General features: G+C 43.8%; 36 protein-coding genes and 3 pseudogenes. 36 read left to right on the top strand and 3 right to left on the bottom strand.

What is annotated here, in order from left to right; all coding sequences use genetic code 11:
* The 7 genes and pseudogenes from PN447_RS17735 to PN447_RS17705 form a co-directional block, all read left to right on the top strand.
* A pseudogene (locus PN447_RS17735) lies at positions 1-169 on the top strand (photosystem II D2 protein (photosystem q(a) protein)); the annotation flags it as partial.
* Positions 170-760: 591 nt separating this feature from the next.
* Complete coding sequence (locus PN447_RS17730; RefSeq protein WP_271764331.1) at positions 761-1,042, top strand: 4a-hydroxytetrahydrobiopterin dehydratase; 282 nt, start codon at positions 761-763, stop codon at positions 1,040-1,042.
* Between the two features lie 359 nt (positions 1,043-1,401).
* Positions 1,402-3,174, top strand: a complete 1,773-nt coding sequence (locus PN447_RS17725; protein ID WP_271764330.1) for an iron uptake porin — start codon at positions 1,402-1,404, stop codon at positions 3,172-3,174.
* 181 nt (positions 3,175-3,355) lie between these two features.
* Complete coding sequence (locus PN447_RS17720; RefSeq protein ID WP_271764329.1) at positions 3,356-3,793, top strand: RrF2 family transcriptional regulator; 438 nt, start codon at positions 3,356-3,358, stop codon at positions 3,791-3,793.
* 38 nt (positions 3,794-3,831) lie between these two features.
* Positions 3,832-4,794 (top strand): cysteine synthase A, encoded by a 963-nt coding sequence (cysK, locus tag PN447_RS17715; RefSeq protein WP_271764328.1) that lies wholly within the window; start codon positions 3,832-3,834, stop codon positions 4,792-4,794.
* 16 nt (positions 4,795-4,810) lie between these two features.
* Positions 4,811-5,503 (top strand): J domain-containing protein, encoded by a 693-nt coding sequence (locus tag PN447_RS17710; protein WP_271764327.1) that lies wholly within the window; start codon positions 4,811-4,813, stop codon positions 5,501-5,503.
* 276 nt (positions 5,504-5,779) lie between these two features.
* Positions 5,780-5,929, top strand: coding sequence for a DUF2997 domain-containing protein (locus tag PN447_RS17705; RefSeq protein ID WP_271764326.1), 150 nt, complete (start codon positions 5,780-5,782; stop codon positions 5,927-5,929).
* 20 nt (positions 5,930-5,949) lie between these two features.
* On the opposite strand, the pseudogene PN447_RS17700 reads toward PN447_RS17705, so the two are convergent.
* Positions 5,950-6,057: pseudogene (locus PN447_RS17700) on the bottom strand (IS5/IS1182 family transposase); the annotation flags it as partial.
* A gap of 428 nt (positions 6,058-6,485) precedes the next feature.
* Here PN447_RS17700 and PN447_RS17695 point away from each other — a divergent pair.
* Positions 6,486-8,042 (top strand): radical SAM protein, encoded by a 1,557-nt coding sequence (locus PN447_RS17695; RefSeq protein ID WP_271764325.1) that lies wholly within the window; start codon positions 6,486-6,488, stop codon positions 8,040-8,042.
* A 76-nt stretch (positions 8,043-8,118) separates the two neighbouring features.
* Positions 8,119-8,283: pseudogene (locus PN447_RS17690) on the top strand (transposase); the annotation flags it as partial.
* 133 nt (positions 8,284-8,416) lie between these two features.
* On the opposite strand, the gene PN447_RS17685 reads toward PN447_RS17690, so the two are convergent.
* Positions 8,417-9,397: a ribonuclease Z gene (locus tag PN447_RS17685; RefSeq protein WP_271764324.1), complete on the bottom strand. Its 981-nt coding sequence runs from the start codon at positions 9,395-9,397 to the stop codon at positions 8,417-8,419.
* Here PN447_RS17685 and PN447_RS17680 point away from each other — a divergent pair.
* The 10 genes from PN447_RS17680 to phnE all read left to right on the top strand — a co-directional run bounded on the left by PN447_RS17680 (position 9,333) and on the right by phnE (position 28,983).
* On the top strand, positions 9,333-9,551 hold the full coding sequence (locus PN447_RS17680; RefSeq protein ID WP_271764334.1) for a hypothetical protein: 219 nt from the start codon (positions 9,333-9,335) through the stop codon (positions 9,549-9,551). The genes PN447_RS17685 and PN447_RS17680 overlap by 65 nt on opposite strands.
* A 202-nt stretch (positions 9,552-9,753) precedes the next feature.
* On the top strand, positions 9,754-10,905 hold the full coding sequence (locus tag PN447_RS17675) for a carboxylate-amine ligase (RefSeq protein ID WP_271764322.1): 1,152 nt from the start codon (positions 9,754-9,756) through the stop codon (positions 10,903-10,905).
* Positions 10,906-11,006: 101 nt separating this feature from the next.
* Positions 11,007-12,032 carry an agmatinase family protein gene (locus PN447_RS17670; protein ID WP_271764321.1) on the top strand — a complete coding sequence of 342 codons (1,026 nt, stop codon included), beginning with the start codon at positions 11,007-11,009 and terminating at the stop codon, positions 12,030-12,032.
* A gap of 402 nt (positions 12,033-12,434) precedes the next feature.
* Positions 12,435-19,067 carry a choice-of-anchor I domain-containing protein gene (locus tag PN447_RS17660; RefSeq protein ID WP_271764319.1) on the top strand — a complete coding sequence of 2,211 codons (6,633 nt, stop codon included), beginning with the start codon at positions 12,435-12,437 and terminating at the stop codon, positions 19,065-19,067.
* Positions 19,068-19,153: 86 nt separating this feature from the next.
* Positions 19,154-21,673, top strand: a complete 2,520-nt coding sequence (locus PN447_RS17655) for a metallophosphoesterase (RefSeq protein ID WP_271764318.1) — start codon at positions 19,154-19,156, stop codon at positions 21,671-21,673.
* A 204-nt stretch (positions 21,674-21,877) separates the two neighbouring features.
* Positions 21,878-24,316 carry a calcium-binding protein gene (locus PN447_RS17650; protein ID WP_271764317.1) on the top strand — a complete coding sequence of 813 codons (2,439 nt, stop codon included), beginning with the start codon at positions 21,878-21,880 and terminating at the stop codon, positions 24,314-24,316.
* Between the two features lie 801 nt (positions 24,317-25,117).
* A complete protein-coding gene (phnC, locus tag PN447_RS17645) occupies positions 25,118-25,915 on the top strand; it encodes a phosphonate ABC transporter ATP-binding protein (protein ID WP_271764333.1) in 798 nt (265 codons plus the stop codon).
* 52 nt (positions 25,916-25,967) lie between these two features.
* On the top strand, positions 25,968-26,975 hold the full coding sequence (phnD, locus tag PN447_RS17640; protein ID WP_271764316.1) for a phosphonate ABC transporter substrate-binding protein: 1,008 nt from the start codon (positions 25,968-25,970) through the stop codon (positions 26,973-26,975).
* A 150-nt stretch (positions 26,976-27,125) separates the two neighbouring features.
* Positions 27,126-28,127 carry a phosphonate ABC transporter substrate-binding protein gene (gene phnD / locus PN447_RS17635; protein ID WP_271764315.1) on the top strand — a complete coding sequence of 334 codons (1,002 nt, stop codon included), beginning with the start codon at positions 27,126-27,128 and terminating at the stop codon, positions 28,125-28,127.
* A gap of 34 nt (positions 28,128-28,161) precedes the next feature.
* Positions 28,162-28,983 carry a phosphonate ABC transporter, permease protein PhnE gene (gene phnE / locus PN447_RS17630; protein WP_271764314.1) on the top strand — a complete coding sequence of 274 codons (822 nt, stop codon included), beginning with the start codon at positions 28,162-28,164 and terminating at the stop codon, positions 28,981-28,983.
* Here phnE and phnF read toward each other — a convergent pair.
* Complete coding sequence (gene phnF / locus PN447_RS17625; protein WP_271764313.1) at positions 28,980-29,708, bottom strand: phosphonate metabolism transcriptional regulator PhnF; 729 nt, start codon at positions 29,706-29,708, stop codon at positions 28,980-28,982. The two genes, phnE and phnF, sit on opposite strands and share 4 nt — an antisense overlap.
* Before the next feature lie 111 nt (positions 29,709-29,819).
* On the opposite strand from phnF, the gene phnH reads away from it, so the two are divergent.
* The 17 genes from phnH to PN447_RS17540 all read left to right on the top strand — a co-directional run bounded on the left by phnH (position 29,820) and on the right by PN447_RS17540 (position 43,105).
* Positions 29,820-30,464 carry a phosphonate C-P lyase system protein PhnH gene (phnH, locus tag PN447_RS17620; protein ID WP_271764312.1) on the top strand — a complete coding sequence of 215 codons (645 nt, stop codon included), beginning with the start codon at positions 29,820-29,822 and terminating at the stop codon, positions 30,462-30,464.
* Positions 30,461-30,925 carry a GNAT family N-acetyltransferase gene (locus PN447_RS17615; RefSeq protein WP_271764311.1) on the top strand — a complete coding sequence of 155 codons (465 nt, stop codon included), beginning with the start codon at positions 30,461-30,463 and terminating at the stop codon, positions 30,923-30,925. The genes phnH and PN447_RS17615 overlap by 4 nt, the downstream gene beginning before the upstream one ends.
* A 13-nt stretch (positions 30,926-30,938) precedes the next feature.
* Complete coding sequence (locus PN447_RS17610) at positions 30,939-32,102, top strand: alpha-D-ribose 1-methylphosphonate 5-triphosphate diphosphatase (RefSeq protein WP_271764310.1); 1,164 nt, start codon at positions 30,939-30,941, stop codon at positions 32,100-32,102.
* A gap of 2 nt (positions 32,103-32,104) precedes the next feature.
* Positions 32,105-32,644 (top strand): phosphonate degradation HD-domain oxygenase, encoded by a 540-nt coding sequence (locus tag PN447_RS17605; protein WP_271764309.1) that lies wholly within the window; start codon positions 32,105-32,107, stop codon positions 32,642-32,644.
* On the top strand, positions 32,632-33,105 hold the full coding sequence (gene phnG, locus PN447_RS17600; protein ID WP_271764308.1) for a phosphonate C-P lyase system protein PhnG: 474 nt from the start codon (positions 32,632-32,634) through the stop codon (positions 33,103-33,105). Before PN447_RS17605 ends, phnG begins: the two co-directional genes overlap by 13 nt.
* A gap of 53 nt (positions 33,106-33,158) precedes the next feature.
* Positions 33,159-34,265 (top strand): carbon-phosphorus lyase complex subunit PhnI, encoded by a 1,107-nt coding sequence (locus PN447_RS17595; protein ID WP_271764307.1) that lies wholly within the window; start codon positions 33,159-33,161, stop codon positions 34,263-34,265.
* 11 nt (positions 34,266-34,276) lie between these two features.
* Complete coding sequence (locus PN447_RS17590) at positions 34,277-34,687, top strand: fosfomycin resistance glutathione transferase (protein WP_271764332.1); 411 nt, start codon at positions 34,277-34,279, stop codon at positions 34,685-34,687.
* Positions 34,688-34,724: 37 nt separating this feature from the next.
* Positions 34,725-35,585, top strand: a complete 861-nt coding sequence (locus PN447_RS17585) for an alpha-D-ribose 1-methylphosphonate 5-phosphate C-P-lyase PhnJ (RefSeq protein WP_271764305.1) — start codon at positions 34,725-34,727, stop codon at positions 35,583-35,585.
* On the top strand, positions 35,582-36,355 hold the full coding sequence (gene phnK, locus PN447_RS17580; RefSeq protein ID WP_271764304.1) for a phosphonate C-P lyase system protein PhnK: 774 nt from the start codon (positions 35,582-35,584) through the stop codon (positions 36,353-36,355). The genes PN447_RS17585 and phnK overlap by 4 nt, the downstream gene beginning before the upstream one ends.
* 8 nt (positions 36,356-36,363) lie before the next feature.
* Positions 36,364-37,071 (top strand): phosphonate C-P lyase system protein PhnL, encoded by a 708-nt coding sequence (gene phnL / locus PN447_RS17575; RefSeq protein WP_271764303.1) that lies wholly within the window; start codon positions 36,364-36,366, stop codon positions 37,069-37,071.
* Positions 37,072-37,088: 17 nt separating this feature from the next.
* A complete protein-coding gene (gene phnM, locus PN447_RS17570; protein ID WP_271764302.1) occupies positions 37,089-38,225 on the top strand; it encodes a phosphonate metabolism protein PhnM in 1,137 nt (378 codons plus the stop codon).
* A 3-nt stretch (positions 38,226-38,228) separates the two neighbouring features.
* Positions 38,229-38,861, top strand: coding sequence for a hypothetical protein (locus PN447_RS17565; protein ID WP_271764301.1), 633 nt, complete (start codon positions 38,229-38,231; stop codon positions 38,859-38,861).
* Entirely contained in the window at positions 38,858-39,085 is a 228-nt protein-coding gene (locus PN447_RS17560) for a hypothetical protein (RefSeq protein ID WP_271764300.1), read from the top strand. Before PN447_RS17565 ends, PN447_RS17560 begins: the two co-directional genes overlap by 4 nt.
* 15 nt (positions 39,086-39,100) lie before the next feature.
* Complete coding sequence (locus tag PN447_RS17555; RefSeq protein ID WP_271733542.1) at positions 39,101-40,069, top strand: nucleoside recognition domain-containing protein; 969 nt, start codon at positions 39,101-39,103, stop codon at positions 40,067-40,069.
* Between the two features lie 530 nt (positions 40,070-40,599).
* Positions 40,600-42,378 carry a group II intron reverse transcriptase/maturase gene (gene ltrA / locus PN447_RS17550; protein WP_271764299.1) on the top strand — a complete coding sequence of 593 codons (1,779 nt, stop codon included), beginning with the start codon at positions 40,600-40,602 and terminating at the stop codon, positions 42,376-42,378.
* Between the two features lie 36 nt (positions 42,379-42,414).
* Positions 42,415-42,798 carry a spore maturation protein gene (locus PN447_RS17545; RefSeq protein WP_334311114.1) on the top strand — a complete coding sequence of 128 codons (384 nt, stop codon included), beginning with the start codon at positions 42,415-42,417 and terminating at the stop codon, positions 42,796-42,798.
* Between the two features lie 19 nt (positions 42,799-42,817).
* On the top strand, positions 42,818-43,105 hold the full coding sequence (locus tag PN447_RS17540) for a hypothetical protein (RefSeq protein ID WP_271764297.1): 288 nt from the start codon (positions 42,818-42,820) through the stop codon (positions 43,103-43,105).
* Positions 43,106-43,490 lie beyond the last annotated feature (385 nt).

Below are 43,490 nucleotides of genomic sequence, written 5' to 3'. Positions count from 1 at the left end.
CTTCGTTTCCCAAGAATTGCGGGCAGCAGAAGACCCAGAGTTTGAAACTTTCTATACCAAAAACATTTTGCTGAACGAGGGTATCCGCGCTTGGATGGCTCCTCAAGATCAGCCTCACAAACAATTTGTATTCCCTGAGGAAGTTCTACCTCGCGGTAACGCACTCTAAAATAAAAATCTCATTCTCGATTTTTCATTCAGCCTCCGCTTACAAGCGGGGGTATTTTTTTTTGGTCTAACTAAAATTCTGTGTTATATTAGGTGGAGGTTAACAACCCAGAGCCATATGCTCTGCCCTTTTGATACTAAGACCGCTTAGGCAACAAGGAGGTGATGCCCATGATAGAAAGTAGTATAACCATGGGTCATCAGGTTGCAGTTAGCCGGCTGTGCGCCGGGGCTGTTCTCTAAAAGTTAGCCTTAGTCACCTTGAGAGACTAAGTTAGCTCAAGTCACTAGGCTAAAGATCGGAGTTCCTTCCGGCAGTCTGGTTGCAACCTGAAGACCCACTAGACCGCTCTGATATTAGATCAACTGATCTAAATCAGAGCGGATAGTTTTTTATGGGTATTCTCAAATTTATCAATGGTTTTTGGCTCAATTGAATATAAAAATTACGTTACAGTTAGTTTGCACATTCATAGCAACTAAACCTGTTGATTATTCCTAGATAATTGTGTTTTAGGAATCAAAGGGTAAAGTATCAGCAAAAGATAATTTAGTGCAAGTTGTAGGCAAAATGTAAACAGGATTTGTTCATATGGCACAATTACTAACTGAGGTAGAAATTCAGTCACAGTCCAGCCGTTTGTCAGGTTGGACAGTTACAGGTTCTAAATTGCAGACTACCCGCAAATTTAAAGATTTTATTGCCGCGATGGAATTTGTAAATAAGCTGGTAGAACCTGCTGAATCTTCCGGACATCATCCAGACATAGGAATCTCCTATAACAAAGTTAATATCACCTTGACAACACATGATGCAGGTGGCTTGACACAAAAGGATTTTGATTTAGCTGAGGTAATTTCTCAAATCAGTTAAAAGTTTTTTGCTCACCAGCTGTAATTATAGGTAATATCAATAGTTGAGACTAGCGGGGAACATATAATTTCTCGGATCGTCTCATTTTTTTAGATATTGGTGAGAGTTCATTAGGCTATGGGCTAATATCTTCTCATATACTTCAGGTGCATTATAATGGCAGGCTATAGAGTTTTGTATTTGCCTTGGTTAATCACATTAATTTAAGATTAATTTAAGTTTTGGATTAATAGGTTATTAACTAGGTAAAAACTAAACTTTTGATAATAGCAACTGTATCTCATGAATACAAAAATTGTTTAATTCTTGAGATAAATGCAGCAAAAATTATCTATACAAGGTGTGAGTTAAAAGCTAAAATGTCTAATATGATATTGCGGAAGTCCCTGGTGGTTGGTCCGGCAGTTTTGGGCGCAAGTTTATTAGTTTCAGGAACAGGAATCGCAGCGCCAATTACCACGACTGAATTCTCCACAATCCCACAACCAGCGGCTAGTGAATTGTCTCCAATAGCTCAGGACAGTGATGTTATTAACCAAGTTAATGACAACAGCAACGAAGCTAGGGAAAATACAATTCGGCCTCAAGTAACATCGGTTTCCGATTTTCATGAAGTAAAAACGACAGATTGGGCATTTCAAGCGTTGCAGTCCTTAGTTGAGCGCTACGGTTGTATTACAGGTTACCCAGATGGGACTTATCGCGGTAACCGGGTTTTAACTCGTTACGAATTTGCGGCTGGTTTAAACGCCTGTTTGGATAGGGTTAACGAGTTGATCGCCACGGCCACCGTTGACATGGTGACCAGACAAGACTTAGCTGTCTTAGAGCGGTTACAAGAGGAATTTTCCGCCGAGTTGGCAACTCTACGCGGTCGTGTAGATTCCCTAGAATGGCGCACTACTGAGTTGGAAGCTAATCAGTTTTCCACTACTACCAAGCTAACTGGTGAAGCAATTTTTGCTGTTACCGATGCCTTTGGTGATCGAGTTGGCGATAATAACAACGGTGTTTTTCAAAACAGAGTCCGTTTAGGCTTACATAGCAGCTTCACTGGTCGGGATGTTTTGACTACCAGTTTAGTATCTGGTAATTCTAATAACTTCAACCTAGGTAACGATGGACAACTCCCAGCGGGTGCAGATGGTTTACCGGCCATCGCCAAAAGCGGTGAAGGTATGCAAACATTTAACATTGGTAATACCGGTGCTAACAATGTTGAGATAGATAGACTCACCTATCAAACTCCCCTCGGTCGCGGTCAAGTTTACCTTGCGGCTCATGGTGGTAAACATAGCCACTATGCACCTGTTAATAACCCTTACTTTGCTGATGGTACAGACGGGGGTAATGGTGCTTTAACTACTTTTGCTGCTCAAAGTCCTATTTATCGGATTGGTGGTGGTGCAGGTCTTGCTTATACCTTACCCCTTGGTGGAGGTGGCCCTAGCAATAGCTCAGTAACTGTAGGTTACTTGGGATCAGAACCTAATGATCCCAGTCTCGGTTCCGGTATATTCCAGGGTAACTATGGCGCTCTGGGACAGTTTAACATGAACCTTGGCGATCGCGTGGCACTAGCAGCTACCTATGTACGTGGGTATCACGGAACAGGTTCGGCTATCTTCGATAGTGGGTCTAATGCCAAACTTGATCCTTTTGGTGCGAGTCCTTCGCTTCGACCCATTGTTGGTACTACTATAGCAAATTATGGTGGTATTAACAACCAAACAGGCGATCGCAGCCCCTTTTCCACTCAGTCTTACGGTGCTTCCGCCGCCTTCCGACCCAGTGAAAAGTTATCCATCAGTGGTTTTGTCTCCTATACTGATGTCGAAGGCTCTGGTGATAACGACAACAGCGAAGTTTGGAGTTATGGAGCCGGGATAGCTTTACCTGACTTTGGAAGAAGAGGTAACGTTTTGGGGATCTTCGCCGGTGCTCAACCCTACGCATTTGATAGAGTGCAAGGCTTAGAGAAAATTCCATACCAAGTTGAGGGCTTCTACAAGCATCGCATTTCTGATCACATCTCAGTCACTCCCGGAGTGATTTGGATGACTAACTCTGGACAGAACGGTAACAACGAGGATGTATTTATCGGTACTGTCAGAACCACCTTCAATTTCTAGAACCTGGTAAATCTGCTCAAAATTTCCACCTTAATTAATTGCGCCCCGCCATCACCCGGGGCTTTTTGTTGTCCCTTAAATTAAAGAGCAAACCCCAGTGGAGAACCGGAGTATACTAGAAAAAGTTAAGAGTCATTACTCTATTTAACTTTTTCTTGACCCCTTACTCATATTACTGCTTGTGGAACTATCATGTAAATCTGAATACGCCATTCTCGCACTCATCGAGATGGCAACTCATTATCAAAGCGGTGAACCGATGCAAATTCGCCAAATCGCCGCCCAACAAAGCATCCCCGACCGCTATTTGGAGCAGTTACTGGCGACTTTGAGACGGGGGGGTATAGTCAAGAGTCAACGTGGTTCCAAAGGTGGCTATTTTCTGACGCGGGAACCTTGGAAAATTACAGTTTTCGATGTTTTACAATGTTTGGAAGGGTTAGATATACGGACTTGTGAAGAAGACAGCAATCCTAAAAGTATAGATACTGCTGTGATTAAAGACATCTGGCAGGAAGCTTGTCAAGCGGCAAACTTAGTCTTACAAAACTACACACTTCAGGATCTTTGTGAAAAAAGGGATTCCCGTCGGCAATTGGATATTATGTACTACATTTAGTTTTCACAGATAAATAAATAGGAAAATCAGCAATAATTATGAAAATAGCCCGCAACATTACAGAATTAGTTGGTCGCACACCCCTAGTACAGCTGAACCGTATCCCCCAAGCGGAGGGATGTGTCGCCCAAATATTGGTGAAACTCGAAAGTATGAACCCCTCATCCTCAGTCAAAGACCGCATTGGGGTGAGTATGATTAACGCCGCCGAAGCAGAAGGCTTGATTACTCCGGGAAAGACCTTATTGGTAGAACCCACATCAGGAAATACAGGTATTGCTCTAGCTATGGCCGCAGCAGCTAAGGGTTATCGGTTAATTTTAACTATGCCAGAAACCATGAGCGGAGAACGCCGGGCGATGTTGCGGGCTTATGGGGCAGAATTAGAACTAACACCGGGAATTGAGGGTATGAGTGGCGCAATTCGCCGCGCCCAGGAAATAGTTGATACTACCCCACATACTTATATGTTGCAGCAGTTCCGCAATCCCGCCAATGCCAAAATACATCGGGAAACTACAGCTGAGGAAATCTGGTCAGATACCGATGGGCAGGTAGATATGATTGTGGCTGGTGTGGGTACAGGTGGTACAATCACCGGTGTGGCGGAAATTCTGAAAGCCCGAAAACCCAGTTTTCAGGCCATCGCAGTGGAACCAACCAATAGCCCAGTATTATCAGGAGGAATACCAGGCCCCCATAAAATCCAAGGAATTGGCGCTGGGTTTGTCCCTCAAGTTCTGAAAGTACAACTGATTGACGAGGTAGTTACTGTTACTGATGACGATGCGATCGCCTATGGTCGGCGTTTAGCCAGAGAAGAAGGGCTACTGTCGGGTATATCTACCGGTGCAGCTTTATGTGCAGCCATTCGGGTAGCACAACGAAAAGAGAATCAAGGGCGCTTAATAGTTATGATTCAGCCTAGTTTTGGAGAAAGATATTTAAGTACACCTTTGTTCCAAGACTTGGAAGCTAAAGTAGCCACTAGCATCAGCTAAATGTTACATTAAATTTATGGTCGATTCTAAACAAGTTTCTAACCATTACGAAACTCTCAAAGTAAATGCCAATGCTACCCAAGCGGAGATTAAGCAATCTTATCGCCGCTTGGTGAAGTTGTTTCATCCGGACAGTAATCAGGAAACAGCAGATAAAGAGCAGATTATTCGCATCAATGCAGCCTATGAGGTCTTAAGAGACAGTCAAAATCGCCGTCAGTATGACCAAGAACTGCAAGACAATTCGGAAAAATTAAATGGTCAGTATCAACAACGCCCAGGTCAACAACGTTACCAAACCACTAGACCAACAGGACGAGATGCTGATGAACAGGTTGAGGAATGGCTACGCTTGGTTTATCAACCAGTCAATGAACTGCTTGATCGGATTCTCTATTCTCTAGAAGATCAAGTTGAGGAACTAGCAGCGGATCCTTTTGATGATCATTTATTAGAGGAATTTGCAGAATACTTAAACACCTGTCGAGAAGACCTGAAGCAAGCCCAAGTTATTTTTCGTTCCCTACCAAATCCCCCCAGTTTAGCTAAAACAGCAGCTTATTTATACCACAGTCTCAGTCAAGTAGGAGATGGCATAGAAGAGTTAGCCTATTTCCCCCTAAGCTACGATGAGCGTTATTTGCATACCGGACAAGAATTATTCCGTATAGCTGCTAGATTACACCAGGAGGTACAGCCCCAATGGTAAATCAACAGTTGTTGATTTTCCCTTACCCAACATTGCAGAAATAGATTATTTAATTCAACAGTTAGTCGTTCCCGAAAAACTCAAACTCACTGAACTAGCTAAAGAACAACTCATCAAATCCTGTCAGGGTCTAAGTCGCGCCCGCATTCGTCGGGTGTTAGCCGCAGCCTTAGCCGCCAAAGGGGAAGTTAATCAAACAGATGATGCTTGTCGTGCCCCCATCTTGCCCAATAATACCATGCCATAGGATAATATACATAAACAGGAACAATCATCATGGCAGAATATCAAAAGATTGAATATCACATTGGCAAAGATGGCAAAATTGTGGAAAGGGTTCTAAATGCCACGGGTGCTAGTTGCGTAGAGACAACCAAAGCTGTAGAAAATTCTTTGGGAAGTATAGAATCTCAGAGGATGTTTTAAAAGTCAGAGAAGGCTAAAAATTATGCCAGCCGTCGAATCATGATACGAATCATAGCAACATAGATGAATGTCTCGGAAGTTTGAGGTAATCGTTCACAATCCTTGCTTAAACGGCGACACCAATTAAGAGGATGTTTCAAAAGTCTGAGGCAGTAAAAATTATGCCAGTCTTTTGACCATAATGCGAATCACTGTAACAAACCGTTACACAAAGTGCTGTATAGAAGTTGAGATGCGCTTACCCTGGATAACCACGACAGTTTACTTTGCCTGGAAGAAGTAGTATCAGAACTCCATCAACAACTCAGAGAAATTAACCCAGACTTAGAATTTCAATTAGCTTCCTATGCTATTTCTCCCATCCCCGGAACACCCCAAGGAGAAAACATTCGTAAATCAGGAATACTAGAAAGCAAAGGATTAAAAACGATTAAAACTTGGATAGATGAGAAAGGATGGTTTGGATTGATTTTGTGTTAAGATTCCATAAATTGATTTTGTTGATTTTTGAGATCCAAAAATGCAATAAAAACATTAAGTATCAGCGGAGATAATTATGATCTCAACATCTCATAAAAGACCAACAATTGGATTAATTGAAGTTCCTGCCACTGGATTATACGATGCAGAAGGGAAAAATTGGACTTCGTTATACAGACACCGTTCCTTAATCAGTAAACAAGTTTTGATTCCTGACTTGCAAGCAGGAGGATTTGATGCCCAATTAGTCAACCTCAGAGATGATAATTATAGTCAAGACTTTGGTGAAGTGTTCTGGAAAGGAATGACTCTGCGGAAAACTTATGTTGGTGGCAAAATTTCTGCCCTTGATCCTGAAGCTTTTGATGCTTGGGGCGTGACGGTTAATTTCTCTCAAGATCGTCAAGTTACCTGTATGCTAATTGAACATCTGGCTAAGGGAAATCGCCCCATTGTGGTTGGTGGTTCAGATGCTTTAGCTGAACCCCATCACTACTTAAAGGCAGGTGCAACAGCAGTTGTACAAGATAAATCAGGGGCAGCAAATTGGGCGCTGTTTGATTATGTATTGGGAAAAACGCCACGAGAAGAACTATCAGGAGTGATTTTTGCTGACGGTAAACAATATCCCAGAAAAACTAAAGCCAAAAGTCCAGAGGAGTGGGCTTTACCTTCTGTGGAAGTAGCAAGGGAATGTTTAGGAACACTTCCCAATGTTCAAGGAAAAGTACCTGTGGGTTCACTGGTGGCGGATATTGGTTGCGATCGCACCTGCGATTTTTGCATGACTCCTACTTACGGTACAGGTTATCGCAGAATGTCGCCAGAAACAGCCATCAAGTGGTTGACTATCCAAAAAGAAGCCGGGGCGGTTGCGATCAATATCGGTTCTGATCAATTTCTCGCCCGTGGTCTGTTTCCTGAAGGACGACAAGAGATTATAGAAATTACTAATGGTGCGCGGGAGATAGGTGTATCTCTGATGTGGCCGAATGGTTTGGAACTGAGGAAAACAACTTTGGGAAGTGGGCGTAACTACGAAAGCACTGATCTTAGACCTGATGAAGAACTGATTCAAGCTTTGTTTGGTTGGGATGGAAAAGTTGGTTGTCCTTTGGCTTATATCCCCGCAGAACGTCCTGTTTTTGGACGGGAAGCCTACAAAAAGTTGCTACCCTGGCAAGAGCATTGTACATTGATGAAATCCGTAGTTAGCACTGGTGTACCTGTTGTTACCTATGGCATTATTATCGGTCTTCCTGATGATGACCATGATGACTTATTACGTCTTGAGGAAGCAATTACAGACTTGGTAGATGAACTGGTAAAAATTAACCCTCAAGTAGAATTTCAGACTTCCTGCTATAGCATTATTCCTTTACCCGGAACTCCCCAAGCCTTTAATTTACGCAAGGCGGGATTGTTACAGTTTGAAGATAGTTGTTTATGGGGAGTATGGACAACAACCTCTAATACTCATCACCTAACTTATGACCAGGTTTCCGACTGGCAAATTCGTTTATCTAATATTCGCAGATCGCCAGCTGAATTTACTAACTATAATGGGGAATATTCAGGAATGGTCAGTACAGCTTCCTCTAATGACTCAAAAATTGTCTTAGAGGGTATTTGAAAAGTCAGGTATGTTGTAAAAAAGCTCTCTGGGTATAAGCTGTGATATAGATAATAAACAGCACCCAGAGATCGACATGAGTAAAGCTTACCCCAGTAACCTGACCCTCACACAATATGAATTTCTTAGAGACTTGATTCCAGAAGGGAAACCGGATGGTCGTGAACGTGAAGTCGATATGTGGGAAGTCCTGAATGCAATTTTTTACATCCTGCTAGAAGGAATGAGATGGCGATCGCTAATTGTGTAATTCTGTGTTTGCCACTCGCAAATAATTTTCTCGCTCTAGCCTCGTCAAATTCATCACTTGAACTGAGCGCAGCCGAAGTTACAGCACTTTACGCCCAACATCCTTTAACCCCAACCTATCCCTATCAACTTTTAGACAGGCTTGAACTGATGAGCGTACCCGAAGTTTCAGCTTCCCTTCTTCTGGGCACATCGTAGGTCATGAAATCATAAGCCATATGTGTATTAGGAAAAATCGCCCTGGCTTCACTGAGTAAATCTTTTAATTCGATGCTGTTACCGGGAGCATATCGGGGACTGAAATGAGTCATAATTAGCCGATGCGCCCCACCCATCAAAGCTGTTTGCGCCGCCATGGTGCTGGTAGAATGCAATCGCTCAAAAGCTAAATTTGCATCTTGATGGGCAAAGGTAGCCTCATGAATCAACACATCTGCATCTTGTGCTAATTCTACCGCACCATCAGCATAAATTGTATCTGTACAATAAGCTATTTTTCGCCCGATTTCTGTAGGTCCACATAATTCCGTACCCTTAATTACTCTTCCGTCGCTGAGTGTCACCGTTTCACCCCGCTTGAGTTGACCGTAAACCGGACCTGGGGGAATTTGTAAGGCTTTGGCTTTGTCTATATCAAAGGTTCCCGGGCGGTCTTTTTCCGAAACCCGGTAACCAAATGCTGTAATGCGGTGATGTAAAGGGCTACATCTGACGGTAAAATCATTATCTTCATAAATAATTCCCGGACGCACAACATGAACCTTGACAGGATAGGAAAAATGTGTATGTGAGTACCGGGTAGCAGCTTGAATATATTCATTTAATCCCGGTGGTCCGTAGATATCAACTCGTTGTACATTCCCAGCTAACCCGCAACTAGCCAAAAGTCCCATTAAACCAAAAATGTGATCACCGTGCAGATGGGTGATAAAAATTCGGGATATTTGACTCATTTTCAAGTCACTCCGCAAAATTTGATGCTGAGTACCTTCGCCACAGTCGAACAGCCATAGTTCTGCCCTTTGAGGTAATCTTAGCGCTATGCTCGAAACATTGCGCGATCGCGTGGGTACACCAGAACTCGTCCCTAAAAATGTGATCTGCACAGCGTCTTTTCGCTTTCCTTTGACTAAATTGTTTACTCTCTATCTTGACACGGTTTTTGCGAAAAATACAAAAGCCTGTATTGCTGGTGTAACTCCCCCACGGGGAAAAACCAAGTTTTCCCAGCATTTTCACAGTCAGCAGCGATGGTTGTAGTATCATGAGAATCACCGGTTACACCCATTCCCAGACCAGAATAACTAGCTCAACTAGATAATATTCAACAACCACTAATTACTCACCCGCTGGCTCAACTTTGTGATTTTTATCCGCTTTAAAGTAGAAGTCCAGAAGATGAAATTTACATTAAGCTGGTAAGTTGACTTCTCCCAACCTGTACTAGCGAGAAAGACAGAGCATGACAGGCATAATAGAATTTAAAAGTTCTTCTGAATTCTCTCTCGGTATGGAAATTGAGTTACAATTACTCAATCCCTATACCCTGCAATTAGTAGATGGGATTTTACCTTTGTTGGCACACATCCCAAAAAATTCTTGCATCCAGCCAGAGTTTCAGCAAGCCTCCGTTGAAATTAGTTCCAGAGTGTGCCACAATATCCACGAGTTAGAAACTGATATTTTAGCTATTCTTTCTCACCTTAAGCTGCAATGCCAGAATCTGGGTATGAATATCTGTGCATCTGGTACTCATCCATTTTGCGATCGCTTTACCAATGTTACACCCAGTCCCAGGTATCTCGCCCAAAAAGCCGCATCGGGCTATCTCGCAGATATGATGATGACCTTTGCTCTGCAAGTTCATGTGGGAATGCCATGTGGTGATACAACTGTAGATATCATGGGTAAGCTCCAACCTTATCTCCCCATTTTACTGGCCTTGTCTGCTAGTTCACCTTTTTGGTGGGGTCGTGATACTGGCTTTGCTTCTTATCGTCACCGCTTCCTATCATCATCGCGCACCTATGGCACTCCTGGGTTGTTTCCCACCTGGAAAGATTTTTGTCAGTTCTTTATTAGCTCCCAAAAAGCCGGAATGTTTCAAATTATCCGGGACATTCACTGGGATTTACGACCTCAGCCAGACTTGGGAACCTTAGAAATCAGAGTCATGGATGCTCAACCAACAGTAAAAGAGTCCATCATCCTAGCGGCCTTTATCCATTCGCTCATATTATACCTCTACCACTACCCCCAAGGCAAACACAGAGGATTTTTGTTATCCCCCCTACCTTGGTTAATGGAAAAAGAAAATTTTTTCCGAGCGTCTCGCTGGGGTTTAGATGCAAATTATATTGAAAATGAGCAAGGTGGCACTAGACCTATAGGCGATATAATTAAAGATATATTAGGTGCGATCGCCCCCACTGCTGACACTTTGGGAGAAAGTTCATACTTGCAACTACTGGCGCAAAGATTAGAAACCGGCCCTAGTTATACCCGTCAGCGACAAGTCTTTGAAAATACAGGTTCTTTAAAAGCCGTAGTTGCTTCTTTGGTGAAAGAACTAGAAGAGGAATTAACAACCTCATCTATAGATCCTCATCTATAGATGTAGACCCATAGAGACTTAGTGTGTAGGCATACAAGACTTTTGAGTTACAATATTTTCGTACAATATCACAGCTTACCCGTGGGTGTAAAACCAAGACAATGAATATTCAACAGCCAGACTACAATCCCAGTGGAGTAGGTGAAATTAATGGTAACATCTTTGGATTGCCATCGGACTATGAGTCTGCTAACTTGATTATCATTGCTGTACCCTGGGAAGTGACCGTATCCTATGGTGCTGGTACTGCCAAAGGACCACAACAGATTCTTGATGCTTCTGTACAAGTAGATTTATTTGATTTAGATCATCCCGACGGTTGGAAACAAGGAATTTTCATGATGGAAATTCCCCCGGATATTTTCCAAAAAAATGAATATTATCGTACCTTGGCAGCTAAAATTATTGAACGACTAGCACAAGGTCAACCACTGAAAAATACACCGGATTTAACTCCCGTCCTCACAGAAATTAATCAAGCAGGGAAACAACTCAATCAATGGTTATTCACCCAGTGTCAAACAGCAATCAACCAGGGTAAGCGGGTTGCAGTTATTGGTGGTGATCATAGTGTACCTCTAGGTTACTTCCAAGCCTTAGCTACCAAGTACCCCAACTACGGCATTTTACATATTGATGCTCACGCAGATTTACGCGATGCTTATGAGGGGTTTCAATTTTCCCATGCTTCTATCATGTTTAACGCCCTGAAAATACCGCAGATATCTAAAATAGTGCAGGTAGGGTTGCGTGACATTTCCCATGAGGAAGTGAACATAATTGACCAATCCCATGAGCGTATTATCCCTTATTATGACCCCATTATTAAGCAAAAATTGTACGCCGGTAACACTTGGCTGGATTTATGTCGAGAAATCATCAGTCATTTACCAGAACAAGTTTATATTAGCTTTGATGTGGACGGACTTGACCCTAAACTATGCCCAAATACAGGTACACCTGTTCCCGGAGGATTAGAATTAGAGCAAACCTTTTGTTTATTCCGAGAATTAGTCAAAAGCGGTAGACAAATTATTGGTTTTGATGTCTGCGAAGTTGGTAATGCGCCGTGGGATGGTAACGTCGGGGCGCGAATTGTTTACAAACTGGCCAGTTTAATCAACTAGAGAGCGCATTTCAATGGCTGACCCAAGGGTGCAGTACAGAAGGTCTAAGACTACCATGGGAGTTATCCCTATGGATCATTAGCCCGAATCCGCCATAGCGCTGCTTCCTCTCCCCATTAGGTGGGTATTTTTTTACATAATACAAAACTATTAGGTTACTTTCAAGCATTAGCCAATAAGTATCCCAAGTACGGCATTTTACATATTGATGATCACGTAGATTTACGCGATGCTTAACCACTTGGTACGTTAAGCATTTCTTAATGACTTAATAATAACTGCTTAATTTTTAACTTGCATAATATACCGGTTGACAGTTGACGGGCAAAATATAGCCCGCACAGATCATTGATTCAGTTGCACGACCCCATTACTGCAAGTTTAAATTCTGCTCAACCCACTATGTCTAACCTCATTTTTAACAACATCACCCCTCCCCTAGAAGGGATTAATGGCGTTCTCAAACTTGATTCACTAGGAGCCAACGCTGAGATGTCTGCCTACAACCCTGTAAGCGGTATCCTCTATACAGTCGGTGGTGGATCAGGAGCGATTGTGGTAAGTGATCTGACTGACCCATCTAACCCCAGAGCAGTGGCTGTGGCTACCCCGTCAGACAACAGTAATACCCTACAAAGCGTGGCGGTGTTTGGCCAGCTGCTAGCCGTGGCGGTGCAAAATCCGGTGAAGACGGAACCGGGCTTTGTGCGGTTCTACGACCTCAGTAATCCAGTGCTACCTGTGTTCCTCACTGATGTAACAGTGGGTGCATTGCCGGATATGGTGAAATTTAACAACGACGGTACCAAGCTCCTGGTGACTAATGAAGGTGAGCCTGATAATCAATACGAAATTGACCCCGTGGGTTCCATCTCAGTTATCGATACCAGCGCTTATCTTTCTTCCACACCCCAAGCACCCACCCAAGCCAATGTTCAAACCATCGACTTCAGCCCCTGGGAAGGTCGTAAGGAAGAATTAATTAACCGTGGTATTCGCATTGCTGGTCGTCCCGGTGTTACCACTACCTTAGCTCAGGACATAGAACCAGAGGCGATCGCCATCACTAGGGATGGTAACACAGCTTACATCTCCTTACAAGAGAATAATGCGATCGCCATCCTAGACCTGAGTACAAACACTCCACAAATCACCAATATATTCTCCGCAGGTATTCAGGATTGGGAACGAGGTCGCCCCAGTGCACAGAATTTTAACTACTCCCTGAGTTACGCCATGGGAGACAATAACCTCCCTGAAGGAGTTCTTGCGGGTGGACTCTCTGGACTGTGGTTTGACGGGGTAGAAACCATTAATGGACAACCACTTGACGTTTATTATTCCATCACTGATCGCGGTCCCAATGGTGACCTTGTGAATGGTAAGCGGCAATTCTTAGACCCCGATTTCCAACCCACCATTTACAAATTGGGGATGAATCGGGGAACAGGAGAAATTATAGAATTAGACAAGATTGGTTTAAATCGACAAGATGGTACACCCCTGACTGGACTACCTCAGCTGGCTGTCAAGGATGATATCCCCATCGATAGCAATAACCAAGACCTCCCCTATGACCCATTCGGTATTGACTCAGAAACCGTGGGAGTCTTTAGCGTCACCATTGAGGGGGTAGAACGTAAAATATTCGCAGTGGGCGATGAGTACCGTGGACAGATTGCTCTATTTGACTTTACCACCGGTAACTTAATTCAGCGGTATATTCCAGCAGGGCAAAAGGCGCTGCTCCAACTGCAACACGGTGGAGTAATCGGCGCAGAAACCATTGATAGTTTACCAGCTATCTACGGTAATCGCTGGCCAAACCGGGGAATTGAAGCCATGTCCTTCAACTCCAACAACGGACTCCTCTACGCCTTCATGCAGAGTCCCCTTGACAATATTAATCAAGAGGGTAGACCCTCCCGCAGCCGCTCAGAACTCATCCGCATCCTAGCTATTGATCCGGCAACAGGGATTCCTCAAACAGAGCATTTCTATCTCCTGAGTGGCCGTCCCACCCAGGACAAACTCGGTGATGCCGTATTCGATCCGGTCAAAGGTGTATTCTACGTCATTGAGCGGGACAGTAATCGCAATCTCAACGGACTTAAACACATCTATGAAGTAGATCTGCGTGGTGCCACTAATACCTTAGACATCACCTTAACAGATGGTTGGACTAACCTCATAGGTGTAGCCCAGCCCGAACTTCTCGATAATCGCCGCACCTTAGTAGATGGTGTTTACAGCATATCCACTGCGGACACTCTGGCTGGTGCTGGCGTTCGCCTAGCACATAAGGTAGAACTTTTTAATCTGCCCTCCATTGGCGGTACCTTAGCCTACGATAAACCAGAAGGTCTGGCTTTGCGGGATGACGGGGCTTTAGTAATTAACTATGACAATGACTTTGGTACTGAGGGTGCTAGTGGTAACAGCTTCACAGTTGTTACCTTTAACCGCATGGGGTTGGATAGTTCTGATCGCGATGGACCAAACGACACAAACATCTATAGGCCTCTCCCCGGATTAAAAGTTTACGGATTGACCATGCCCGATGGACTGGCTACCTACACGGACTCACTGGGACGCACTTTCATCCTCGCAGCAGGTGAGGGTGACTCCCGGGAATATCCCCCAGATCAGGGTAGTGTTTTTTATGACCTTACTAGGGCTAATAGTAGTACTCCTATCAATGATGTCCCTTTCCGCAACCATCCTGGAGTTGCACTCCTAAACCTCTCATATGATCCAGACCCCGGTGTCCGTACCCGACTCAATCTACTCAACAATTATGGTGATATTACAGGTGACGGATTAATCGACCAGGCTTACACTATCGGCTCGCGCTCTTTACGCATATTCGATGACCAGGGTAATGTTGTATTTGACAGCGGTAATGCCCTTGAAGAACTAGCCAATAGTCTGGGACTGATGGCTTCTAATCGTGATGATGACAAGGGTACTGAGCCAGAGATGGTGGAAGTAGTGACCGTTAATGGACGCACCCATGCCTTAGTAGCCCTTGAACGCACCACTACCAGCGTAGCGGCTGTTTTTGATATCACTGATCCATACAACGTGGTAGCAGCTGATCCCATCATTTTCCCCGGTGCCAATCGCATTGAGGGAATAGCTTTCCTCACCACACCCACAGGTAAACTCCAGGGAGTAATTGCCTCTAGTGAAGGTAACGATGTAGTGTCTGTATTTAGCTTCAACAATGCACCTATACTGACTAACCCCATTCTTGATCAGATCGTTCTATCCAATTCTAGTTTCACATTTACTCTACCTACTGATACCTTCTTAGATGTAGATGTAATTAACCCCTTTAAAAATTTAGTAGTCTTCGGTGATAGTCTCTCTGATACTGGTAACTTATACACTGCTACAGGTAACCTGTTCCCCCCACCGCCAAATTACCAGGGGCGTTTTTCTAACGGTTTAATTTGGGTTGATTATTTCGGCGGTGAGTTACAATTTGCCCCGGAAACTGTGAAAAACTTTGCCTTTGGCGGTGCTACAACCGGTGAATTTAGCAGTGATCCTCTATTACCCATTCCTATACCGGGATTACTCACCCAAGTTGACCAATTTATTGATTTAACTCGTACTACGCCTATTGGCGCAGATGGATTGTATGTGATTTGGGCTGGTGCTAATGATTTTCTATCGATTCCAGCAGATGTCAACCAAGCTATAACTAATGCTGTAAATAATATCAGTAGTGCCATCGGCATCTTAGCACAGTCAGGCGCTCAAGAGATTTTGGTGGCTAATTTGCCAGACTTGGGATTGATTCCCGCTTTGAGAAATACTGCTATTGCTCCAGGGGCTACAGCTATTACTACGGGCTTTAATACTGCTTTAAGTGCGGCATTAAACAACTTAGCACCCAGTTTGAATGTCAATTTATCTTTAATAGATAAATCTGCTTTACTGCAGGAAGATAACAGTGTCCTCCAGGAGTACGGTCTTGGTAATTATACAACTCCTCTGATTGACATAACTGACCCTGTATCTGCCGATGAATATGTCTTTTGGGATGACATACATCCTACTACTAAAACCCATCAATTCTTGGCGGAAAACTTGAGAAATCAACTGCTTGATCAGCGGCTGATTCCAGATTTCCTCACCTACTCAGCCACATTAGAAAATGGTGAACCCTTACCTTCATGGTTAACCTTTAATCCCGTTACTCGCACCTTTAGCGGTACACCGAGTAATGAAGATGTCGGTACTTTTGAGATCACCGTCACTGCTAGAGATACAGCGGGTATAAGTGTGGGTGATACCTTTTTATTTAGCGTTACCCCACAGACCTTTACCCTCCAACTGTTCCACTTTGCAGACCAAGAGGCGGGTGCTTCGGCCTTTATGGATATTCCGCGATTCTCAGCTGTACTCAATGCTCTCAAAGCAGAGGACTTAGACAATGATGGTATGCCAGGTTTCCCCAATACCCTTGTTCTCTCTTCCGGTGGTGCTTATATACCTGGTCTGTTCTTCAATGCTTCCCAAACAGTTTATGACGGTGTTGGACGGGGTGACATTCTCATTCAGAATGCTTTAGGAGTCCAGGCTGCTGCTCTTGGTAATCATGAATTTGATGCTGGGACGGGGGTACTCAGAGATTTAATCGCTGGGGATAATGCAGGCTTCCCCGGAAACGCCTTCCCTTACCTGAGTTCTAACTTAGATTTTAGCACCGATCCTAACCTGGCTGACCTAGTAGTTGCTGATGCCCAAGCTCCCCTACCTAACAGTATTGCGGCTAGTGTAGTCTTTGATGTCAACGGGGAAAAAATCGGGGTGGTGGGAGCTACAACCCCCACACTGCGGATTCTTTCTGCAAATAGCGGAGGTGTGACAGTTACACCCCAACCTTTTGATGTCAATCCCACTCCGTTCCAGTTGGATGCTTTAGCAGCGGAAATTCAATCTGATGTGGATGTGCTGTTAGCAACTAACCCAGATGTGGACAAAGTAATTTTGCTGTCCCATATGCGGGAGTTAGGGATTGAGTTGGAATTGGCGACCCGGTTGCGGTCTGTAGATATTATCGTAACTGGTGGGTCGAATACACGGTTAGTCGATGAGAATGACCGTCTGCGGGTGGGGGACACCGAACAAGGAAATTACCCCCTATTCACAACTGATGCTGATGGAAACCCCGTAGCTGTGGTGAGTACTGATGGTAATTATAAGTATGTTGGTCGCTTGGTGGTTGACTTTGACCATAATGGGGTGATTATTCCAGATAGCTATAACCCAAATGTAGGGGGGTCCTATGCTACGGATGCTCAGGGAGTCGCTGACCTGGGAGGTTTAGTTAACCCGGAAATTCAAGCAATTGTGGATAGTTTGCAAGATGTAGTAGTACAGCAGGAAAGTAATTTCTTTGGGGTTAGTTCTGTTTATCTGAATGGCGATCGCAATAGTGTCAGAAGACAGGAAACTAACTTAGGGAACCTGACGGCTGATGCTAATTTGGCGATCGCCCGGGATTTTGACCCAGATGTAGTGATTTCTTTCAAAAATGGCGGCGGGATTCGTAACAGTATTGGGCGAGTGGTCGTACCTACCGGTGCTGGGATGTTTGTCACTTTGCCTAATGAGGCGGTAATAGATGGTAATGGTAATATTGTCAAACCTGAGGGCGGTGTTTCTCAGAATGATATTGCTAACGCCCTGAGTTTTAATAATGGCTTAACTTTAGTCACACTCACCGCTGCCCAACTGTTAGCTATAGCAGAACATGGTGTCGCCTCTATCACATCAAATGATACTACTTCCCCCGGAAGCTTCCCCCAAATCTCCGGATTCTCTTTTAGTTTCGATTTGACTAGGGAACCTGGTAACCGGGTGAGGTCTTTAGCCATTGAGGATGAAACCGGGAAAGATTTGGATGTGGTAGTTAGAGCAGGGGAAATTGTGGGCGACCCTAACCGCACTTTCCGCATGGTGACCCTGAATTTTTTAGCTGGTGGGGGTGATGGTTATCCTTTCCCCCAAGGTGAGAGTGCTAACCAACTGGTTTTAGCAGGGGATGCTGGTGTTCCCCCCACTGGTAATGCTACTTTTGCACCTGATGGTACAGAGCAAGACGCCTTAGCAGAATACCTATTCCGCAATTTCTTGACTACTCCCTTTGGTCAAGCAGATACCTCCCGGGACTTGGATACCAGATTGCAAAACTTAGCTTTCCGAACCGATACTGTCATTGACCCAGTGTCAGAACTTGTCAGTGTAATTAATGGTTCCCCTAGTGCAGATGACTTGATTTTAACCAGTACCCAATCAGGTATTACGGTGTTTACCGGGGATGGAGATGACCAGGTAGATGGAAGTCAATCTGTTAGTAGTGCAATATATGGCGGAACGGGTAACGATACTATCTTGGTGGGTAGTGACAGCTACGCCAGTGGTGGCGATGGGGACGACACCTTAATGATTGGTGCTCAAGGACCTGCTAGGGGTAGCGTTTTAGATGGCGGTCGGGGTCAAGATACCTTGATGGTTGTGGAAGCCGACGGCGGGAATATCCTCCTGGGTGGGGCTGACCATGACACCTTACAGGTAGCAGAAGGACGGGGACAAATGCTGTTTGGTGGTTCCGCTCCGGATGTGCTGCGCTCTAGTCCAGATGGTCATAATCGCCTCTATGGTGGTTCCGGTGATGACCAACTGTTTTCTACCGTGGGCGATCGCCTGTTTGGTGGCGATGGTGATGACAGCCTCTACGCCGGACAGGGTGGTAACAATTTACTCTGGGGCGGTCAAGGTGCAGATAACTTCTGGTTAGTAGTTGGCGGTTCCCTACCCAATGCACCCAATGTCCTCAAAGATTTTCAACCAGGTATAGACCGGATTGGTATAGGTGGTATTACCGCCAACCAAGTTAGTTTATTCAGTCAAAATGGTAACAGCCTCATTCGGGTGAGTGGTACAGATGTCGCCCTCATCGAAGGGGTGAATTCAGCCCAATTCAATCTCAACGATTCCAGTCAGTTTGTCTTTGCTTAAATTCAGATCCCGGAATTTCTGTAAGAAATTCCGGGGATCTCCCCTTAACTAAACATGAAAATACTACCCCAAGGAGGTTTTACACCATGTCTGAATTTAGAATTAATCCCTATCTGCAAAATCCATCATCTCAAGGGATTTACATCAGCTGGTTTACCGAACAAGATATACCCGGGAGATTAACCATAACCGGACCCGGTTTAAATAACCCTCTGGATTTAGTTAGTACCCCCACCTTTCAACCCATCTTGGCTTATACTACAGCTGAGAAAAATCAAAATATCTCTGGACTAGAGCCGGGTTCTTGGTTAATCAGTGATAATAACTATAAGCACAGTATAGATGTGCAAGGTTTATTACCAGGTCAGACCTATAACTACACAGTTACCCTGGGAGGAGAAACTTTTACCTCCACCTTTAAAACCGCCCCTAGTAATACAGACTGGTCTAGCGTTCGCTTTATAGCCATGTCTGACAGCGAAACCGAACCCCAGGGACGGTTAAGTAATCGGGAATGGCAACCGGGTGCTTTAGCCACTAACTCCATAGAACGCCCCGCACTTAGTAATAGTCAGTGGGCTGACACCTTTGGCACATCTGGCTCTGGGGCAAACCAAACCCTACGTTATGCCCTCACCGAAACGGAAGGCTACCGACAAAACCTAGCCGTAGTTAACAGTCGTCACCCTGACTTTTTGGTGATGCCGGGAGACTTGGTACAGGGAGGAGGCTATCAACCCGGGTGGGATGAATTTTTTAGACATAACGCCGGAGAGTTTGATAGCGGTTTATCTCAATACCCCATATTACCAGCTTTAGGTAACTGGGAGAACTTCGGCGCTCTCAATGGCGGCTATGGTACAGATAGGGATGGTCGATTTGGCCCTAAATTTGGGCGGGATAAGTATCATATTTACTTTGATGCCCCTGACAACGGCACTCCTGAGCACCGGGATAATTACTATCGCATTGACTACGGTCCGGTAACTATCCTTACGTTAGATAGTTCTAATGGGGAGCCCGATGACCGGCGCTCTAACTATGGTGGGGGAGGACAACCACCTAAAATTAGTGGTAGGGAATATACAGGACCGGGAACAGACACTCAGGAAAACTACACCCGTGAGCAGTATGAAGCCGCTGGGGGAATTGACTTAGCTGATTTCAATCCTGGTAGTATTCAGTGGAACTGGGTCATGGAGCAACTTGATGATGCTCGCAGCCAAGGACAAATTATTTTTGTGCAGTTTCATCATGTACCCTACAGCAGTGGGGAACATGGTCAACCGATGAATCATGTGCTGTCCACTGGACAAGCAGGAACACCCATGCGCCAGTACCATAGTATGTTTGAGCAATATGGGGTGGCTGGGGTCTTGTCTGGTCATAGTGAGATGTTTGAACGCAGCTTTGTAGATGAGGATGGCGATGGGATTGGGGTAAGCTACTACGATGTTGGGGTAGCTGGTGATGGCTTGAGGGGACAAAAACGGGATGGCTCCGGTTTAGATAAACCTCTACTTAATTATAACGAGTTTAGCCAGTGGACGGCTGACCAAAGAGAAGGGGAATTATGGCAACAGATTGACGGAGTACCACAACTTATTGATGGTGGTAAGCACTACGGTCACCTAGAAGTAAACCTAGAACGGTTAAACCCAGCGGGGGGAGCCAGTGCTAAAGTCCTCATGACTCCAGTCTCTGTTTTCCCTATCCTAGATGCTGAGTACAACTTAATCAACACAGAACGCCGGGTTTATGGCGATGAGATTTTGTTCTTAGCAGATACACAAGGTCGGATAGCCACAGCGCCTTTAGACCCTAATCCTTTAATTTTTGGTAGTGCGGAATCTGACGATATTGTTTTAAACCGTAACCAACCACTGAAAACAGTATTTTCTGGTAATGGGGATGACGTAGTTGATGCCAGCTTCGTCTCCTATGTAGAGGTTATAGGTGGCACAGGTAATGACACCATCATGGTAGCAAGTGTATCTTTCGCCGGTGGTGGGGATGGGGATGATACCTTAATGATTGGTACTCAAGGGCCTGGTAGTGCGAGCGTTTTAGATGGCGGTCGGGGTCAAGATACCTTGAGGGTTGTGGAAGCCAGTGACGCTAACATCCTCCTAGGTGGTGCTGACAACGACACCTTACAGGTAGCCGAAGGACGGGGACAAATGCTGTTTGGTGGTTCCGCTCCGGATGTGCTGCGCTCTAGTCCAGATGGTCATAATCGCCTCTATGGTGGTTCCGGTGATGACCAATTGTATTCTACCGTGGGCGATCGCTTGTTCGGTGGCGATGGTAATGATAGTCTCTACGCCGGACAGGGTGGTAATAATTTACTCTGGGGCGGTCAAGGTGCAGATAACTTCTGGTTAGTAGCTAGCGGTTCCCTACCCGATGCTTCCAATGTAGTCAAAGATTTTCAACTAGGTATAGACCGGATTGGTATGGGTGGTATTACCGCCAACCAAGTTAGTTTATTCAGTCAAAATGGTAACACGCTAATTCAAATTGGTGGTACTGATGTCGCCCTCATAGAAGGGGTGAACTCAGCCCAATTGAATCTTAACGATTCCAGTCAATTTGTCTTTGCTTAAACTAATTTCACCCTGATTCCCCCCACCTTGAGGGGGTTAGGTGAGTCTCGGACTTCTCACCACAAAATTCTCATGTGAGTACAAACGTTCCGACGGAACGTGTCTACCTATAGAAGTCCGGGATTTCCCATTAACTAAAGTAGTTTCTTTGACCTGGTGTTATCAGCCAGTTGTTAATTCAACTCAAAACAGGACATCTTTAAAATGAGCATTCTTTTCATTAACTCCATTACTGATAACAACATTGTCAGTTCAGCAGAAGCTCAAACTGGCTTTAATATCACCGGCGGCGGTCAGCCCGGAGCAACAGTACGCCTGACCTTTGATAGTGGCCGAGAATTAGCAGGTGGTAACACAACAGTAGTAAATCAAAATGGTCAATGGTCAGTCCCAGTTGTGGCTGGGGATGTCAAAGCCTTTGGTCAAGGGATGGAGAGGGTTACCGCCTTTCAGATCCTTGATAATACTTCCTTACAAACTTTTCGGACATTCACAGTAGATGCAATATTCATAGATGACCCTGTTATTGACGTCATCACCGACACAGCCATTATTGATGCAGCAGCTACAGCTACCAGTTTGACCGTTACCGGTACAGGTAAACCCGGAGCCACATTGATTTTAGGCTTTACCAGCGGACTAACCTTGACCGGAAACAGTACAACCATTGTCAGGGAAGACGGTACTTGGTCTGTAGATATTGCCGTAGCAGATATTTTTATCTTTGCTCAAGGGGGAGAAGTATTAACCGCGACTCAAATCGATAGACAAAGTATCAGCTTACCAACTACACAACCCCTAGTCAACCAATCAGGGTTTACCCGCATATTTGATACTGACGGTGATGATGAACTTTTTGCTCCCAGTACAGGCAATGCTCAGGTATTTGGACTAGAAGGTAATGACATTCTTGATGCTACCCCTAACCTATCAGGACAGGTCATTTTATATGGAGGTCCAGGTAATGACACCCTCATCGGTGGTAATAACCATACTCTCTACGGCGGTGATGGGGATGATAACTTATTAGCCGCCGGCAGTCTTGGCCGGAATATATTATATGGTGGCCCTGGTAATGATCTTCTGATTGTTGTCGAAGGTAGCCACAATCAACTCTATGGGGGAGCCGGTAACGACAGGTTGATAGTCTCAGACGGTGGTGGGTTCAACCGTCTGTACGGCGAGGAAGGAAACAATATTCTAGATGCTTCTAGCGGTACTGGGAATAATCAACTGTTTGGTGGAGTTGGCAATGATATCTTAATCGCCGGAGCCGCCACCGATGAACTGTTTGGTGGTGCAGGAAATGATCAATTATTTGCCGCTAACGGTGGTATTCTCACCGGGGGCAGCGGTGCCAATACCTTTTACCTCGCCAATAGCTCCATTCCTTCCCAACTTACTATTATTACGGATTTTAAACCAGGGGGCGATCGCTTAGTAGTTGCTGGTCTACCCGCCCTCACAGCCGTCAAGCTAATTGAGGAAAATGCAGACACTATTGTTATTGCCTTATTATCGGACACAGAACTCCCCCTGGCTTTACTCCAAGGTATTCAACCGACTGCATTAGTAGCAGGTCGTGATGTCTTTTCTCAGACAGAAAGTCTTTTAGAACCCATTAATCTTGTGATTAGGGAAACCTTCCAAGTCACGAGTTTTGAGCAGAACCCCAGTGGCTTTGTCTTGACATTCAATGATGACCTTAATCTCAGTGTCCTTAACCTGTACAGAGGATTAGACCTAGCCAATCCACTCGCCCCGGTTACTGATTTACCAGACCTGATCCTCACCGATAGTGCCGGAAATATCATCAATGGTTCACTCATTTGGGACCAAGGCAATGCCAACACCCTCACCTTTGTTAAAACAGGTGACATTCTAGCACCCGGTAATTACACCCTGACCCTGGAGAGCCGTAGAGATGGTTTCGTTACCACGAATGGACGCTTACTCGATGGTAATGAAGATGGTTTCTCAGGTGGTAACTTTGTTCGGGAATTTACCGTCAATAGCCCCACAGTACCAGTCCTCACCTTACCTGACTTTAGCCGTGCCCCTGGTCAAGAGGTAAACAGACCTGCTGGTGGGGGTCAATTCGCTCCCCTACCCATCCGCATCACCAATCCCGGTGGTGTAGACAACATTAGCTTTACCTTGCAATATGACCCAGACCTGCTAGTTGTTAGAGGAGCAAATGTAGTCGCATCCGGTTGGAATTTCACCTCTAACCCCACCATCGATCCTTTAACAGGACGAGCTGAGTTTACTCTCAGTGGATCTGCCCTCAATGCTAGTACCGACTTAATCACCTTGGATGCTCGGGTTCCAGGAACTGCAACCTACGGTGCTAAAGGTGTACTGCAAATACTTCCCGGTGCAGGCTTAGTAGGAGACAGTGCGGTACAACTGGTAGCATTAGTAGGAGACACCACCAAAACTCAAGAGTATCTTGCTGTGGATGCGTCCTTAATTTCTCGTGTCAATGTGGGACTGGATACAGGGTTTAGAGCCTTCCCCGTGACTGATCCTCTGATTATAGGAGACGCTACAGGCGACGGAAGATTAGACGCCGGCGATACAACCTCTGTGCGCCGAGCAGCCGTGGGACTGTCTAGCCCATTCCTACCACCATTGGTTTAAAAAGATTGAGATGGGGCGGTTTGACCGCCTCTATTTGGTTTAAATTCCCGTTGTAATTAACGTGAGTCTTCACAATTCCCAATCCTATGCTTGAGTATGCAGAGAATTATTTATTGACACTCCCCCGAGCGGGAGATTCTTGCTTCTTAGAGGTTGTTTGATAAGTTTTCAACAGGTAATTTTTATCTTAGGGAACACCGGAACACCGGAACAGGGGATGGGGATTGGGAAGGATTGGGGAACACACAAAAAACAATCAAATCCAGTCCCCTCCCCTTACAAGGACAAGACTTGGTGGAAAAGGTGGACAAGGTGACAAGGGAGAAAAACAGTACAAAGTCTGTATTTTTAGTAAGAAAAATAGCCCCTTAAAAGATCATTGCCCGTATAAAATCTTCCTTGTCCACTTTCCTTCCTTGTCTTCCTAGTCTTGCCTTCACAGATCATATTAAAAACCTACCCTTGCAAGGAGAGGGAGGGGTCAAATAATATTCGATAGACTAATCATGACTTGACAAACATCCTCTTAGAAACACGCTTTTTGGTACAAGTACCAACGAGTCTTACTGTTTCTCCACAAGCATAGATTTTCGAGCACCAGATGCAAAAATCATCGCCACTTAATGTCATTTGGCTGTTTCTGATTGTTTGCGCCACAGTACTAGCAGCTGATAACGGAAGTCTCTTGTTAAAAATAACACGGGCTAATTTGGCAGCAAAATTTAAATTGAAAATTATCCTTTACTTAACTATTCCTTAACTAATTTGCGTTATTCTCATGGGAAATTTGGTGTTGAAAAAATAACAACTACAGTGACTATCACAATTAGTAATCTCGCCAAGATTTTTAAAGGTAAGACAGCAATCAAACACGTATCCTGCCAAATTAATGCAGGAGAAATGGTCGCACTAATTGGTGCGTCTGGATCGGGTAAATCTACACTCCTACGCCACATTAATGGACTGCAAATTGGAGATGCAGGCCAAGTTGATGTTTTTGGCAATACTTTACAAATTCAGGGTAAATTACACTCTAAAATTAGGGTGTTACGTAGTCAAATAGGCTGTGTATTCCAACAGTTTAATTTAGTTAATCGGCTCACAGTTATCGAAAATGTTTTAGTTGGTAACTTAGCAAGATTATCCCCCCTACGCTCAACGTTACATTTATTTAGTAAAGAAGAAAAAATTAGCGCTTTGGCGGCACTAGAGCAAGTAGGGATTATTGAACACGCTTATAAACGTGCATCTATGCTTTCTGGAGGACAACAGCAACGAGTAGCGATCGCTCGTTGTTTAGTACAGGGAGCGAAAATCATTCTGGCTGACGAACCCGTTGCTTCCCTAGATCCTGAGTCAGCGCGCAAAGTCATGGAGTTGTTGGTACAGTTAAATCGCCACAGAGGAATTAGTATAGTCGCTTCTTTACATCAAATTCAAATGGTGCGGAGTTACTTTGAAAGAGTTATCGCTCTCAAAGATGGAGAAGTGATGTTTGACGGTGCAACTGTAGAACTTGATGATCAGAAGCTGAATGCAATTTATGGTGCAGCAGCAGAAGAACTGGTGATGCGAGGACATGGAGAACTACTCATATAATCCTCATAAATAACCACAAATACTAAATGTTTAATTCACCGAGGAATAAACTATGAAACGCAGATCATTTATTGAAAATTCCGCTTTATTTGGTGCATCTTTAGTAGGCACTCAAATAATATCTACTCTTAACAACAACTGGATTAAACCGGCCCAAGCACAACTTAAAGAACTCAATTTTGGGGTCATATCTACAGAATCTCAATCCAATCAAAAACCTCTTTGGGAACCTTTTATTGCCGCTTTATCCAAGTCTATAGGTATTCCCGTTAAAGCCTTCTATGCTACTCAGTATGCAGGGGTCATTGAAGCCATGCGTTTTGGTCAAGTACATATAGCTTGGTATGGTGGTAAATCCTATATTGAAGCTGCTAGAATTGCCAACGCAGAAGCCTTTGCTCAAACTATAGCTACTGATGGTAGTAAAGGTTACTACTCTCATTTAATTGCCAACAAAAGTAACCCCATCACAGCAGCAGCTAAAAGACAAGGCGGCGATAAGTATGTTCTGCAAAATGCTGCTAAATTGACTTTTGCTTTCAATGATCCTAACTCTACTTCCGGATTTTTAGTACCGAGTTACTATGTATTTGCTAAAAATAAAGTTGACCCCAAGAAAATTTTCAAACGGTTAATTTTCTCTGGTAGTCACGAAGCGACAGCCTTAGCAATAGCCAATAACCAGATAGATGTAGCTACCAATAATAATGAATCTTTAGAGAGATTAGAAAAAACCAATCCCTCAGCACGCCAAAAAATTGAAATTATTTGGACTTCACCCATTATACCTAGTGACCCGATTGCTTATCGGAGAGACTTACCACAGGATGTTAAGAATAAATTACGGAATTTCTTCTACAATTTTAAAGACAAGAAAATCCTAGAACCTTTACAGTGGTCAGCTTTAGTTCCAGCCAATGATAAAACATGGAATCCTATCCGGGAATTAGATATTGCTAAACAAGTTTTAGACTTAGAATCTAAACCTAATTTGAGTAGTGCCGATAAGAAAAAGTTGAATGATTTGAACAACCAACTACGAGCACTGCAAAGTAATTAAAGGTAGTTAATAGCCATAATTATTTGTCAAATTCATGGGCTGTTGACTGTTAGCTGTCAACAGACACTACTTAGTGTATGTAAACAACCGCTACGCTATCACAATCATTGTGTATAATCCTCAATTTCTTGATCCAACAAACAATAACTGATGAACAGAAAATTATTCATTCAACGGGCTGCTTTATTTATTATCACTTTGGCAACTGTCAAGGGACTTTCAGCCTGTAGTTCTACTCCTGAGAATAGTAGTGCAACCATCACAGAAATTAACTTTGGTGTTCTATCTACAGAATCCCAATCTAATCAAAAACCTATATGGGAACCGTTTGCTGCTGCTATGTCTAAAGAAGTTGGGATTCCCATTAAACCCTTCTATGTCACACAGTATGCGGCAGTTGTAGAAGCCATGCGCTTTGGTAAAGTTCAGGCGGCTTGGATGGGTGGTAAAACTTATATTGAGGCGGCAAAAGTTGCCGATGCAGAAGCTTTTGCTCAAGTTGTAAGTGCAGATGGTACTAAGGGGTATTATTCTCATTTAATCGCTAATAAAAATAATCCCATCACACAAGCAGCAAAAGCAGTTGGTGGCGATAAATATGTGATTGAAAAGGCGGCTAAGTTGACCTTTGCTTTTAATGATCCTAATTCGACATCTGGGTTTTTAGTCCCCAGTTACTATATCTTTACGCAAAATAATGTAGACCCGAAAAAAGCTTTTAAACGTTTGATTTTTGCTGGTAGTCATGAAGCTTGCGCCATGGCGGTAGCTAACAACCAGGTAGATGTCGCTGCGGTCAGCAATGAAGCTTTGAGTCGTTTAGAAAGAACCAATCCCAGCGCTAGAGAAAAGATTGAGATTATTTGGCAATCACCTTTAATTCCCGGTGACCCAATTGTTTATCGTAGCGATTTACCAGCAGATATCAAACAGAAATTACAAAATTTCTTCTATAACTACAAAGATGCTGAAGTTTTAACACCATTTGAAATTGCTGGTTTTGTCAAAGCTGAAGATAAAGAATGGGACACAATTAGAGAATTAGAGCTTGCTAAAAAAATCCAAGAAATTCAAGCTAAAGAAAACATGAGTGAGTCAGAAAAACAGCAAAAAATAGCAGAACTACAAAAGCAATTGCCAGAAAATCAATAAAATCAATAAAATTACCTTTGATTAATAAAAAATTATGTCACGCAATCAGATAGTTACTAATGCATCTCCCACTGTACTCAGGATGTTAGAACAAGAAGCAAAATTTTTGACTACTAAAAGAGTTTTGTTTCTGCTAATCATCGGTGGTGCATTGATTTTTGGTTATTATCAAAGTGAGTTAAACTTCCCTGTACTTTTACAACGGGGCGACAACATTGTGGAATATGTTGGGGGGTATTTTCCGCCGGACTTTGAAGACTGGAAGTATTATTTGTCAGAGACGGTAATTACTATATCTATGGGGATTTGGGGGACTTTAATGGCTGCTTTAACATCTGTTCCCCTGTCTATCTTGGCATCTAATAATATGTGTCCCGGATGGATTGTACAACCTACGCGGCGATTATTGGATGCTATGCGCGCTATTAATGAAATAGTCTTTGCGTTAATATTTGTTGTCGCTGTGGGTTTGGGGCCCTTTGCTGGTGTGTTGGCTTTATTTGTCAATACAACAGGGGCTTTAGGTAAATTGTTCTCAGAAGCCGTAGAATCAATTGAACCCGGTCCGGTGGAAGGAATTAGAGCTACTGGGGCGAGTTACATTCAGGAGGTTGTATTTGGAGTGATTCCCCAGGTTATGCCTTTGTGGACTTCTTTTACTCTCTATAGATTTGAGTCTAATATCCGTTCTGCTTCGGTGTTGGGAATTGTGGGCGCTGGTGGTATTGGTGTTTCACTATATCAAAGTTTTGGTAGTTTTCAATACCAGAAGGTCTGTGCAATTTTAATTATTTTGGTGTTTGCTACTAGTGTTATTGATTTGTTGTCCGCTAGGGTAAGAAGGTTGCTGGTTTAGCTGATGTCTAAGTCATTCTCAAAAAATAACTCCATGCGATCGCCCCGCAGCCGAGTTACACCATACTCAATTATGTTACCAGTATCATCGACATTCACCGACTCCGCCAACAAAATCGGTTGATTTCGGGGTAACTGTAACCATTTTGCATCTTGAGGCTGGACTAAACGAGCCGAAACACAGGTACTGCGGCGGATATGGTCACATCTATATACTTGCTGTAAAAACTGAGATATTGATTGCTGTGCTTGTAATATCTCAATGTTTTCTGGATTTAACAAGTCTGGGAACCGCTTTAAGGGAAAATATCCAGTACCGACGCTGATGGGTTCCTCATCTGCTAAACCTAAACGTTCAATTAACGCTACTGGCTCACCATAGGCAATTTCTAATCCTTTAGCAATGGCATGGTCAGCGGGTACTTCTAAAACACGTAACAATTGAAACCTAGCTTGCCAGCCTTGAGCTTTCAGGGTTTGATTGTAACGTACACGCTTACCAATAGCATAGCGGATGGTTTTGGTGGCGACAAAAGTCCCCTTTCCCCGGTCAACTCGTAACCATCCCTCGTTTTTCAGCAGGGCGATCGCTTGTCGGAGGGTATGACGATTCACCCCAAACTGTTCTGCTAACTTGGTTTCTGTGGGTAGTTGCTCCCCAATTTCATAAACTCCTTGATGAATATTTTCTCGCAGCATATCGGCAATTTGGATATAAATCGGCATTATTTCTTTTATGTATCAATTTCAGATTGTCAAGTTGTCAAAACTGGGTTAATCTATTAATGTCTAGATGTATAGACAAGGTAAGAATAGTTTAAAAGTAAAAATCACTGAATGTCAAATATAGTAACTGATTTACCGGGCTTTTCCGACTCCATTCATGACGCGCAACAGACATTTAGGGCGTTGCTCAGTGCTAATGCACGACCTGGGAGACCTGAGAAAATCACTGCTGTGATGAGTGTACCTAGGGCTATGGTGCGACTTCGCTCACCGACCAACGCCACGCCATCGCCACCGGGATTGACCCCTGCTTGTGGGGCGGCTTGCTTGACCTTGCTAGATTTGGACGTTGCACTATGGCTACAGCCAAGTTTTACAACTTCCGTGAAAAATTGGCTATTGTTCCACACCGGGTGTTGCTTAACGGAATACCCAGACCATGGGGACTTTGCTTTAATTGAAGATTTGGCAGGTTTACCAGAGCTATCTATTTTTAACATGGGGACAGGAGAACAACCGGAAACGTCTACAACTTTGTTAATACAGGTGGAAAGTTTTGACATGGGACAACCTGTAATCTTGACAGGGCCGGGAATTTTAGGAGAACAGGTAATCGCTCCTTTGGTTCCTCAACATTTTTGGGACTTCTGGAGGGAGAACCACGGAGCCTATCCCCAAGGAGTGGATGTATTTTTATTCACAGAAGATTTAGTCATGGGATTACCACGCACCGTGAGAGCGGAAGTTGTATTATGAGTCTGGAAATTTGCCTGGCTGACCGTGACGACTGGCTGGTATTAAATCAGTTGTATGCTGATATGGATGGAGAGTTACCTTTAGAGAGCCATCGCGCCGAGGAAATTTTCACACAAATTACCCAAACTCCTAACTACTATATCTATGTCGCCCGTTTAAATCAGCAACCAGTAGGAACCTTTAGCTTAATATATATCCCCACGATGATGCACCGGGGTTACCACAAGTTTGCTGTCCTGGATGCAGTGACAGTAATTTCCTCTATGCGAGGACGGGGAATTGGTAGCCAAATGGTGAAAGCAGCAATACAACTGAGTGCGGAAGCTGGGTGTTATAAGGTGACCCTCTCATCTAATTTAAAACGCGATCGCGCCCATCAATTCTATCAATCACTGGGATTTGAGCAGCATGGCTGGAGCTTTAAATGCGTAGTCCAACCCCACAACACAATAAATTTTTGAGTAAGGTAAGTCAGTGACCACAACAAAAGTTGCTATCCAAGGAGTAAATGCCCTCACTCCCCAAGGATGGTTAAAAGATGCGACGGTTTTAATTGAAGATGGACAATTTACCAAGATTAATCAATCAATAACTCCACCTGGGTTTGATCTGGTCAATGGTCAAGGACTCCAGATGCTACCTGGAATTATAGATTTACACGGTGATGCTTTTGAAAGAATGATTTGTCCCCGTCCTGGGGTTAACTTTCCTCTATCCATAGGGATGGTAGATAATGACCGGAATCTTTTAGCATCGGGTATTACGACTTTTTACTGCTCTATCACCGACTCCTACGAACCAGGTTTACGTAGTCGAGAATCTGCTCGTAATTTAATTAATTTTATTCAAAGAACAGGAAAACAAGTTTTAAATTGCAATCATCGCATTCATATCAGACATGAACAAGCCAATACCGCAGAACATCAAGAATTGTGTGACTGGCTAGAATCAGGTCAAGTGGATATTTTATCCATCAACGACCACCTACCACCGCCAGGAAACGAAAAGAGATTACAGCGATATCTCAACAGTGTGAAACAAAGATCATCTATGTCCATAGAAGAAATCGCCGGATTAATTAGCCAAGTCAGAGAACGGCGAGAAGAAGGGGACGCACAACTAGATAAACTAGTGGAATTAGCACACACTTACAGTATTCCCCTAGCTTCCCATGATGATGATAGCCCAGAAAAAGTAGCACTCAGTCAACAACGCCGAGTAGCGATCGCCGAATTTCCCGCTGATGTAGACTTAGCTGCGAAATCTCAAGCATATGGTGCAGCAGTCCTCATGGGTGCGCCTAACTTAGTGCGTGGAGGCTCCCACCTGGGTTTAATGAGTGTAGCTCAAGCAGTTGAACATAATGTTCTCGATTGTCTGTGCTCAGATTATCACTATCCTTCCTTGTTTTATGCCCCCTTTAAATTACAAGAGTTGGGGTTAATGTCTTTTGAGGAAGCATGGAAATTAGTTTCCGAAAGACCAGCTACAGCTGCAAGAATTGGCGATCGCAAAGGTAAAATTGCTCCGGGTTTAGATGCAGATTTCCTGCTGATATCTCCTGACAATCCTTTACCCTCTAGCATTTCATCTGTTTATATCCTCGGAAAAGAAGTCGCTCGATATCAAAGGAAATGACTATGGAACCAACCATCAGCAGTATTGTAGATTTATTCAATCAAAAAGGGTCACAGTTGTATGGTGGAGAAGGGGTAACCCAGTTGGAACACGCGTTACAATGTGCCACCCTGGCGTCAGCATCGGGTGAGAGCGATGAATTAATTACCGCTTGCTTACTCCATGATTTAGGACATTTAATTCATGACTTAGGAGATGATCCGACAGCCATAGGTATAGACGACCAACATGAATATCGCGCCATTCCTTTTCTGCGGCGAATATTTAGCCCAGCGGTCACAGAGCCAATTAGGCTACACGTCTTAGCTAAACGGTATCTTTGCGCAGTTGATGCTGAATATTGGTATAGTCTTTCCATCCCATCGCAACGCAGTTTAGAACTACAAGGGGGGAGATTTTCTCCTCAAGAAGCAGAGGAATTTATTCAGCGTCCCTACGCCCAAGATGCAGTGCAGTTAAGGATTTATGACGACAAAGCCAAAATTTCCCATCTGTCCACACCCGATTTAAATTACTTTATTAAGATTCAATGCAAAACTTGAATACAGCTACCGTCAAGGAAAGACAAACTTGGATGGCCACACTCGCCAAAGCTGATTTAACAGAATTAGAAAAATTAATCAACTTAGAAAAGTTACCTAGTTATAGTTTTTTACGTTCCCCAGAAATTGGTTTAGTTATGGTTCAAGGACGCGCTGGGGGTACAGGAAAACCATTTAACCTGGGGGACATGACTATAACTCGCTGTGTGGTGCTGCTAGAAGGTTTAGGAACTCAGACGGACATCACTGGATTTGGTTATGTAGGTGGGCGATCGCACCGTCACGCGGAATTAGCTGCGTTGTGCGATGCTTTACTACAAACTCCCCAATGGTATGAGCAAATTCAAGCAGAAGTGATTCAACCACTGCAAACAGCATTAGCTCAAAAACAAGACCTTCAACAACGCCAAACCGCTGCTACGAAGGTTAACTTTTTTACTATGGTCAGGGGTGAAGGGTAGGGTCAAAAGGATAAAAAAGAGTAAAAAAAAGACTTAAAAAAAAGAGTAAAAATATGCCATACGTTGCCGTCAAGGGTGGTCAACAAGCAATTGAAAATGCCGAGAAATTACTGCAAAATAAGCGCCGGGGGAATCCGGTAATTCCCGAACTCACCCTAGAGCAGATTGAACAACAATTAACCCTAGCAGTAGAGCGGGTCATGTGCGAAGGTAATTTGTATGACCGGGAATTAGCAGCTTTAGCGATTAAACAATCTTGGGGGGATTTAGTCGAAGCAATCTTTTTACTGCGCGCCTATCGGACAACGCTACCACGGTTCTATTACAGTCAGCCCCTCAACACCGGTGAGATGCAAATTCAAAGGCGAATTTCTTCTATATTTAAAGATATTCCGGGAGGACAAAACCTAGGACCCACCTTTGACTACATTCACCGCCTCCTAGATTTTAAACTCATTGCCGAGGGTGAAGTTACTCCCGCACCTACAGCGGAAGCGACAAAGGAACCCTTCCCCCCAGTGATTGATACATTAGACCAAGAAGGATTAATACAGCCAGAACCTAGGGAAGTAGAATCACCACCACCCTTTGACCTTACTCGTCAACCTTTAACTTTTCCCGCTAGTAGAGACGCTAGACTACAAAACTTAGCCCGTGCTGACGAAGGCTTTTTACTCTCTTTAGCATACTCCACTCAACGAGGCTACGGTAAAAATCATCCATTTGCGGGAGAGATTCGCATGGGAGAAGTTGAGGTAGTCATTTGTCCGGAGGAGTTGGGGTTTGAAATAGCGATCGCTGAGATGACAATTACTGAAGTACAAATGGTCAACCAATTTAAAGGTAACAAAGAACTACCAGCCCAATTCACCCGTGGCTACGGACTCACCTTTGGCTACAACGAACGCAAAGCCATGTCAATGGCCTTAGTAGACCGAGCCATGGGAGCCGCCGAATTAGGGGAACCTGTAGAAAACCCGGCGCAAAATATCGAATTTGTCCTGTCCCACTCAGATAACGTAGAAGCCCAGGGATTTGTCCAACACCTAAAACTACCTCATTATATTGACTTTCAAGCGGAGTTAAATTTAGTACGCAAGATGCGACAAAATCAACAGCCAAAATTAAACTGTGATGAGCTTCACCCAGAGGGGGAGTGAGAAAAACCACGATGATTACAGGAATTAACCATATAACTTTATCCGTTGCTGATGTGGAAGAATCTTTTAATTTCTACACTCAGGTTTTAGGTTGTCAAGCGATCGCTAAATGGCAACAAGGAGCTTATTTAATAGCAGGTAATTTATGGCTGTGTCTATCTTGGGATTCCCACACCCGCACCAGTCCTGCGAGGGAATATACACATATTGCTTTTAGTATTCCTGAACATGACTTTCAAGAATATAGCCGTCAATTACTTGAGCTAGGTGTCAAACAATGGAAACAAAACACCAGTGAGGGAGATTCCATATATATTCTCGACCCAGACCACCACAAATTAGAACTACATATAGGGAACCTGTCAACTAGAATCGCCGCCACGAAGAAATCCCCTTATGAAAACATGGAATTTTTTGTTTAATTGTTGAAAAAACTTTTGGGAACCTCTGCGTTAAAAAATGCCTACATCAACCAATCAAACAGGCTTTAACTTTGCCTATCTCGATGAACAAACTAAACGCTCAATTCGTCGCGCTCTGCTGAAAGCAATATCTATACCAGGACATCAAATTCCCTTCTCCTCCAGAGAAATGCCCATGTCCTACGGCTGGGGAACCGGTGGTATTCAAGTTACAGCAGCAGTCATTGGTCAAAGGGATGTCCTCAAAGTGATTGACCAGGGCGCAGACGACACCACCAACGCCGTGAATATTCGCCGTTTCTTCCAAAAAGTTTGTAGTGTAGAAACTACGGATAGCACAGCTAAAGCTACCCTAATTCAAACACGCCACCGTATACCAGAAACACCACTACGGGAGGGACAGATTCTAGTTTATCAGGTTCCCATTCCTGAACCTTTGCGTTGGCTCCAACCCTCATCTGTGGAAACTCGGAAGATGCACGCCTTAGAAGAGTATGGACCCATGTACGTCAAGCTGTATGAGGATATCACTAAACATGGGCATATTGCCACATCCTACGACTACCCGGTGATGGTACATGACCGTTACCTCATGAGTTCTAGCCCCATACCACGGTTTGATAATCCCAAAATGCACATGAACCCCGCATTGCAGTTATTTGGTGCGGGTCGGGAAAAACGCATTTATGCCATACCACCCTACACCAAGGTTAAAAGCCTCGACTTTGAAGATTATCCTTTTACTGTGGAGGGATGGGAGCAGGTTTGTGAGTTATGTGGTTCTACTGAAAGTTTTCTAGACGAAGTAGTAATTGATGACCATGGTGGCAGAATGTGGATCTGCTCCGATACAGATTATTGTCATCAGCGACAAGGGAAGGGGGATAAATTAGTATGACGGTTCCTATATTACAAGTACAACAAGTTAGTAAATTCTATGGGTTGATTCCGGGGTGCGATCGCATTTCTTTTGACCTTTACCGGGGACAGGTTCTGGGTATTGTGGGGGAATCAGGTTCAGGTAAGTCTACTTTACTGGGGGCGATCGCTCATCAGACTGCCATCGACACAGGTAGCGTTATTTACAGAAATATTCAGGGTAAACATTTAGAAATTACTCAAATGCCCGAACATCAGCGCCGTTGGTTAATGCGGACTGAGTGGGGCTTTGTCCAGCAAAATCCCCGTGATGGCTTACGGATGCAGGTAAGCGCGGGGGCGAATATTGGTGAACGATTACTAGATATTGGCATCCGTCATTATGGAAAGATTCGGGAAGAAGCGGCTCACTGGTTAGAACAAGTGGAGATTGACCCATCCCGCTTGGATGATTTGCCAAGTACCTTCTCCGGGGGGATGCAGCAAAGGTTACAACTGGCGCGGGTGTTAGTGACGCGACCCCAACTGATATTAATGGATGAACCCACAGGGGGGCTGGATGTGTCAGTACAAGCCCGGTTATTAGACTTATTGCGATCGCTGGTGAGAAACTTTAATTTAAGTGTAATTTTAGTCACACACGATATTGGCGTAGTCAGACTCTTAGCACATCGCTTATTAGTCATGCAACAAGGAAAAGTAGTGGAATCAGGTTTAACTGACCAAGTATTAGACGACCCCCAACATCCCTACACACAACAGTTAGTCAGCGCCGCCCTCACACCATAAGCACTCTCATGTCAGAAATCCATCATCCACCCACCGACCCCCTACTCAAAGTCGAAAATTTATGCAAAAGCTTTACCCTCCATCAACAAGGGGGAGTCAGTTTACCAGTCCTACAAAAAGTATCACTCACAGTCAATTCTGGGGAATGTGTGGCCCTATCCGGTGCATCAGGCTCCGGTAAATCTACATTAATTCGTTGTATATATGGTAACTATCGTGCTGATAGTGGTTCAGTTTGGGTCAACCATGAAAAACATTGGGTTGATTTGTGTCAACTACAACCCCATGAACTGTTAGCGGTGCGGCGAGGGACTATTGGATATGTTAGCCAGTTCTTACGAGTTATTCCCAGAGTCCCGGCGGTGGAGGTAGCTGCAGAACTGTTGTTGGATTTAGGAGAAGAACGAAAAGTCGCTTTAGCTAAGGTTCAAGAGTTGTTTTATCGGCTACATCTACCAGAACGCTTGTGGCATCTTTCCCCGACGACATTTTCCGGGGGAGAAAAGCAACGAGTCAATATAGCCCGCGCCTTGGCGGTGAATTTTCCAATTTTACTACTGGATGAACCGACCTCAGCCTTAGATGCCAGTAATCGCCAAATAGTCATGGAACTTCTGGAAGAACGCAAGGCTATGGGCTGCGCTTTAATTGGCATTTTTCACGACGAAGAACTGCAATCTACTTGCAACAGAGTTTGTGCTGTCTCAACTGTGTAACCGGGAGTTAACCTTTAATGAATGAGCAAATATACACCAACTATCGCCTACAACTTCCAGACCAAGAAATTCTGGGTACTCTCCTAGTGAGAGATGGAAAAATTGCCGATATTCAACCAGGGGTAATGACCCTGGGTGAGGATGGACAGGGAGATTACCTGCTCCCTGGATTAATTGAACTACATACCGACAACCTAGAACGCTGTATGTCCCCCCGTCCCGGAATTCGTTGGCCTTTGGAAGCTGCAGCGGTTTACCACGACCGGGATTTAGCAAGTGCAGGAGTCACAACTGTATGTGATGCGATCGCCATCGGCGATGTCAATGCTGCTTCTCCCCGCTTAACTAACTTTGGTCCGATGATTGATGTTATTTCTCAGGGACAAGCAGCAGGGCGGTTCTCTGTGGAACATCGCATACACCTGCGCTGTGAAATAGCTTATGAAAAGGTTTATCAAATTACCGAACAATACATCGATAATTCCTTATTGTCGATGATTTCCCTCATGGATCATACCCCTGGTCAACGACAATTTGTCAGGATAGATAAGTTTAAAGAATATTACATGGGTAAACATGGCGTAACAGCCACAGAAATTGAAGACTTTATCATCATGCGCCAGGAACAACAAAAAATTCATGCACACAAAAACCGTCAAGCTTTAGTCAAACTAGCCCACACCAAAGGTATTTCCCTAGCCAGCCATGATGATGCTACTGTAGATCATGTCCAGGAAGCAGTACAAGCTAGAGTAGTTTTAGCAGAGTTTCCCACCACGGTAGAAGCCGCACAAGCAGCACATAAGGCAGGGTTACAAGTTTTAATGGGTGCGCCTAATTTGGTTTTGGGTGGTTCCCACTCTGGTAATGTTTCGGCTATGGAATTGGTTTTGTCCGATTTAGTAGATGTGATTTCTTCTGATTACGTTCCTCAGAGTTTGTTGCAATCTTTGTTTATCATCGCCCGCAAAACTGGTAAACCTATTTATGAAGCTATGGGATTATTTACCAGTAATCCAGCCCAAGCTATTGATTTATTTGACAATCGGGGCAGCTTAGAAATAGGTAAACGCGCTGATTTAATCACTGTACATGATGATGGGATTGTGCCACGTTTAATGTCAACTATTTGCGCGGGTCGTCGTATTAGTTAATCTATGAAATTTGGCATTGCTCTTGTACCCTGCCCTAAAACTATCGCCTTAATCATAGAATTACAGCAGAAAATCATCCCTATTTGCCCACTTGAACCTATTTTAGGAAGTCAGCAAAATCTGCCGCATCTTACACTTTTACAAGGAAGATTTCATAATTCTTTGAATTGGGTTGATTTAATTTATAGTCTGCGCGATTACTGGTTACGGCAAAAATATGGGCAGGATTTTCAAGTCACTCAACTAGAATTTAAATCACCTGCATGGTACTTTTTGATTCTGAATCAACATGAGATATTTGTTGATTTACACAATTTTGTCTTTGCAGGTATTAAACATCATATTTATGTGACAGATGCAGATTTAAACAAGGATATTTCTGCCTATAGCGAATTAGAAAAAATCAATTATCTCCAATATGGATACCGATATATTGGCAGTGCTTTTCATCCCCATTTGACTTTAGGTAGAAGTACAAATACTAACCCAGACAATGGTCGATATCTAGTAGAATTATTTGCCGCCCAACATATAATCAAATTTGAGCGCATAACTATTTATGAAATGGGCGATTATGGCAGTCACGCTGCTACTTTATATTCTGTAAATATCGCTGACTATAGTCATCCTATTTGACTTCAGAAATTATCAGTCAGGAAAGGGAACACCGGAACAGGGAACAGGGAACAGAAATTGTTCATGAATCATTTAGGATTGCTATAGTACAAAAATTAACACTGATTGAAGTTCTTGATCCATCCAGAGTAACTGTTAACACATCCTTTAAACTAGGTAAGGGATCTACTTGCAGCAGTGCTGGTGCGATCGCCTATGATATCCAGAATAACCGTTTCATGTAATAAAAGTCTATATAGATGAAAAAATCATCATCCCCACTCAATGTCATTTGGCTGTTTCTGATTGTTTCCGCCACAGTAGTAGCAGCTTATAAGGGCAAAATGGCTGCTTTAACGGAAGCCTCCTTCACCGCAGCTGAAAGTGCAGTCACCCTAGCCATTGGACTAATTGGAGCCATGGCCCTGTGGTTAGGAATTATGAAAGTTGCCGAAAGCGCAGGAATGATGCGATTTATAGCCCGTCTGATTCGTCCGGTCATGAGCCGACTGTTTCCCGAAATTCCCGCCAACCACCCCGCTATGTCTGCAATGGTGATGAATATGGCTGCTAATGCCCTGGGACTAGGTAACGCCGCCACCCCCATGGGTTTAAAAGCCATGGCCGAACTAAATAAACTCAATCCTAGTCCCGGAACGGCTACACCTGCGATGTGTTTGTTTTTAGCCATTAATACTTCCTCGGTGACACTGTTACCCCTGGGTGTAATTACTGTCCGTGCTAGTGCAGGGGCTACCAATCCCGCCGCTATTCTGCTGCCGTCCATTATTGCTACTATTATTTCTACAGCAGTGGCTATTATTGCTAGTAAAATTTTAGCCAGGCGCTCTCTGCTGACTTCTGTAGAATCTCCATTAGAAGTTACAGAGGACCAGGGGGAAACTACATTAGATGAAACTGCCAAAACCGAATTAATTCCTCCGGGGTTGATAGGTAATATTGTTTTCGGTGGGCTAATTGTAGCGTTTTTGGCGGTTGTATTTTATCGCCTGTCTGTACGGGGATTACCTTATATATTTACTATGGGTTTTCTCAGTAACCTTTCTAACTGGCTCATACCTATTTTAATTTGCCTGTTTCTTTTATTTGGTTATTTCCGTGGTGTCAAGGTTTACGAGGTTCTCACTGAAGGGGCAAAAGAAGGGTTTGAAATTGCTATTCGGGTGCGATTCGTTCTCTCGATCGGGAGTATTAATGCTCAGGGATGAGAGGTAAGACTGGTGAAAACCAGATTCTTATAACTATGTGTTCATGTAGGTGAAAATCCTACCCCCTAGGTGCAAGGGTGACAGCATCTCCCTTACGGTAGCGACTAGCCATCAATCCGTAAAGCAGGGAGAAAAGGCGTTCTTACTGGGAGCCTAACCTGGTACACGTCGAGCAAAGTACCCATGAGTAGTCAACGAAGATGTGTTTGAAGCGTCGTTATAATTGACCAGCCAAATCAGGCTGATAGGCTGGAACCAAAAGGTAAAGGACAAGGAAACGGCTATCCGAATGAGACCGTTATGCACTTCCGATAAACCCGGCGTATAGCATCACTCTAAAGGTACACAGAATGGACACATGGAACGAAGTAACCCCTTGTTAGCTCTTTTAGTAGGTCGAAACTAAAAGTAGGTGCTAACCGGATGCTGCAAGTGGGAAAGATTGAGTCAAAAGCGAACGCTTAGGGTAATGCCTAAGATATGCTGACAGATTCACGGTGATATGGAAGATAAAGTCTCAAGTAGGAATTATGTCTAAAACGAGTGTAAAGACTACGGTAGAATGGAACACGATCAACTGGAAACAGCTAGAACGTCGCGTTTACAAAATCCAAAAACGAATTTATCAAGCCTCAGCCCGTGGTGATGTCAAGGTCGTTCGTGGACTCCAAAAGGTGCTGATGAAATCCTGGTCAGCCAAAGCTTTGGCGACACGTAGGGTAACTCAAGATAATCAAGGAAAGAAAACCGCAGGGGTTGATGGAGTAAAAGCTTTATCACCCCGCGAGAGACTAGAATTGGTGAAGGGGTTAAAACTAGGGTCTAAATCAAAACCAACCAGGAGAGTCTGGATAGACAAACCTGGAAGGGATGAGAAAAGACCATTAGGAATACCTACCATGTATGATAGGGCATTACAAGCGCTTGTCAAACTGGCATTAGAACCAGAATGGGAAGCAAAGTTTGAACCTAATTCATATGGATTCAGACCAGGGCGTTCATGTCATGATGCCATAGAAGCGATATTCAAGTCCATAAATGTCAAACCTAAGTTTGTTCTGGATGCTGATATTGCTAAATGTTTTGACAGGATTAACCATCAATCATTGTTAAAGAAACTGAACACCTACCCTAAACTACGCCGTCAAATAAAGGCATGGTTAAAAGCAGGTGTGGTTGATAGCAAAGTCTTATTCTCCACAGAAGAAGGCACACCCCAAGGTGGTGTGATATCCCCTCTACTGGCAAATGTAGCCCTACACGGTATGGAGGAAATTCTTAAAGAATATGCCTTACAATTACCAGGTAAAGGCGCTAAAAGGGATAAGGCTTGGGCGATATCAATCATTAGATATGCAGATGATTTTGTCATCTTACATGAAAACCTAACAGTAATTGAACAATGCAGGGAAATCTTAGTCAAATGGCTAAATGAAATGGGATTCGAATTAAAACCTAGTAAGACCAGATTGGCTCATACTTTGTATGAACACCAATCAGAGAAACCAGGATTTGATTTTCTTGGCTTTAATGTGAGACAACACCCGGTTGGTAAATACAACTCAGGATTGAACACAAACAAGGAAATACTAGGATTTAAAACCATCATCACCCCATCTAAGAAATCTGCTAAGAATCATTACGAAAAGGTTTCGGACACCATTAAAAGAAACTTACCAACACCACAACTGGGATTGATAAGTAAGCTTAACCCTATAATTAGGGGATGGTGTAATTACTACTCATCCGTAGTAAGCAAAGAGGTTTTTTCTAAGATTTCTAATCAGGTTTACCGACGGCTTTACAGATGGGCAAAGCACCGACACCCTAATAAAACCGATAAATGGATAACCAAGAAATACTGGCATACAATTGGGGACAATAACTGGGAATTTGCAGCTAAGATGGATGATAAATTCATCAAACTGTATAGACACCCAGAGACTCCAATAGTGCGTCATGTTAAGGTTAAAGGCAATACTTCACCATTTGATGGTAATTGGGTGTACTGGAGTTCAAGAATGACAAACCATCCCGAAGTCAATAAAAGAGTAGCGACCTTACTTAAAAGGCAAAAGGGTAAATGTCCAGAATGTGGGCATTACTTTAGGGACGGTGATGTAATGGAAGTAGACCACATCTCACCCATCTCCAAAGGTGGAAAAGATGAATATAAGAATCTACAACTATTGCACAGACATTGCCACGACAAGAAGACAGCCAGAGATGGAAGTCTTACAGGTATTCATGACAAGAACCATATCACTGAGGAGCCGTATGAGGTGAAAGTCTCACGTACGGTTTTGTAGACGAGTCGGTTGGGTGACTGACCGGCTTAGTTTAATATTATTCCGTTTTTAGTGGCGATTTTTGTAGCTATTGGGATGTTTCGTGCTAGTGGCGCTCTGGATATCCTCACAGCCATAGTTTCTCCCCTTACCTCACTCATCACCCTTCCCCCTGAAGCTTTACCCATGGCATTAATTCGCCCTCTTTCCGGTAGTGGTTCCTTTGGGTTGATGTCGGAAATTGTCAAAAATGACCCGGATGGTTTTCTGTCCTTTCTGGTTTCTACTATGCAAGGTTCCACGGAAACTACCTTTTATGTTATGGCAGTGTATTTTGGTAGTATTGGCATTGTTCGCACCAGTTATACACTTCCGGCGGCGCTGTGTGCTGATGCAGCAGGAATGTTGGCATCTTTGGCAGTCTGTCGCATAATGTTTTAAGTAGATGTATTCTCAGCCAATGAATATCTTTAAAACTGTTGTTACGATCATCAAAGTGATATCGACAATTTTTATCTCCGCTGCCATTGGCTGGGAATTGTGGAATATTTATACAGTTACACCCAGCAGCCTGAATTTTATTTTTTGGCTGGAACGTTTTGCCATTACCGCCCATTTAATTGAGGCGGTGATTGGGGGTTTTTATGCGGGGAGAAAACAAGAAACGCCTATCAAATATGGGATTTATACGTTTTTTGTGGGTACGGTTGCTTTGATGGAATTGTTTGCTCCAGAGGAAATTAGTTGACGGTTGACGGTTGACTGTTGACTGTTGACTGTTGACTGTTGACTGTTGACTGTTGACGGGTCAGGGTTTAAGAGCTATGACCACCGGGAGACAGGGGTTAGAAACCCCTGTCTGATAGCTAAAGTCGGATAAATCCGACTGGGTGTTAACTGTTGACGGTTCACGGTTGACGGTTGACTGTTGACGGGTCAGGGTTTAAGAGCTATGACCACCGGGAGCCAGGGGTTAGAAACCCCTGTCTGATAGCTAAAGTCGGATAAATCCGACTGGGTGTTAAATATAACTTTATAAATAGGGTTAACAATCATTGCCTAGAGTACTATATGTAAGCCACTAGTCCACTAAAAGTGGACTTTCGCTATCAGACGCTTAATTTATTCCCCGG

The sequence above is a fragment of the Anabaena sp. CS-542/02 genome (genome assembly GCF_028331085.1).
GTDB lineage: Bacteria > Cyanobacteriota > Cyanobacteriia > Cyanobacteriales > Nostocaceae > Anabaenopsis > Anabaenopsis arnoldii.
This window is presented reverse-complemented; position numbering and strand designations above follow the sequence as displayed.

Coding starts and splice junctions, on each gene's coding strand:
- PN447_RS17670 (WP_271764321.1), top strand. CDS start 11,007: ATGAATATTCAACAGCCAGACTACAATCCCAGTGGAGTAGGTGAAATT.
- PN447_RS17565 (WP_271764301.1), top strand. CDS start 38,229: ATGAAATTTGGCATTGCTCTTGTACCCTGCCCTAAAACTATCGCCTTA.
- PN447_RS17555 (WP_271733542.1), top strand. CDS start 39,101: ATGAAAAAATCATCATCCCCACTCAATGTCATTTGGCTGTTTCTGATT.
- PN447_RS17595 (WP_271764307.1), top strand. CDS start 33,159: ATGCCATACGTTGCCGTCAAGGGTGGTCAACAAGCAATTGAAAATGCC.
- PN447_RS17705 (WP_271764326.1), top strand. CDS start 5,780: ATGGCAGAATATCAAAAGATTGAATATCACATTGGCAAAGATGGCAAA.
- PN447_RS17725 (WP_271764330.1), top strand. CDS start 1,402: ATGTCTAATATGATATTGCGGAAGTCCCTGGTGGTTGGTCCGGCAGTT.
- PN447_RS17605 (WP_271764309.1), top strand. CDS start 32,105: ATGGAACCAACCATCAGCAGTATTGTAGATTTATTCAATCAAAAAGGG.
- phnK (WP_271764304.1), top strand. CDS start 35,582: ATGACGGTTCCTATATTACAAGTACAACAAGTTAGTAAATTCTATGGG.
- phnD (WP_271764316.1), top strand. CDS start 25,968: ATGAAACGCAGATCATTTATTGAAAATTCCGCTTTATTTGGTGCATCT.
- phnL (WP_271764303.1), top strand. CDS start 36,364: ATGTCAGAAATCCATCATCCACCCACCGACCCCCTACTCAAAGTCGAA.
- phnM (WP_271764302.1), top strand. CDS start 37,089: ATGAATGAGCAAATATACACCAACTATCGCCTACAACTTCCAGACCAA.
- PN447_RS17695 (WP_271764325.1), top strand. CDS start 6,486: ATGATCTCAACATCTCATAAAAGACCAACAATTGGATTAATTGAAGTT.
- PN447_RS17650 (WP_271764317.1), top strand. CDS start 21,878: ATGAGCATTCTTTTCATTAACTCCATTACTGATAACAACATTGTCAGT.
- phnG (WP_271764308.1), top strand. CDS start 32,632: ATGCAAAACTTGAATACAGCTACCGTCAAGGAAAGACAAACTTGGATG.
- cysK (WP_271764328.1), top strand. CDS start 3,832: ATGAAAATAGCCCGCAACATTACAGAATTAGTTGGTCGCACACCCCTA.
- ltrA (WP_271764299.1), top strand. CDS start 40,600: ATGTCTAAAACGAGTGTAAAGACTACGGTAGAATGGAACACGATCAAC.
- PN447_RS17540 (WP_271764297.1), top strand. CDS start 42,818: ATGAATATCTTTAAAACTGTTGTTACGATCATCAAAGTGATATCGACA.
- PN447_RS17590 (WP_271764332.1), top strand. CDS start 34,277: ATGATTACAGGAATTAACCATATAACTTTATCCGTTGCTGATGTGGAA.
- PN447_RS17710 (WP_271764327.1), top strand. CDS start 4,811: ATGGTCGATTCTAAACAAGTTTCTAACCATTACGAAACTCTCAAAGTA.
- phnF (WP_271764313.1), bottom strand. CDS start 29,708: ATGCCGATTTATATCCAAATTGCCGATATGCTGCGAGAAAATATTCAT.
- phnE (WP_271764314.1), top strand. CDS start 28,162: ATGTCACGCAATCAGATAGTTACTAATGCATCTCCCACTGTACTCAGG.
- PN447_RS17660 (WP_271764319.1), top strand. CDS start 12,435: ATGTCTAACCTCATTTTTAACAACATCACCCCTCCCCTAGAAGGGATT.
- PN447_RS17675 (WP_271764322.1), top strand. CDS start 9,754: ATGACAGGCATAATAGAATTTAAAAGTTCTTCTGAATTCTCTCTCGGT.
- phnH (WP_271764312.1), top strand. CDS start 29,820: ATGTCAAATATAGTAACTGATTTACCGGGCTTTTCCGACTCCATTCAT.
- PN447_RS17730 (WP_271764331.1), top strand. CDS start 761: ATGGCACAATTACTAACTGAGGTAGAAATTCAGTCACAGTCCAGCCGT.
- PN447_RS17655 (WP_271764318.1), top strand. CDS start 19,154: ATGTCTGAATTTAGAATTAATCCCTATCTGCAAAATCCATCATCTCAA.
- phnD (WP_271764315.1), top strand. CDS start 27,126: ATGAACAGAAAATTATTCATTCAACGGGCTGCTTTATTTATTATCACT.
- PN447_RS17680 (WP_271764334.1), top strand. CDS start 9,333: ATGCTCGAAACATTGCGCGATCGCGTGGGTACACCAGAACTCGTCCCT.
- PN447_RS17585 (WP_271764305.1), top strand. CDS start 34,725: ATGCCTACATCAACCAATCAAACAGGCTTTAACTTTGCCTATCTCGAT.
- PN447_RS17615 (WP_271764311.1), top strand. CDS start 30,461: ATGAGTCTGGAAATTTGCCTGGCTGACCGTGACGACTGGCTGGTATTA.